Genomic DNA, 56,846 nt, shown 5'->3' with positions numbered 1-56,846 from the left:
CCGTTGCTTCGCTCGCAGAAGGCGTTCCCGGAATGGACGCGTTCGCGTCCGGTCCCCTCGCCGCAATCGGACCCGCGCTATCGGCAGACGGATCGGGCCTGGCTGCCTCGGGCGCGCCCGGATCGACCGAGGCGTTCCGCGTAACCGGGGTCGCGGAGGCTGCATCCGGAGCCTGTGCGTGTGAAGGCTGGGCCTGCGATTTCTGAGCGTCGGATGCGCGACCCTCTTGCTGCCGCATGTCGGAAACCTGGGCCTGGGCCCCATAGGCTGAGCAGCCCGCCAGCAGTGCGGACAGCGCGACGGAGGCAGAGCGCAAAACGCCCATGATGGCAACTCCTCGGGACCGACCATACCGGCCGATAGCATTAGGATAATCGGGCCAGGCGGCCGCGTGCGCAATCGCACGATCGCCGATAAGAGGTCTCAGGCAGCAGCCTCGTCGACCTTGTCCTCTTCCGCGAGACCAAGATCCTTGAGTTTCCGGTAAAGGGTAGATCGGCCAATTCCGAGGCGGCGTGAGACCTCGGACATTCGGCCGCGATAGAATTGGAGTGCGAAGCGAATGATCTCTGCTTCCAAGCCGTCCATCGTCTTCATCTCGCCGGTCTCTTCCGCGACCAGACTCATGGCATGCGGATCGCGCACTTCCACCCGGACGATCTCCCTCACGGGCTGCGGCGCGCCGCCCTGCACCATCGGCTGGATCGGTGCGGCGGGAATCCGGATGTCGAAGCCTTCTACCTGGGCGGCGATCTGCGGGAATTCGGACACCGTGAGTTCGTCGCCATCCGCCAGCACCACCGCGCGGAACAGAGCGTTTTCCAGTTGGCGGACGTTACCCGGCCAGCCGTACCGGGTTACGAGCGCCATCGCCTCGGGTGTGATGGCTCTGACCTTCTTGCCTTCTTCGGCCGCGAAGCGCGCGCAGAAGGAGCGCACCAGATCAGGAATGTCCTCGCGGCGAGCCCGTAACGGCGGCAGCGTCATGGGGAAGACGTTCAGGCGATAATACAGGTCCTCGCGGAATCGGCCCTGCTTGACCAAGTCGAGGAGCGAGCGATTCGTCGCCGAGATCAGACGGATGTCCACCCGTACGCTGCGCTTTCCGCCCACCGGATCGACCTCACCTTCCTGGAGAGCGCGCAAAAGCTTCACCTGTGCATCGAGGGGCAGTTCGCCGATCTCGTCAAGGAAAAGCGTTCCACCCGAGGCTTCGACAAACTTGCCAACATGACGCTCGGTAGCGCCCGTGAAGGCGCCCTTCTCGTGGCCGAACAGGGTGGACTCGACGAGGTTGTCGGGGATCGCGCCACAGTTGACGGTGACAAAGGCCTTGCCGCGTCGATCGCCGGACCCCTGGATCGCCCGTGCCAGCACCTCCTTGCCGACGCCGGACTCCCCTTCGATCAGCACCGGGATGTTCGATTTGGCCGAGCGCTCGGCGAGGCGGATCACGCGCTCCATATCCGGGCTCCGCGATGTCAGATCCTTGAAGCTCAGCGCGCCTGAGGCGCGCCGGCGCATGCGGCGGACCTCTTCCTCGAGCTGATCGACCTTCAGAGCGTTCTTGATCGAGACCTGCAGACGCTCGGCACCGGCTGGCTTGACCACGAAATCCGTGGCGCCCGCACGCATCGCCGTGACAACGGCATCGATCGAGCCGTTCGACGTCTGAACGATCACCGGCACGTCGAGGCCGGTTCTGCGCATCTCGGACATGACTCCCAGTCCATCGAGGCCACCGGGCATGACGAGGTCGAGAAGTACCACATCGATCGCATCGCCAGCGCGCAACGCCTGGAGGCCCTGCTCGCCACTCTCGGCCACCCGCGCCTCGAAGCCGAGGCGCCGAACCATCGTTTCGGCGAGGCGGCGCTGCACGGGATCATCGTCGACGATCAGGACCGTTGTCGACATGGGGCAGCCTCGCTGTTCGCAAGCGGACGGCATCCGGCGACACGAGGGTCGTCCGGGCGTCATCGTCGCTGGCGTGTTTCGTTTCGAACCGCAGGGTGCCCCAAGAGCGTAAAGCCGTGCTTAACGACGATCCGACTTTTGCGGAGCGGAGAGCGTTCGGCACGCCCCCCACTTCACACCCCCTGACAAACCGTCCAGACCCGCAGGATTCTGATCGACTCGGATTGATCGGACGGCCTTTGCACTCGATATCACCGCGCACGGACCTGACCGGTCCGAGAGGGAACCAGATCATCATGCCGAGCCGAGCCGTCGCCACTGCCAGTCGTTCGGGCATCGTCGCGAATGCGGAAGGGGCCAGCGCTGCCAGAGTCGCCGCGCATGCGGCCGATCTGGGGGCTTTGCCGGAATGGGACCTTACCGACCTGTATGTTGGGATCGATTCTCCCGATTTCTCGGCTGATCTGGTCCGCGCCGAAGCGGATTGTGCCCGGTTCTCCGAGCGCTACGCCGGTCGCCTCGCCGAGATGGCGGCCGCGTCGGATGCCTCGGCCCAACTAGCCGAGGCGGTCGCGACATACGAAGGCATCGAAGATCTGCTCGGACGCCTGATGTCTTTCGCGGGCTTGGTCTATTCCGGCGACACCACCGATGAGCTCAGGGAAAAATTCTACGGAGACACGCAGGAGCGGCTGACGGCGGCCTCCAGCAATCTGTTGTTCTTTGCCCTCGAACTGAACCGAATCTCAGACGAGTCGATGGATCGGGCCATGGCGGATGGGCCGCTCAACCATTACGCGCCTTGGCTGGAAGACTTACGGCGCGAGAAGCCGTTCCAATTGGACGATCGCACCGAGAAACTTTTCCTGGAGAAGTCCGTCACCGGGCGCTCGGCCTGGAATCGGCTCTTCGACGGTACGATCGCGGCGCTCCGCTTCCCCGTGCAGGGTGAGCAGCTTACCCTGGAGCCGACCCTCAACAAGCTTCAGGATCCGGATGGCGCCATTCGACAGGACGCTGCGGGCGCTCTCAGCGAAGTCTTCCGTGCGAACCTGCGCACTTTTACGCTGATCACCAACACGCTCGCCAAGGACAAGGAAATTTCCGACCGCTGGCGTGGCTTCAAGGACGTCGCGGATGCGCGTCATCTCTCGAACCGCGTCGAGCCCGAGGTGGTCGCCGCGATGGTGGAGGCCGTCCAGGCCGCGTATCCGCGGCTGTCGCACCGCTATTATCGCTTGAAGGCCAAGTGGTTCGGCGTCGAGGCTCTGCCCTATTGGGACCGAAACGCTCCTCTCCCCAAGGTCGATCAGCGCACCATTCCGTGGAGCGAGGCGCGTGACACTGTCCTCGACGCCTACCAGGCGTTCTCTCCGCAGATGGCCGACATCGCCCGGACGTTCTTCGACCGCAACTGGATCGACGCTCCGACCCGCCCCGGAAAGGCGCCCGGCGCCTTCGCGCACCCGACCGTGCCCTCGGCCCACCCCTACGTCCTGGTCAACTACCAGGGCAAGCCGCGGGACGTGATGACTCTTGCGCACGAGCTCGGCCACGGCGTGCATCAGGTCCTCGCCGGCCCGAACGGCGCCCTGATGGCGCCTACGCCTCTGACCCTAGCCGAGACTGCCAGCGTCTTCGGTGAGATGCTGACCTTCCGCCGCCTCCTAGCCGCCACCACGAACACGAACCAGCGCCGCGCCATGCTGGCGGCGAAGGTCGAGGACATGATCAACACGGTCGTGCGCCAGATCGCGTTTTACGCCTTCGAGCGGAAGGTCCACCTCGCCCGGGCACAGGGCGAGCTGACCGCCGAGCAGATCAACGGCCTCTGGATGTCGGTGCAGGCCGAGAGCCTCGGTCCGGCGATCGCGCTCGATGCGGGTTACGAGCCGTTCTGGGCCTACATCCCTCACTTCATCCATTCGCCGTTCTACGTCTATGCCTATGCTTTCGGCGATTGCCTTGTGAACTCGCTCTACGGCGTCTACGCCAAGGCCGAAGTCGGGTTCGTGGAGCGCTACTTCGCCCTCCTGTCGGCTGGCGGTGCCAAGCCCTACGGAGAACTCCTGGGCCCCTTCGGCCTTGACGCCCGCGACCCTGGCTTCTGGCAGATCGGACTGTCGATGATCGAGGGCATGATCGCTGAACTGGAGGGGATGGAGGCTGCGTAAGCGCTCAGCGATATGAGCGATGGAAGAAGGATGCCTCTCGTTGTTCGTCCCGGACAACGGGGGGTGGTTCATCGGTGGACCCGGCGCCTCGCTCGTCCCGGGCTGACCAGCCCGTCCCGTGGCATCGCGAAGGGCGATCCAAGTGAAACATGCCGGAGCTGTAAGGGTAATTTGCGGGCTCGCCACCGGTGAGAGTGACGTCGGCTGACTGACACGCCCAATTTTCGATGATCGGCCCGGCACTGGACTGTCGAGCCGCGACCCATGAGCCCGCTGCCCTGGCGTGATCGATCACTGCGCTTATCTCCGAAGAAAGTTTCTCCCGACGAGTTGATTGATCCCGATGGCCGACACCGATCGTGAAGCCAACCGCTTCTCCGCCCGCGCAAGTCGCTATGCCCGCGTCGGCGCCAATGTCGGAGGGGTGGCGGCGCGCATGGCCGGCGCGAAGCTGTTCGGCGGAAAGGAGGCTCCGACCAATGCGGTAGCCCTCGCGCAAGCCCTTGGCGGTTTGAAGGGCCCGATCATGAAGGTAGCGCAGCTTTTGGCGACGGTGCCGGACCTGTTGCCGCCCGATTACGCCACCGAACTGCAGAAGCTTCAGGCCGATGCGCCTCCGATGGGCGCCGCTTTCGTCAAGCGACGCATGATCTCCGAACTGGGGGCCAATTGGCAGACCCGATTCCGGACCTTCGACCTCAAACCGGCGGCAGCTGCCTCCCTCGGTCAGGTCCACCGCGCCACGGCCCTCGACGGCACGCACCTCGCTTGCAAGCTTCAATACCCGGATATGCAATCGGCCGTAGAGGCCGACCTTAAACAGCTTGAAGTCGCATTTGCCCTGCATCGGCGGATGTCCACGTGGCTCGATACCCGTGAGATCGCAAAAGAAATCGGTGCCCGTGTCCGCGAGGAACTCGACTACGAGCGCGAGGCCAAGCATGCCGTCCTCTACGGCGACGTCCTTCGCGACGTCGATGCGGTCCGCGTGCCTGCCATCCACAAGGATCTCTCGACGAAGCGCCTCCTGACGCTCGGCTGGCTCGACGGGCAGCGCATCCTCGATTTCGCCGAGAGTCCAGTAGACGTCCGCAATCGTCTGGCCCGGTCGATGTTCAAGGCCTGGTGGCATCCGTTCAGCCGTGCCGCCGTCATTCACGGCGACCCACACCTTGGCAATTACACGGTCTTCTCAGAAGGGGGCGAGGCGCGGGGGATCAACCTGCTCGACTACGGCTGCGTCCGCATCTTCCATCCACGCTTCGTCGGCGGTGTCGTCGACCTGTATCGGGGCTTGCTCACCAACGACAACGCACGCATCGTCCATGCCTACGAGACCTGGGGGTTCAAGAATCTCAACAAGGAACTCGTTGAAATCCTGAATATCTGGGCGCGCTTTATCTATGGGCCGATCCTGGAAGATCGCACGCGAACCGTGGCCGACGGGGTCAAGCCCGGCGAGTATGGGCGCCGACAAGCCTTCGAGGTTCATCAGGCCCTGAAGGCACGCGGTCCGGTTACGATCCCGCAGGAATTCGTCTTCATGGACCGGGCGGCGGTCGGCCTCGGCGCCGTCTTCCTGCATCTCCGGTCGGAGCTGAACTATCACCAGTTGTTCGAGGCCGAGATCGACCGTTTCTCCCTCGCGGATCTCGAAGGGCGACAGGGCGAGGCACTGGCAAAGGCAGGACTTGCTTCTCCGGCTTGAAAGCGTGGCCACAAAAAGCCGTTCGAGGCGATTGCCGGGCGCGCATGTCGATTGCGAGCGACCTTGGCTTGCGCTAAATCCCCTTGGAACAAATCAAGATGATGCCCAAGGGGACGCCCACAAGATGGCTGATACCAAGACCGTGTCCGGCGCGCATTACAGCCCGGCGATGGATGAGAAGACCCACGAGCAGACCTATCGCGGATTCGTTCGGTTCGTAGAGATCGGCACCGGTGTTGTGCTGTGTTGGGTTCTGGCCCTGGCGGTCGGCGGTATCCGCGAGGCCTGGCTGACGGCGATCTTCGGTGTAATCCTTTCCGGTATCGCCGGTGCGGTCGGTGCTCTCGCCCCCGCGATCGGCTGGAAGGCCCCCCTGGCGGTCGGCATCCTGCTGGCGCTTTACCTCGCTTTCGCCTGATCACTCTCCAACCACAACTTGACTGATTTGCGGGTCGCCTTCGGGCCGTCCTTTAAGGAGCATTCCTGCATGCGCATCGCTGTATTATCGGAAACCGATCCCGCGGAGCCGCGGGTCGCGGCGGTGCCAGAGACGGTCAAAAAGTTCATCGGCCTCGGGGCCGACGTCACCGTCCAGTCTGGTGCCGGTCTGAAGGCCGGCGTTCCGGACGCCGATTACGAGGCCGCCGGGGCCTCCATCGCCGGATCGGCCTCCGAGGCCGCCGGGTCCGCAGACCTTGTTCTGAAGGTCCGGCGTCCCTCGGCCGAGGAGATCGCCCTCCTGCCGCGCGGCGCCACGGTCATCGCAATCATGGATCCGTACGGCCACGAGGCCGAACTCGGTGCCATGGCGGAGGCCGGTCTCGACGCCTTCGCTATGGAGCTGATGCCCCGCATCACCCGCGCGCAGGTGATGGACGTACTGTCGTCCCAGGCCAATCTTGCGGGTTACCGCGCCGTGGTCGACGGCGCGTCCGAATACGGCCGTGCCATGCCCATGATGATGACCGCCGCCGGAACCGTACCGGCCGCCCGCGTCTTCGTCATGGGTGTCGGCGTTGCCGGCCTTCAGGCTATCGCAACGGCCCGCCGGATGGGCGCGGTGGTCACCGCCACCGACGTGCGCCCGGCCACCAAGGAGCAGGTCGAATCCCTCGGCGCCAAGTTCGTCGCGGTCGAAGATGAGGAGTTCAAGCAGGCCGAGACTTCCGGCGGATACGCCAAGGAGATGTCGACCGAGTACAAGAAGAAGCAGGCCGACCTCGTCACCACCCACATCGCCAAACAGGACATCGTCATTACCACGGCGCTGATTCCGGGCCGGCCGGCGCCGAAGCTTGTCTCGGAGGCGATGGTCGCCTCCATGAAGCCCGGCTCGGTCCTGGTCGACCTCGCAGTCGAGCGCGGCGGCAACGTCGAGGGCGCCAAGCCCGGCGAAGTCGTGGTGACCGACAAGGGGGTGAAGATCGTCGGCCATCTCAACGTGGCCGGCCGCCTCGCGGCGACGGCCTCCAGCCTCTACGCCCGCAACCTCTACGCCTTCGTCGAGACCCTGGTCGACAAGGAGTCCAAGGCCCTGGCGGTGAAGTGGGACGACGAACTCGTCAAGGCGACCAACCTGACCCGTGACGGCCAGGTCTCGCACCCCTCGTTCCAGCCCCAATCCTGATCCCGCCGGAGGATACGATGGCTATGCTTCCCCCCGATCAGGCCGCCGAGCAGGCGCGCGCCGCCGCCGCCGCGGCCCGAACTGCCGCTGACATCGCGCAGCAGCACGCGCTCCAAGCGCAGAAATACGCCGACGGCCTCGGTCACGGCCTCAGCGCCGTGACTCACGGAGCCGTCGACCCGACGGTCTTCCAGCTCGCGATCTTCGTCCTGGCAATCTTCGTGGGCTACTATGTTGTCTGGTCAGTTACCCCGGCTCTGCACACGCCGCTGATGTCCGTCACCAACGCGATCTCGTCGGTCATCATCGTCGGCGCCCTGCTCGCCGCCGGCGTGCCTTACGTCGAGCACGGCACCGGATGGGCCCGCTTCTTCGGCTTCGTCGGCATCATCCTCGCCAGCGTGAACATCTTCGGCGGGTTCCTCGTCACTCAGCGCATGCTCGGCATGTACAAGAAGAAGGCCTGAGACATGTCCCAGAACGTCTCATCCCTTCTCTACATCGTCTCCGGCGTCCTGTTCATCATGGCGCTGCGGGGGCTCTCGCACCCGACCACTTCGCGACAGGGCAACCTGTACGGCATGATCGGCATGGGCCTCGCCATGCTCACCACCCTGGTCGGCCATCCGCCAGCCGGGCTCGGCGCCTGGGTCATTGTCATCTTGGGCCTCGCCATCGGCGGCGGTGCCGGCGCAGTCATCGCCAAGCGTGTGCCGATGACGGCGATGCCGCAGCTCGTGGCCGCCTTTCACTCCCTCGTCGGCCTTGCGGCCGTAATGGGCGCGGCGGCAACGCTCTACGCGCCGCAGGCGGTCGGCATCCTCGAGAACGGCCACATTCACAAGGAATCGCTGTTCGAAATGGCGCTCGGCGTCGCCATCGGCGCCATCACCTTCACGGGCTCGGTCATCGCGTTCCTGAAGCTTGATGGCCGTATGTCCGGCAAGCCTATCATGCTGCCGCAGCGGCACCTCATCAACATCGGCCTCGGCGTCGCCCTTGTGGTGCTGATCGCAATCTTCATCGGCAACGAGAGCAAGGCGATCTTCTGGTTGATCGTGCTGCTGTCCTTCGTACTCGGCGGCCTCCTCATCATTCCGATCGGCGGCGCGGACATGCCCGTCGTCGTCTCGATGCTGAACTCCTACTCGGGCTGGGCCGCGGCTGGTATCGGCTTCACCCTGGGCAACCTCGCGCTCATCATCACGGGTGCGCTGGTCGGATCGTCCGGTGCGATCCTGTCCTATATCATGTGCAAGGCGATGAACCGCTCGTTCGTCTCCGTCATCCTCGGTGGCTTCGGCGGTGACGCCGCAGCAACCGGCGCCGGTGGCGCTGTCGAGACCCGTCCGGTCAAGCAGGGCTCGGCCGACGACGCGGCCTACATCATGAAGAACGCCGAGCGCGTCATCATCGTGCCGGGCTACGGCATGGCTGTAGCCCAGGCCCAGCACAGCCTTCGCGAGATGGTCGATATGCTCAAGAAGGAAGGTGTGGACGTGAAATACGCGATCCACCCGGTCGCCGGCCGCATGCCCGGTCACATGAACGTGCTGCTCGCCGAGGCGAACGTGCCCTACGACGAGGTCTTCGAGCTGGAGGACATCAACGGCGAGTTCCCGCAAGCCGACGTGGCCTTCGTGATTGGTGCCAACGACGTCACCAACCCGGCGGCAAAGACCGACAAAGCCTCGCCGATCTACGGCATGCCGATCCTGGACGTCGAGAAGGCCAAGACCGTCCTGTTCATCAAGCGCGGCATGGGCTCAGGTTACGCCGGCGTCGAGAACGAGGTGTTCTTCCGCGATAACACCATGATGCTGTTCGGTGACGCCAAGAAGGTGGTCGACAACATCCTCAAGAATCTCTGATGCGACCGCGGGCGCTGGCCCGCGAGACCTTCCTCGAGGGGCCGGCGCGTGTTCGCCGGCCCCTTCGTCGTTTGGGATGCAGTCCTGCGTCCCAGATGGCGCTATGATCCCCCCGTGTCAGCCGCCCTCGCCCTCGACGCGCCTCGCGCGTTCCTCGACATCTCCCACTCGGTTCTCGGCCGGCCCTGGCGCGACCGCTGCGCCGATCCGGCCCTCCAGGCTTACGCGGCGACGATGGTGCAGGCGCATGCCCTGCCCGAGTTGCTGGCCCGGGTCCTGGCCGGGCGCGGCATCCGACCGGCCGAAGCGGAGGCGTATCTGCAGCCGCGAATGCGCGACCTGATGCCGGACCCGAACTGCTTGGTCGATATGGCGACGGCTACCGAGCGGCTCGTGCGCGCTGTTCTGACCGGCGAGCGAGTGGCGGTATTCGGCGACTACGATGTCGACGGTGCAGCCAGCGCGTCGCTCCTGGCCGGCTACCTGCGTAGCCTCGGCCTGATCGTCCAAATCCACATTCCTGACCGAATCACCGAAGGCTATGGCCCCAACGTCGCCGCCGTCGAGGCTCTGCGGGAGGCCGGCGCTACGCTGCTGATCACCGTCGATTGCGGCACGAGCGGACACGCGCCCTTGGAGGCCGCAGCGGCAGTCGGCCTTGATGTCGTCGTCCTCGACCATCATGGCGCCCCAGAGCACCTGCCCCCGGCCCGTGCGCTCGTGAACCCGAATCGCCTCGACGACTTGTCGGGGCTCGGCCATCTCTGCGCCGCTGGGGTCGTCTTCCTTACGCTTGTTGCGCTAAACCGGCGACTTCGGCGAGAACCGGAATTCGTCGATCGGCTGCCTGACCTCGCCGAGTCGCTCGACCTCGTTGGCCTGGCCACCGTCGCGGATGTCGTCCCGTTGGTTGGCCTGAATCGCGCCTTCGTCGTGCAAGGCCTTAAGGTGATGCGCGCCCGCGGCCGCATTGGTCTCGCAGCGCTTCTGGATGCTGCGTCTCTGACTGAGCCGCCAGAGGCTTGGCACCTCGGCTACCTTGTCGGCCCGCGCATCAATGCCGGGGGGCGCATCGGGAATGCGGCTCTTGGGGCAACCCTCCTCACCACGGCCGACCCGGCCGAGGCTGCACGGATTGCGGCGGAACTCGATCGGCTCAATCGCGAACGTCAGGTCATCGAGGCGACAGCGGTCGCCGCCGCCGAGTCCGAGATGGACCACGCGCTCAGTCTCGATCCCGAGCAACCGGTGCTGGTGGCCGCGTCCACCGACTGGCATCCCGGCGTCGTCGGGCTCATCGCGGCGCGCTTGAAGGAGCGCTTCGGCCGCCCGGCCTTCGCTTTCGCCCTTCGGCCGGACGGCACCGCAACCGGTTCGGGTCGATCGATCGTCGGTGCGGATTTAGGGCACGCGGTCCGCACGGCGGTCGAGGCAGGGGTTGCCCTGAAGGGTGGAGGCCACGCTATGGCGGCGGGCGTCACGCTGCCTGGTCCGAACGTCACGGGTTTTCGCGATCACCTCACGGCTGTTCTATCCGAGACCGTTGCCGAGGCACGGGCTGTCGAAGCGCTTCTGGTGGATGGCGCAATGAGCGCGGGCGGTGTCACCGCCGAACTCGTGCGCACGATTCACCGGGCCGGCCCATTCGGATCCGCGGCCCCGGAGCCGACCTTCGTCCTGCCGCGACACCGCATCGTGGACGCCGCGGTCGTCGGTCATGGGCACGTTCGAGCCCGTCTGCGAAGTCGGGATGGCCAGGCCATCGGCGCCATCGCATTCCGTTCGGCACAGGGTCCTCTCGGACAGGCAATCCTATCCAGCGTCGGCCGAGAGGTGCATGTCGCTGGGACGCTGTCCGTGGATACCTGGCGTGGCGCTGAGCGTGCCCAAATGCGCATCTGCGATCTCGCATATTTCGATTGAGCGATGCGGTTGACTCCCGCCCGGGCGGTCATCATAAGGACGGCGCGCCGTCGAAAGACGGTCGGTTTGGGGGAATGTCCCGAGCGGCAAAGGGGGCGGACTGTAAATCCGCTGCGTAAGCTTCGTAGGTTCGAGTCCTACTTCCCCCACCAAATCTTTACCGAGATCCCGAAACTCTCCGGGATGTCTCTAGCCTCGGCGACCTATTACAAAGGTCGGCGATGCGGGTGTAGCTCAATGGTAGAGCAGCAGCCTTCCAAGCTGAATACCCGGGTTCGATTCCCGGTACCCGCTCCATCCGATTTCTGAATCCGACGCCGCTGAAGCGGCATGAAAACTTCTCCATCGTTTGCCGAGGGTCCGAACGAGGCCGATTGATCGGTTGCTTGGTGCGGGTTGGCTCGCGCGACGACGTTTTGCGTTGGCTTTCCAGCGGTTGATATCGACGGATGGGGATGTCCTCCCCTAGCGAACCAAGGGGGCGAAGCGGCGAACCCTCCGTGACGATCTCGACACATCGGCGCGCGGCCGTCGCATCGATCAGCCTTTCGTCGACGTGCCTGCCCAAATCGCGTTCGCCGCACCTAGGCTTTGGTACACCGTGGACACAGACGGGGGTGGAGGAATCGCTTCGTGCAGCGGGAGCGCCTACCTCTGCCCCAGATGAGTTAGGAACAAAATCTGCCCTGTGCGCCTGCGCACACCCTGGCACGATTTCGCCACGGTTCAGACTTAGCCGTTGCACATCGAGCGGCGAAGTGTCGAGGACCCGGTAAACCGGACATTTACGGTTTTCGGCAACCTTGCGTTCACCATGATCCGTGCCCCGCGCGCGAATGGGAAGAGGGTGAGACCACGGTGGGTAAGCTTCTGCGGAACGGCCGGACGACCCATCGCCCCGGCTCTTGGAAGCGGGCCGGACGTCTGACCGTCTTCGGTGCCAGTTTCGGTCTAGCTCTGGCGGGTGGAACCCGCGGCACCCAGGACGCCGTCGCCAACGGTGATACGCGGACTCTTTCGATTTATCACACCCATACCAAGGAAAGCCTGACGGTCACCTTCAAGCGCGACGGACGTTACGACAGGGCGGCTCTGGAGCAATTGAATTGGCTCTTGCGCGACTGGCGATCCGATGAGCCGATCAAAATGGACCCTCGCCTGTTCGACACGGTCTGGGAAGCCTACCGGTCGGTGGGTTCGCAGGAACCGATCAACGTCGTCTCTGCCTATCGCTCGCCCGGCACCAACGCGATGCTGCGCCGGCGATCCAAGATGGTCGCCGAGTACAGTCAGCACATGCTCGGCAAGGCGATGGATTTCTACCTGCCGGATGTGTCGATCGACCAAATCCGGGCCATCGGCATGCGAATGCAGAGGGGCGGCGTCGGTTGGTATCCCCGCTCCGGCTCCCCCTTCGTGCACCTCGACGTTGGCTCGGTCCGCTCATGGCCGCGTATGACGCACGATCAGTTGGCCCGTTTATTTCCGGATGGAAAGACCGTTCACCTGCCCTCGGACAATCGCCCCCTGCCCGGCTACGAAATGGCCCGTTCCGAAATCCTCTCGCGCGGCGGAACCGTTCTTGGGGTCACCGAGGTGGCGCAAATGGACGAGGACGACGGGCCGAGCATCAAGGGGTTCTTTGCCAGCCTCTTCGGCGGCGGCCGCGCGCAAGATACCGCACCGCCCGTGCAGGCAGCGACGAAAGCGTCGGAGCGAGCCCGCGCGAGGACGGCAGCCGTGGTGGTCGCCAGCGCCGATCCCGAGGACCCGGTCGGTGCGCGCACGGCGCTCGCCTACGCGGCACCCGCCGCGGATGAGGCCCTCAAAAGCAATTTCCTTCGTCGCGACGGCCGTGACGCCCAGAGCCTCCTGACCAGCGAAACGCCCACAACTGCAACGTCAGCCTCGGATACGGTCGCTTCTGTGGCCCTGCCGCTGCCGCCCCGTCGTCCGGCGGAATTTGCAGCGGTGACCGCCGCCCTGACGATGCCTCTACCGCCCCCACGGCCCGTCGTACACCTTGCCGGCCTCGGCAATGCCGGCATGGCCAATCTCTCCCCGTCGATACCCCCCCGTGCAGCCCTCGTGCCAGCCAATGCCGATCCGCGAACGCAGCTCAATGCTCTCTTCGTGGCGGCTGCCGCGAATGTCGAGCCCGCGAGTCGGATGGCGCCGGTGAGGCTTGCCAACGCGAAGGCAAAGCTCGACGGAGCGCCGACCGCGATTGTCTTGCCGCAAGTCGGCGTCGCCACCCGCTTCTCGGCCCGAAGCCCAGGCGACGACCTCGCGGCCTCGCGATTTACTGGCTCGGCCACACGCGTCGTACCCGGCACACGCTGATCGCAACGCGCTCACTTGCCTGTAACGCGACAGATTAACTTTGCATCCCGCTTGAGGTCGGAGGAACCGTCGAAGTTCCTCGGACGCGAGCGCACGAACCGGTAGGTCGCGACCCGGCGGAGTGAGGCTCGGGACTGACCGTGGAGGTCGTCCATCAGAAGCGCGACGGGCGTTCGCATTACGAGAACCGAGAGGGTAGTTCGCTGCCACGGACCACCTCGTCCGCCCATGAAATATCTGCCCCGAACACAACGTGTGGCTTGCCCAGCATTTTCCTTGCCGACACCAAATTTTTAAAACGGCCCACCAATCGGAAGCATCGCGACAGACGATCAACCGAACAAATCTTCACCGAACAGCCTGGAGGTAAGTTAAGTTATCATCGAACCCATAGTCCAAAATGAAAGGTGAAACTGATGTCAGTCTATCAAACTGATTAATCTGAGCGCTTTTATAGGACGATGTTCAAACGCGTAATTTGTAAAAAGATGTTTTTCAAAGACTGGCAGAGCACTTTGCAATTATGAACTTGAATTTCGAGGGGAATCCGGCTTTCGCGAAGATTTTTATTGTGTGCGAAAGCCTCGCCGATCCGCCAAATGGGGTATGCCATTCCGAATTCATTTCAAAGACAAGGAGGTGTCTGCGGCGTTGGAAGGATCAGGCAACCTTTCGATGAGGACCGCAATAGCTCAAACACCCAAGGAAGGCGGTTCTTGATGTTGAAGGTAAGTGCAAGTTTCCTGCTGGCAGGTATTGCTCTGGCCGCCGCTGCCCAGGCCTCGCCGCGGCGTCGGAGTGCCTTGGAATGGGCTGGCGGTACGCTGCTCATTGCAGGCCTTGGTCTTCTCGGCGCAGGACTCCGTTTGTTTCGATAACGTGCCGGCCGGCGGGCCCGGTAAGCCGATCGCTCCGGTATGTACCGAACGGGACTCCCGATCCGGCTGCCCTATGTGCAGGACATGACACGCATTCACGTCCGCACGCTCGGGATGGCACTCCTGATCGCCCTTAGCCCGATACGCGCTTTGGCCTCGGGAGACGCACCGGCCTTCCTGCTTGTCGGCCTCGATGGCAAAACGTTCTTCACGCTGGATGGCAGCCGCAACGGACCGAACGGGAGTGATGCCGTTGGGATCATCGACGCCAGTGATGAGGCACATCCTCGCTTGGTCCATACCCTAACTCTCGACAACTCGGTGTACGGACCGCCGACGAACCTGCGGGTCACGCCGGACGGGCGTCTCGGTTTGGTCGCAAGTTCGGTGCTGATGCACCATGACGGTACCGCTTGGTACGCTCACGCGGACAATCGCCTGCATGTCATCGATCTGACCGCGACGCCACCGCGCCTCATTGAGACAGTCGAGGTTGGACAGCAACCCTCCGGTATCAGCATTTCGAGGACCGGCGATCTCGCGCTCATCGCCAATCGCGAGGGACGCAGCGTCACCGTGCTCTCAATCCTCGGCTCAAAGGTTCGGCCGGTCGCAACGATCGATGTGGGCGATGAAGCTGCGGCGGTCGCCTTCGCTGCGAATGGACGGCGCGCCTTCGTCGCAAAGAACAAAGCGGCGCGTATTGGCGTCCTGTCGATCAATGGCACTTCGGTGCGCTATGAGCCGGAGTACGATATGCCAGTTGGCGCAGGGGTCTACGGGCTCGATGTGACGCCCGACGGAACGCTCGCGCTCACTGGGAACACCGGACAGGAGCCAAGCGACGGGCACGCCGATACCATCAGTGTCATTCGCGCCGATGGTCTACGCCCGGTCGTCCTCGATCACCTGGGAATCGGCGACACGCCGGAAGCACTGGTGATCGCGCCGGACGGCCGACATGCCGCCGTCTCGATCGTCCGGGGGTCGAGCGCAGCACGTGGAAGCCCGGGCTATACGCCGACTGGCGCTGTCGCGTTGCTGACCCTCTCGTCACAGAGCGTGCAGATGACGTCCCAGGCGGAAGCGGGCGCCGTCACGCAGGGTGTCGCATTCAGTCCCTCCGGCGATTACGTTTATGTCTGTAATTACGTCGACCGGAACTTGGGCATCTACCGCATCTCGGGCGATACCCTGATCGATACGGGCAATCGCCTATCGCTTCCCGGCCAACCCGCGTCTCTGGCCGGACGATAGGATCGTCGATGCCGAGGGATGCACGCAAAACCTCACTTCAGCCGCTTCTCCCTCGCCCGAGACAAAGCCATGGCTGACGAACCGGCGCAGTCCGCTCGAAGCGTTCACTATGTGGGGTTTCGCGATGATCGCTATTGGAACGCGTACCGTCTCTTCGGCGGTCCCCGGATCATCCACCGGCGCTGGGACTTCTACGCCACGCGCGACGTCGGTCCCAACGATATCGTAATCTTCGCGCAAGGTGACGACACCCAGCCGATCACCGATCGGAACGCTACGGACCTCGATGAACGTTGGCTCTAGAACCCGTCGAATACCCAGCCACGGGGTTGATGCAACGACCGCCGAGGTCACGCGCCGTCAAGGGGGAGCGTAACCTCGACAAGGCGCGAGGCGGTGACTTAAGCAGCCTGTTTGCGGCCCTTGGTCTTCGGCGGGACCTCTTCGTCTTCGTTGCGGTTCGCAACCTGACCGAGGCCGATTGACTTCGCGAGTTCCGAACGCATGGCGGCGTAGGACGGGGCGACCATCGGGTAATCGGCCGGGAGGCCGTAACGCTGCCGGTAGCTGTGGGGATCAAGGCCGTGGCTGCTGAGGTGACGCTTCAGCGTCTTGTAGCTCTTGCCGTCGAGAAAGCTGATGATGCCGTCCGGCATCACGGATTTGCGGATCTGGGCGGGCGTCGGCTTTTCGGGCGCAACCTCCTCGGCGGTCTGGGCGGCACCGGTGACGAGGCCGTTGAGCGCGGCGTGCACATTGCGGATCAGATCCGGTAGATCGGTGGTCCGGACTGGATTGTTCGATACATACGCCGCGACGATGTCGGCGGCGAGATCGACGAAGTCGGTCGTTTGAATTTCGGTGCTTTCGGACATGCGTAATTTTCTTTTCCCTGTGCCCCCAAGGCAGCAGATCGCCCATTCGTAGACATTTATCAAGCGCCCGAGGCCAAATTCGGCGATGAACATGCCTGACATGCGCATCACAGATAAGAGATGTCCACAACAGAGACGCTGCATGCGGAAGCGTACTCGCGATTATTGCTTGTGTGCTCGGCCACGTCCGCCGGCACAACCATCGGGCCGCGGTGGATAGGTCGAGCGTTGTCCATACTGCTCGATCCGATGTGGAATCGCAGCGATTTCCGGTTTGTCGCGTGACGCCGCCACGCCCAGAACTCCTTGGCATCGGGGCTTGCTACCGGCCGGTTGCGGTCTGATCCTGCACGATGCTGTCCTGACGCGCCTGACGCTCCCCTTGCCGACGCCCGAGCCAGAGACTGTTCAGAAGCCATGCCACGGACAGCGGGACCGCCGTCACGGCGACAGCGGTCGAACCGAGCCCCAGAGCGGCGATCCCGGCGAATGACCAGGCCCCGACCTGATCACCGACGCGATACACCACCGTGTCGATGAAGTTCTTCGCCTTATAGCGATCCTCTCGCGGTACGACCGTGAACAGCACCTCACGGATAGGCCGTGCAATGGCGAAGTTTCCGGCGCGTCGCAGAACCTGGAAGAGCACAATGGCGGTGATCGTCGGCGAAACGGCCAGGACCGCGAAACCCAGGATGCTGGCCGCTGGCAGGACGGCCAGGGCCGGCCCCACACCGATCCGGCGCACGATCCGTCCGGTCAGGAAGAATTGCACGCCAAGAGTGAGCGCGTTCACCAGCAGATCCACGCTTGCGAAGAAGGCCGTCTGCGCACCTCGATCGGGAAAGCTGCGCTTCGCGATGCCGGCTTGTTCGAAATACAGGAACGTCGATGTGGTCGAGAACAGCAACAGGAACAGACTGATATTCAGAAGGTAGGGTGACCGGAGCGTCCGCGTGATACCCGCGAAGGCGCTGCCACCGATGGCCTCGGCGGCCGGTGCATCACCGGCGGTTGGTGCCTGACGCAGGCGGTCCGACAAACGGGCGAGTCCGCGCATGCTGAAGACCGCCGCCTCGAGAAGGACTGCCGCGCCGGTCAGGAGGGCCCAGGTCGGCACGTCGCGAGCGAGGATGGCGGTGGTCGCCGAGCCCGCGATGGCCCCGAGGGTCGCCCCGGCTGCGATGAAACCGAACAGCCGCTTACCCTGCTCCGTCGAGAAGACATCGACGATGGTAGCCCAAAAGACCGAGACGACGAACAGGTTGAAGATCGACAACCATATGAAGAACGCACGGCCGATCCAGATATTCCCTTCCGGACCCGCGAGGTACAGAGTAGCGGCGAAGACGAGAATGTTGGCCGCGAAGAACCGATAGGTGAGCGGTACGAACCGCGCCCGCGGCAGCGTTTTCACGAGCCAGGCGAAGGGCAGGTTAAGAGCCAGCATCCCCACCAAAGTGCCCGTGAAGAGCCAGGGCAGATTCTCGATGCCGCCCGCCAAGCCCATCTGATCGCGGATGGGACGGAGCACATAATAGGCCGCCAGGATCGAGAAGATGTACGCCCACGACCAGGCAAGTGCCGGTGCCTCGCCCGGCCGCATATCGACGAGGCGCCCAAGCCAAGCAGCGGCCTGCTGACCCGCCGGCACTTTGGGTGATGCGCCGGCGGACGTTTCACCACTCAAGGTGTGACACCCAGGCGCGTGCGCAGGTCCGGAGCGGTAAGTTCGAGCCCGAAGCCGGGCGAGCCCATGGCGAAGCTGTCCGCCGTCCTGAGAGGTCCGACGACCACCGGATCGAAGCCCGCATCGGTGACGAGCTTCGTCACTTCCGCGACGGACTGAGGGTCGTCACCTGCGAGGGGGATCGCCATCCGGCCCCCTTCGCGGTGAGCGTTCTTGGCGAACACCTTGTAATTCGCCGCGTTGAAGGCACGAACGATGTGGGCGCCAATCAGGTACTTGGCCGAAACGGCTGCGATGCCGCTCGCCTGGACCTCGCCGTAGACCTCGCCGTCGCGGGCTTGGGTGGCGTTACCGGCATCGATGACGATCTTGCCCTTCAGGGCGGCACCGTGATCCTGCGCGATCTGTGGATACGCCTTATAGGGAACCGCCACCAGCACGACGTCGCCGAAGGCGATCGCTTCGGCCGGAGTCCCGGCGCGGGCCTTGGGTCCCAGCCCGTCGACGAGGCCCTTCAGGTCTTCTGGGTGCCGGGACGACAGCATTACCGGATGGCCGGCCCTAGCCCACAGGCCGCCGAGTGTGCCGCCGATATTGCCGGCACCGATGATCCCGATGCGCATCGGCTCCGATTCGGTCTGCGCCCAGGCGGAGCCGACTAGAGCGAAGGCGACGGCAGCGCCGGAGACGTGCGCGAGGATCGAGCGGCGTTTCACGAACTCAAAGTGCATCGACGAGGGCCTCCATGCGGGTGCGTTGCGCGGCATCGGGCAGACGGCCCCGTGCGGCGCCGAGGTTGTCCTCGACATAGGCCACCTTGGCCATGCCGGGGATCGGGCAAGTCACCGCTTGGTGCGCGAGGACGTATTTCAGGAAGAATTGGGGCCAACTCGCGCAGTCGAACTCCGCAGCCCAGGGTGGCAGCGCGCGCCCTTGCACGGCCTTGAACAGGCGATCGCGCCCGAAGGGAACGTTGACCATCACGGCGGTCCCGCGCTCCTTTGCCAGGGGCAGGATGCGCGCGGCAGCGCTGCGATCGTCGAGGGCGTAGTTCACCTGGATGAAGTCCAGGGTCTCGCGCGTCATCAGCGCTTCGAGATCCGCAAGCTGACTGTCGCGCCAGACCGTTGCGCCGAGATACCGGATCTCCCCCTGCGCCTTCAGATCGCGAAGGGTCGCGAGATTTGCATCCGGATCGATGAGGTTGTGGACCGCGATGAGGTCGATCACCGATGTCTTCATGCGCTGGAAGGATCGCGCGATCTCCGCCGCGCCGGCCTCCCGGCCCGGCGTCCCGACCTTGCTGCACAGGAACACCTTCTCTCGCAGGCCATCCTGGCTGAGGATCAGTCCAAGCACGTCCTCGGCGGTGCCGTAGCTCGGCGCGGTATCGATGACCGTTCCACCGAGCGCAACGAACCGCTGGACCGCCTCGCGCAACGGCGCGATCTTCTCCGGCGTCGGTTCGACCTCGTAGCGACGCGACGTACCGATGCCGATCACCGGCAGGGTTTCGCCGGATGAAGGAATTGGGCGGCGGAGTAATCCGGAGAATTGCGCCGTCTCGGCCATCGCCCTGCGCTTCAGCGGACCTGCCGACAGAGGCAGAAGAGCGGCGCCGGCGATGACGGCGCGTCGATTGGGATGCATCGGGGCACGAACTCCAGCGAGGCGAGCGTCCGGACCATCTAGGGCCCGGTGCCGGACTTCGACATATCCACTGGCGCACGGATCGTGCCTGCGACGGCCGGTGGCGAAGGACGGCGTATCCGTCACGGGCCGGAGCAGCGGGCGATGCAGGGCGGCGTCAACGTCGCGCACGGAAGGTCCGTGCATCGACCTCCAGCGCCTTCATCCGCGAGGCCAGGGTGGTCGGCCGCAGGCCGAGCAGTTCGGCGGCGCCCCCCGGGCCGAAAACCTTGCCGCCGGCCAGGGTCAGGGCTCCCTCGATCTCGGAGCGGTCGCGGGCGCGCCGCTCAAGCTCCGTCAACGGGTTCAGGATCGGCAAGGCCATGGCGACGGCGTCACGGCCGCGCGGCGGTAAATCGACTTCCGGCAAGTCGAGATGGAGCCGCCCACGCACCGCGAGGATCGCCCCCCGCTCGATCACGTTCTCCAGTTCGCGGACGTTTCCCGGCCACGGATAGCGGCTGAGGCGGCGCGCGTCGCCTTCCGTGAGCCGCGGCTCGGCGATGTTGAGCCGCCGCGCCGCGCCCTTGAGGAAGTGCTGGGCGATCAACGGAATGTCCTCGGGCCGCTCGCGCAAGGGACTCGCGGCGATCGGAAAAACGTTGAGGCGAAAATACAGGTCCTCGCGGAAGCGACCGCGCCGCACCTCCTCCCGCAGGTCGCGATTGGTGGCCGCGATCAGCCGGACGTCGACCGCGCGGGTGCGCTCCTCTCCCACCCGCTCGAAGGAGCGCTCCTGCAGCACCCGCAGCAGCTTGCCCTGGAGGTCCAGGGGAATTTCACCGACCTCGTCGAGGAACAGCGTGCCGCCATCGGCGAGTTCGAAGCGCCCGACCCGGTCGCGGACGGCCCCGGTGAAGGCGCCCTTCGCGTGGCCGAAGAACTCGCTTTCGAACAGCTCTCGGGGCACGGCGGCGCAGTTCACCCGGATCAGGGGGCGATCGGAGCGGCGGCTGGCCTCGTGAATCGCTCGCGCGATCAGCTCCTTGCCGGTGCCGGATTCACCAGTGACCAGCACGGTCGCGTCGGTGCCCGCGACCACGTCGATCTGGCGAAGGGTCGCTTCGATGGCGGGTGAGCGGCCGATAATGCCCTGGTGATGGCTTTCGAGGCGGATTTCCTCCTTGAGGTAGGCGTTCTCGAGCTCCAGGCGCTCGCGCAGGGAATCGACCTCGGCGAGCGCCTGACGCAGCCGCTCGTCGGCCTCGCGCCGGGGGCCGACGTCGCGGAAGACGATGACGGCGCCGAGGAGCTGGCCTCGGTCGCGGATCGGCGTCGATGTGTATTCCACGGGGAACGCGCGTCCGTCACGCCGCCAGAACACCTCGGTGTCGACCTGATGCACGACACCGTCGCGAAACGCTGCGTAGATCGGGCAATCGTGATGGTGATAGTGCGCCCCGTCCGGATGCGTGTGATGCACCGTGGCGTGCATGTCCCGCCCGACGAGGTCGGCGGCGGTCCAGCCCAGCATGCGCTCGGCGGCTGGGTTGACGAAGGTCGTCACCCCCTCCGCGTTGACGCCGTAGATGCCCTCCCCGGCCGCCCGCAGGATGAGCTGGTTCTCGCGTTCGAGATCACGGAAGACCCGCTCCATCCGCTGCCACTCGGAGAGGCCGGCCCGCATATGGGCATCGGCCTGCGCATCCACCTGGCGCCGACGGCGCGCATCGAGGTCGGCCAGGGTCACCAGCATCAGCGGTGGGTGGCTGAGCAGGACTGAACCGGCATATTCGAGGCGCAGGGCCTTGTCCGCACCATGCCGCGGCGTCAGGGCGTCGGTCCACCAATGGCCCTTGGCCTGGACCGCCTGCGTGAACACGATGAGTGTCGGGAGCTGGCCCGGATGCAGGACGCTCGCCGGCAAGCCGCGCAGCACGGTGTCTGGATATCCGAGCAGATCGGCGGCCGCCGGGTTGGCATCCACGACGCAATCCCGATCCGGGTCGAGGATCAGCATCGCCTCGCGGCTTTCGCGAAACGCGATGCCGAGATCGAGCGGAGCGGGCGGAATCGTCATCTGCCCTTATGTTGTTACGAGATCTCGTTGCGCAACCACGATCTTTCGTGAACCACGAGATTTCGTGTTCAGGCCCTGCGAGGTCAAGCATCTGCTTTCACTTAACAAACAGTCGTTTTCGATCCTGGCATGGGGGTTGCTCATAAGTGTGCAGTTTTCAGTGGCGAGGCGACCATGGCCCTGTTCGACAATCCCTTCGATGCCGCCCGACGCCTTGGCCGAGGCGGCTGCTCCTGCGGCGCTCACCGTTCGCAGGGTGAACACGATGCGGCCCAGCCGACCGGCGACGCGGCCCTGCAGCGGGTGGTCGACGGGACGGTGATGCGGGCGCTGTTTCCCCACGATGCGGAGCGGCGGGCGTTCCTGCGCAGCGTCGGAGCCGCGACAGCCTTGGCGGCCGTCAGCCAGTTCCTGCCCACCCGCCTGATCGCCGAGGCCTTTGCCGAGGGCGCCAAGCCCGAAAAGACAGATTTGAAGATCGGCTTCATCCCGATCACCTGCGCCACGCCGATCATCATGGCGAAACCCATGGGCTTCTACGAGAAGCAGGGCCTGAACGTCGACGTGGTGAAGACGGCCGGCTGGGCGGTGATCCGCGACAAGACCCTGAACCGCGAATACGACGCCGCCCACATGCTGGCGCCGATGCCGATCGCGATCTCGCTGGGCGTCGGTTCGAACCCGCAACCCTACACGATGCCGGCGGTGGAGAACGTGAACGGCCAGGCGATCACGCTCGCCATGAAGCACAAGGACCGGCGCGACCCGAAGGACTGGAAGGGCTTCAAGCTCGCGGTGCCGTTCGACTATTCGATGCACAACTACCTGCTGCGCTACTACCTCGCGGAGGCCGGCATCGATCCCGACGCGGACGTGCAGATCCGCGCCGTGCCGCCGCCCGACATGGTCGCGAACCTGCGGGCCGACAACATCGACGGGTTCCTGGCCCCGGATCCCGTGAACCAGCGCGCGGTCTATGACGGCGTCGGCTTCATCCACATCCTGTCGAAGGAGATCTGGGACCGGCACCCCTGCTGCGCCTTCGCCGCCTCGCAGGACTTCATCACCCAGACGCCCAACACCTACGCAGCCCTGCTGCGGGCCATCATCGAGGCCACCACCTACGCCTCCAAGCCGGAAAATCGGAAGGAGATCGCCGCCCAGATCGCCCCGGCGAATTACCTGAACCAGCCCGTCACGGTGGTGGAGCAGGTTCTCACCGGCACCTTCGCGGACGGCCTCGGCAACGTGCGCAAGGTGCCCGACCGCGTCGATTTCGATGCCTTCCCGTGGCAGTCCTTCGCCGTCTGGATCCTGACGCAGATGCAGCGCTGGGGTCAGATCAAGGGCGATGTCGACTACGCGGCGGTAGCCGCCAAGGTCTATCTCGCCACCGATGCCGCCCGGCTGATGAAGCAGAACGGGCTTACCCCGCCCGAGACCACCAGCAAGACCTTCGCGGTCATGGGCAAGACCTTCGATCCGGCCAAGCCGAAGGAATATCTCGCGTCCTTCAAGATCAAGCGGGCGGGTTGAGCCATGGCCACCAGCCTGTCCCTCCGCGCCGGCCTCGTCTCGCTGGGCCTGCTGCTGGCGTTCCTGCTCACATGGCAGATCGCGGTCAGCGGCACGGGCAAAACCGAGGCGATGGACCCGGAATACGCCGCCCTGATGGGCGCCAGCGCCACCACCGGCAAGTCGGCGATGCCGGGGCCCCTCGATGTCGGGGCGACGATGTGGAAGCACCTCAAGGACCCATTCTACGACCGGGGGCCGAATGACAAGGGGCTGGGCATCCAGCTCGCCTACTCGATCGGCCGTGTAGCGCTGGGCTACGGGCTCGCCGTGATCGTGGCGATCCCGATCGGCTTCCTCATCGGCATGTCGCCCCTGATGGGCCGGGCCCTCGATCCCTTCATCCAGCTCCTGAAGCCGGTTTCGCCTTTGGCCTGGATGCCGCTCGCCCTCTACACGATCAAGGATTCCGGGCTCTCGGCGATCTTCGTGATCTTCATCTGCTCGCTCTGGCCCATGCTGATCAACACCGCCTTCGGCGTCGCCGGGACCCGCCGGGAATGGCTGAACGTCGCCCGCACCCTTGAGGTCGGACCCTTCCGCCGGGCGGTCACGGTGATCCTCCCGGCAGCCGCCCCCACCATCCTCACCGGCATGCGCATCTCCATCGGCATTGCTTGGCTCGTCATCGTGGCGGCCGAGATGCTCGTGGGCGGCACCGGCATCGGCTACTTCGTCTGGAACGAGTGGAACAACCTCTCGATCACCAACGTGATCACCTCGATCCTGGTGATCGGCCTCGTCGGCATGATCCTCGACCAGTTGCTGGCGCAGGCACAACGCCTCGTCACCTTCCCGGAGTGAGCGCCATGACCGCCCTCCTCCCGTTCCGCTCCAAATCCTCGGACAAGACCGGAGACGCCCGCATGTCGTCCCAGACCATGCCGTCCTTGGAAAAATTCATCTCGATCGAGGGCATCGCCCGGCGCTATCCGGCGCCGGGCGGCAAGAGCACCACCGTGTTCGAGAACCTGTGGCTGCCCATGCGCCGGGGCGAGTTCGTCTGCATGATCGGCCATTCCGGCTGCGGCAAGACCACGGTCCTGAACATCCTGGCCGGGCTGGAGGCGCCGAGCGAGGGCGTCGTCATCGCCGACGGGCAGGCCATCGAGAGCACCAGCCTCGATCGGGCAGTGATCTTCCAGGGCCATGCGCTCCTGCCCTGGCGCACGGTGCTGGGCAATGTCGCCTACGCGGTCGCGTCGCGCTGGCGCCAGGCGCCCCGGGCCGAGGTCGAGGCCAGGGCCCGCAAGGCCATCTCGACGGTGGGGCTCGCCGGGTCCGAGCACAAGCGGCCGTCGGAACTGTCGGGGGGGATGAAGCAGCGGGTCGGCATCGCGCGCGCTTTGGCCATCGAGCCGAAGATCCTGCTCATGGACGAGCCCTTCTCGGCCCTCGACGCGCTCACCCGGGGCACGTTGCAGGACGAGGTCCGGCGGATCTGCGTCGAGACCGGACAGACCGTGTTCATGATCACCCACGACGTCGACGAGTCGATCTACTTGGCCGACCGCATCGTGCTGATGACCAACGGCCCCCAGGCCAAGGTGGCGGAGATCGTCGAGAATCCGCTGCCGAAGGTCCGCGACCGCACGCAGTTGCATCATGCGCCCGGCTACTACGCGCTGCGCAATCACCTGATGGACTTCCTCGTTAGCCGCTCGAAGACGCTCCGGGACGCGATGCCGGCCGGTTACGACCAGCGCCACCCGCCCGTGATCCGCCCGAGCCTCAGCGAGGCCGATGCCACCGCCCTTTCGGCGGACGCGCCCCCCGCCCGGCGCGCCTGACCTTCCCTCACCCACTCGCCACGGAGACCCAAGCCATGAAGCGCGAAGACCTCACCGAGAAGCTGCTCGACATCAAGCGCGAGAAGGGCTGGACCTGGAAGTACATCCAGGATGAGATCGGCGGCATCTCGCCGATCCTCATCACCGCCGCCTGTATGGGCCAGATGAAGCTGCCTAAGGCCCAGGCCGCCAAGGCCGCTGCCTTGTTCGGCCTCAGCCAGTCAGAGGAGCGCATGCTGAACGAGGCGCCGTTCCGCGGCTCGATCGCGCAGATGCCGCCCACGGACCCGCTGATCTACCGCTTCTACGAGCTGGTGATGGTCTACGGCACCACCTGGAAGGAACTGATCCAGGAAGAGTTCGGCGACGGCATCATGTCGGCGATCGATTTCAACATGACCATGGAACGTGAGCCCAACAACAAGGGCGACCGGGTCAAGATGAATCTCTCGGGCAAGTTCCTGCCGTACAAGTACTACGGCAACGAGGAAGGGGTCCCGGATTACGGCTTCAAGGAAGGCTGATTGGAGCGAGGCCGCTCGGCCTGCGCGTGAGCGGCCTCGACGCATCGTTCTGTACTTCGGCTTTCATCAGGTCATCGCGGATCCCCGTGGGGCGTGACGGCACGGCCATCCGTGAAAGGCAGACGATTGCGAGCCTGACAGCTTCGGCATTCCGGGGCGCCGCAGGCGAGCTCGGACCCGAAGGGGCGCGGCCGGAGGCGTGCTTTCTAGAACCGCCGACGCGTGGAAGGTCTGCACCTCCTGCGTGTCTGGATCCCGGGCTCCGCTGCGCGGACCCGGGATGACGTGGTTCTGTGTGCGACCTCGCTGGAAGTCTCGGACCGGGACGGTCCCACAACGCCCGGGTGCCGTCCGGTCTCATTCCATCGTGGGCGCGAGCTTCTTGACGCTTTCCACGTCCTCGCCGAGCCAGGCCGCGTTCTTGGCCGTGCCGTCGAAGGTGGCGGAAGTCTTGAACAGCTCGTACTTGCCCTGGAGCGCGTAGGGCTTGCTGCGCTCCAGAAGCTCGGCGACGGTCGCCTTGTCCATGGGCTTGAAGGTCTTCACCGCCTCGAAGGCCTGGACGAGGTCGCGCTGGCTCTCGATGCCGGTGATCACCACGGTGGTCGGTAGGTTCAGGGAGAAGTGCAGGTATTCCAGCGGCTTGATCGGCGCGTCGCTCTTCAGGATGACGCCGTCGCCGAAGGTTTTCATGCCGAGGGCCGCAATTCCGTGCTGGACCAGGTAGGGCAGCACGAGATGCCCGAACGAGCGGAAATGCGCGTCCATCACGTTGAGCGGCATCTGCACGGAATCAAACTGGAATCCGCGCTCCTCGGCGACTTCGAGCATCTGAAGGTGGATGCGCGGGTCCTTGTGGCCGGTGAACCCGATGTAGCGCAGCTTGCCGGCCTTCTTGGCCTCCACGAAAGCCTCCATGGCGCCGCCCTCGGCGAAGACCCGGTCCGGATCGTCGAAGCGCAGGATCTCATGGTGCTGCACGAGGTCGATGCGATCGGTGCGCAGGCGCTTGAGGGATTCGTCGATCTGACGCATCGCCTCCTGCTTGGTGCGACCGTCCATCTTGGACATCAGGAAGACCTTGTCGCGGTAGCCGCCCTGCGAGAGGGCGACCCCCATGCGCAGTTCCGAACGGCCGCCGTTGTAGTCCCAGCAATTGTCCATGAACGTGATGCCGCGTTCGATGCCGGCATGGATGAGGCGGGTCGCCTCGTCGTCGGAGACCGCGTTCTTGCCGAGGTGGAAGCCGCCCATCCCGATCGCCGAGATCTTCTCGTTGTGGCGACCGAAGGACCGGTACAGCATCTCGCCCCGGCGCTCGCCCGGATCGATGAGCAGAGGCAAGTCGGCCGGGTCCTTCGGCCGGGTGTTGGGCAGGCCGGGGGCGGTCACGGCCGCGCTGGCGCTGCTGGTGGCGGCGAGTCCGGCGCCGGCTGCGGCGCCCTGGAGAAAGCTGCGGCGTTCCATGTCTGCTCTCCGGTGTGAAGGGGGATGTTGCGGGATGCGTGCGGCATGTCAGGCCGCCGTCCCCTCGACGCGATTGGCTTCCGAGAGGGTGCGGGCGGCCTGGAGCAGGCGCATCGCCGCGCAGGCGGCCCCGTAGCCGTTGTCGATGTTGACGACGGTGATGCCGGGGGCGCAGCTCGCCAGGATGGCGTCGAGGGCCGTACGGCCGCCCTCGGCCACCCCGTATCCAACGGAGGTCGGCACCGCGATCAGGGCGCTGGCAACGAGGCCGCCGACGACGCTCGGTAGGGCCGCGTCCATGCCGGCGGCCACGATGAGAATCGGATGAGCGCGAATTTCGTCGAGCCGGGTGGTCAAGCGCCAGAGCCCGGCGACCCCGACATCGGCGAAAAGGGTCGTGGCATGCCCTTGATAGGCCAAGGTCCGCACGGCCTCCCGAGCGACCGGAACGTCGGAGGTCCCGGCGGCGACGATGCCGATCCGGGCCGGCCCGGTGAGCGGCCGGGCTCGCCCGAAGATCGCCGTGCGCGACACTGCGCAGTAATCGATCCGGTCCCGGTGATGCCCGGCAAGGGCCGCGTGCTTGTCGGCGTCGAGGCGCGTCAGCAGCAGCGGCGCGCCACGGGCCGCGGCGGCGTCCAGGATCGCGTCGATCTGCACCGGGGACTTGCCGGCCGCGTAGATCGCCTCCTCAAGGCCGATCCGCTCGGGTCGGGCGAAATCGAGGACGAACTCGTCGGAGACGCTCATCGGGCCGCTCCCGTCAGAAAGGCACTGCCGGTGCGGTAGGCCGTGAACCGCACCGGAGTCTCCGGCAGGTTTGCCGGGGCACCCGCGCGGATCTGCGCCGCCAGCGCGGTCTGGCGAGTGCCGTCCAGGGCAGCGAGGCTGACGGGGTCGAGCTCCACCACAATCCCGGCGGCCCGGACGCGGCAGCGCACGGCACGGCGCGGTCCGATCGCCGCCTCGAGGCTGCGACTCACCAGGCCCTCGACGGCGTGGATGAAGGCGAGGGTCTCGGGCTCGATTCGGATCCCGGTCTCGACGCGGCTCGACAGGCAGGGCGCCGCCGGAAGCTCCGCCACCGATCCGAGACCGAGCGCTCGGGCGAGCGATCGCACCGTGGCCTTGTCCAAGCCGGCCTCGACGTAGGGATGGCGGACGCCGTGCTCGCGCGCCGCGTCGAGGCCCGGGCGGTACTCGCCGAGATCGTCGAGGTTGGCGCCCGACACCATAATCCGGTCGGTGACCTGACGAATCGTGCCGTAGAGGTTGGTCTTGCAGAAGAAGCAGCGATTGACCGGATTGGCCCGGTAGTTCGGGTCGGCGAACTCGCCGGCCTCGACCACGCGCAGGGACCAGCCCGCCCGCGCCGCCTCGTTCCGGACCCGCTGCGTCGCCTCGACGGGCACCGCCGGCGAAGCCGCGTGGACCATCAGCGCCCGGTCGGCCCCGAGCAGGCGGTGGGCGGTCTCGGCGAGGGTCAGGCTGTCGACACCGCCGCTGACCGCGACCGCGAGAGGTCCGATCGCCAGGATGACGTCGTTCAGACGTTGCAAGACCTCGGGGCTCATGCCGCGCCTCCCGCCTCGTCATCCGCCCGGAGCGCCAGGCCCTCGGCGGCGCGGCGCAGGCCGGCACGGGTGGCGTGGGTCTCCTGCGCGATTGCGTCGTCGGCCTCCGCCTTGGCGGTGCGTCCACCCGGCCGGTCGACCACCTTCACCCGCACGGGCTGGCCCGCGACCGTGACCGTGTGCATCCGCCGCGGCAGGGCTGCGCCGGAGACGTTACGATGTCGCAGGCCGATCGTGGTGGTTTCGCGGAAGCAGGCCGCGATCGCCTCGTCCAGCGCGCTGGCTCGGGCGAGCGCCCGCACATGGGTCATCATCCGTCCTTTCTTGCCGAAGACCGGCATCTGGACGACGTCGAAGATGTCGGGGTGCCTGCGTAGGCGATCGAGGCCCATGCCGAGGTCCTCCGCCGATTGATCGTCCACCTCGAACTCGATCACGCCGAGGTCGCGGTGCTCGCCGCTCCCGTTCGACGTCGCCGCCTCGTACGCCACCGCGCGCAGGCAGTTGCTCAGGCCCGGCAGGACCTTCGTGCCGAAGCCGATGCCCGACCCCTTCAGGATCCGCGGCGCCGCTGGAAGCGGCGGTGCGATGTCCCGCAGGTAGCGCAGGATCGCGGCCCCCGTCGGGGTGACGCGCTCGCCCGGCACACCGTCGTCCAGGGTCTCGAAGCCCTCGACAAGGAGACTCGTGGCCGGGGCCGGCACGGGCAGCGGCCCGTGCTGGGTCTGGACCCGGCCCGAGCCGAGGGGCAGGGCCGACACGCTCCAGGCCTCCGCATCCAGGGCCGCGATCAGGTGGGCGGCCGCCACGATGTCGGCGATCGAATCCCAGGCGCCGACCTCGTGGAACGCCACCGCCTCGACGGCGATGCCATGAACCCGCGCCTCGGCCTCGGCCAGACGGGTGAAGATACCGATCGCGTGGGCGCTGACGGTGGATTCGAGCGGACAGGCCTGCAGGTCCGCGCGAATCTGCGACCAGTGGCGATGCCCGTGACCGGCTCCGCCGGCGGGATCGTGTCGGTGGCCATGCTCGTGCGCGTGATGGCGATGCGTGTGACCGGGAGCGACGCCGTCCCGATGCTCCGCACTGCGCGCCACGACGAAGCGGCGCCCGGCGAGGATGCCGTCGTTGTGTCCGACGAGTTCGCACGAGACCCCCGGCAAGGCGGCTCGGATGCTCCCCAGCACGCCGGCTTCCCGGTCGGGAAAGAGATCGAGAAGGGCGGCGGCGAACATGTCGCCGGCGACGCCGCCAAGGGCGTCCAGATGAATCTGCATGCGCGTCGTGTTCGTTGTCCCGTCACCGCGAGGAGCGAACGCGACATCGTTCGGAAAGGTCCGGCGGCAAGCGCCTCGGCCCGGAGACCGAAGGCCGCAGCGACGGTGCTCAGTCCGCCCGGATCTGGAGCGGGCCGACGATCTTCGCCCAGAACGAGCACCCGCACGGCAGCGGCTGCACGGTCCCTGCGGAGGACGGGGTTTCGCAGGTAAGCAGGTGCCGGAGCAGCCGCTCCATCTGAGCCACCTGATAGGGCTTCTGCATCACCGGGATGGCCTGGTAGGCGGGCTCAATGCCGGAGAGACCGTAGCCCGTCGCGAAGATGAAGGGGATGCCGCGTTCGAACAGGGCGTCGGCCACGGGATAGCTGCAGGTTTCCCCGAGATTCACGTCGAGGATCGCCATGTCGAGGTCCGCCCTGCGGGCCAAGTCGATCGCCTTGTCGAGGCGCATGGCGACCTCGACCTCACAGCCCAGATCGAGGAGCATGTCCTCGCCGAGCATGGCAACAAGGCTCTCGTCTTCCACCAGTAGAACGCGCCGTCCCTGAAGGCCGCTCATCGGGCGGTCCGTCCGGTCACCCGTTCCTGCCCATGCCACCCGAGGGCGGTCAGCGGGATCCAGAGACGGCAGGTCACGCCTGTCGGCACGAAGGTCAGGTCCGCGCTGCCATCGAATTCCATCGGCAGTTGGCGCTCAATGAGCCGGCTGCCAAATCCCTTCCGCGTGGGCTCCGCGACCGGCGGCCCGCCCGTCTCGGTCCAGACGAGTTCGAGGCGCTCGCCCGACTCCCCCGGCTCCAGGGTCCAGGATACGCCGACCCGGCCTTCCGGGACGGACAGCGCGCCGTACTTGGCCGCGTTCGTCATGAGCTCGTGCAGCGCCATCGCGAGGGTTACGGCGACCTTCGGATGCAGGCGGGTGTCCGGGCCGACGAGGTCGAAGCGCGCCGTATCGACCTCGGCCAGAGCATGCGGTGCCAGGGCGCCCTCGACGACGCTGCGCAGGCTCGCGCTCTCCCAGTTCTCGGCCGTAAGCACGTTGTGCGTGTTCGACAGAGCGACCATCCGCGCATCAAAGGTCTGGCGCACGGCGGCGTCGGTGTTGCCCCTGAAAGTCTGCGCAGCGATCGACTGAACGGTCGCCAGCGTATTCTTGACCCGGTGGTTGAGCTCGTTGGTGAGCAGGCGCTGACGCTCGGCGGCCGCCTTCTCCTCGGTGATGTCACGCACCTCGATGATCGTGCCGATGATGCGGGTTTCGTCGTCGCGGATGGGACTGGCGGTGAATCCGACCGGGTAGAAATGTCCGTCCTTATGAACGAACACCTCCTCGCCGCGCTCCTGGTTGTTCTCCGGAAAGGCGCGGTCGATGGCGCATTCCGCGAGCGGGAACGGGCGGCCATCCGGGTAGGTGTGATGGACAATGTCGTGCAGCGGGCAATCGCGCGCGAGCACCTCGGTCAGGCTGAAACCGGTGAGCAGTTCGGCGGCACGGTTCATGTAGACGCAGTGCTGGCGGTCATCCATCAGGAAGATGGCCACCGAGGCATTGTTCAGGACCGCGTTGAGTCGCCGCTCCGTTTCGTACAGCTGCGAACCGCGCCGCAGGGTCGTCAAGGTGGTCGTAGTCGTATCGAACGTCTGCATCGGTCCAAAACTCGGCACGAACGATCGTTTCCCGGAACGGACAGCGATGCCGCTGGCCAGTGAACAACGAAAAGGCGGTGCAGGGTCATCCATCGGCCAGGGCCGACACACTGCAGGCACAGGTCTAACGTCAGCGCCTATCGCAATCCATGGTCCGCGCAATGGTTCCGACGCCTTCGCCGTCATGCTCGACAGCGGGTGAGCGACGCGCCGACGGGCGTGGGATAGGGAGGCGTCACGCGGCAGAATCCGCGATGGACACGGCTTCGAGCTGCTTCGCAACCCCTACGCGGTCGAGGATCTATTCCGGAACCTCCGACGCGCGGTGGCGCATGCCGCGAATCATCGGCGCCACGGGTGAGAGCGCGCTCGTGATCGGACGCGGATGAACCGGAGCGACCGGCTCCGGGTTGACTCGCAACAGAGCCGTGCGAACGACGAACGCCATGGGACGTCCCCCCCGGCGTGCGGCCCAACCATCAGGATACGAAAAATGAGCGACGGTGCGACCGCCAGCGACAGCCCCTTCATCAAGGGCCGCAATGCCCGCCTCTACGGCAGGCAGCGCGAAAGTTGCCCCTATGCCGAGGGAAGCGAGGACCGAGCCGCCTGGATGCAGGCGTTCGACGAGGCCTCCGACGATCGTCCGGAAAGCGAAACCGGTACGATCGATCCCCAATCGTCCGTCAAAGCCTGAGCCGGGCCTATCACCCGGTGCTCTAAGAACCGGCGGCTCGGCACCCGAGCCTCGAACCGAGGCAGACCGACGCCTCGGTTCGAGTCATCCATCCAGACTCCGGCGACCGAGTTGCAGGTAGCTCGGGTTGAATTCGGCCAATTCGCTGAGGGTGGCCCAGTCTAGGATGGTCAGCCGCTTGCCGGACAAGGCGATGAGCCGCTGGCGGCGCAGGGCCTGCAGGGAACGGTTGACGTGCACGTTCGACAACCCGACGGTGACAGCGATGTCGTTCTGCGTGAACGGTAGTTCGTAGGTCATCCCCCGAGTCAGTCCCACCGCGTTGAGGCGCAGGTGCAGTTCGCAGAACAGATGCGCGATGCGCTCGACGGCCGTCCGGCATCCGATGTTGACAATCCACTCGCGGAGCGTGGCCTCGTTGACGAGGATGCTCATCCGGAGGGCCTGCCGGATGGCCGGGTGTTGCCGCAGGATCGCCTGCAGGGCATCCGCGTTCACGCGCGCCACACGGCAGGGTGAGAGCGTGCTCACGGCGTGATCCATCCGATTGATGAGGCCGGCCTCCAGGTTGCAATGGTCACCGGGCACCAGGAAGGCGGTGATCTGCCGTGCACCGTTCTGACGGAACTGGTTGCGACAGGCGAACCCCTTCACCACGATCAGAACGCCGTCGGCGGGCTCTCCCTCGCGCAGGATGTCGGTATGAGCGGGGTAGTCCCGCGCGGTTGTCGCCAGACGTGACAGCGCATTCCGATCCTCCGTCGACAAGTCCTGGAACGCTTCGAGCTTCTGTATCAGCGCAGACGCGGGCGACTCCATCATGGGGACGAGGACGCGATCGCCGGACGTTTGACTGCTGAGGGCCTGTCCCATGTCACACACTCCCGATCGCAAATTCGTCGTGGGCCCTCACGACGTCCCAGGGGATCGTGGGCTTCGCGAGCCAAGCCGCGCCGCCGAAGCCCCGCGTGATCGGATCCTCGCGATGGCAGGTCGTTGGCAGAACGAAGGTCACACTGTGCCTGCGGAAACACCGAAAGGGCCTTGAGCGGTCGCCATCCTGGCGCCGTGGCTCGATGACGGGCGGATCGACGCGTTGGCGCCTCCGAAGCGCCTCGGTCGCCGCCGCCGTCGTCAGCGGGCCGGCAACGCGAGAATCGGCCTTCCGGAGGATTTCGTACAAGTCGAGGGGGAGAATCGTGTCGCTTTCGGCGACCGGCCCCCGTGATGTTCCGGCTTCTTCCATCACTCGACCCTGTTTTTGAGACGGAGCCAGATCCCAGCAGACCCGGAACACAAGTAAGCCCCTTATCCATTATCGATGCAAGTGCAGTATCGATGCAAGTGCAGTTACCGATTTCGATCCGCAAGATTCCATGCGTCAACTGTGTGTGCGATACGAACCAATCATTTGTTAGACGCAGAGATCTGTCCAAAATCTGTTACACGTGAAGGTGTCGCACCGACGTGATGGATCAGCCATCGGATATGCAACTTGGGATAGATGCACAACCGTGGCTGTTCCGTGGGCCGGAAATTCAGCGACCGCCATCGCTCCGCGCCATGGCGCTCACCGGCAAATCATCCGCCAGTATCAACGAAAAACGACATGTTGGTTTATGCATCCTGTACTTAAGGATCTATTCAGTCTTCTGTTCAAATCAATCGCCGAAAGTCGATGATTGCATTGCGGTTCTCATGCGGACCCATGACTTTCGGTCGGAGAGGGTCGGAGGATCTCGAATGGAAATTGCACGCCTGCTTCACACCTTCGCGGGTCCTGTGATGGCCCTCGTCGGCACGCTGCCGTCGTGGCGGCGGCCCGCCGCACCTCCCCCGGTGCTGGAGGGACCGGTCGAGCGGACCTACGACTTCCCGGCGCTTCAGCCGCGGGAATCCGCGTATTGGCCTGAGCGCTCACACATCCTGTCGGGCAAGCCGGAGCAGACGGCGACCTACGTCTACAGAAGCCCCGACGGCCTGTTCGCCGCCGGCATCTGGACCTGCCAGCCCGGCAAGTTCCGCATCGACTTCGGCCGGGCGGAGTTCATCCAACTGATCGCGGGCGTGGTGACGGTGACGGACGCGGAGGGCGTCGCGAAGACCTACCGGGCCGGCGATGCCTTCGTCACGCCGGCGGGCTTCTCCGGCACCTGGGACGTGATCGAACCGGTCAAGAAGCACTTCACCTGGTACGGTCCCGAGCCGGTCTGGTAGGGCGGCCTCGCGCCCTACTCGGCGGCGTCGGTGATCCGGAAGCCTTCGATGCCCTGGCGCTCGGGATTGATCGCCGCCAGGGCGCGCTTGGCAGCTTCCAGGGGGTGTTCGGCCTCGATTCGCACGGAGGAGAGATCCGGGCTCTTGTAGACGGTAACGATGGTGTCCATCACCTCGGTCAAGGTCGTCCGCTTGTCTTCCGGGGCCGCGATCAGCAGTTGCAGCCCCCACGCCTGATAGAGATCGACCAGGGCCTGACTGTTGCGTACGTCGAGCTTGGAGAACGCCTCGTCGAGAAGGCAGAGGCCGAGGCCGGGGTTCTCGTCGCCGGGTCGGTCGCCCGGATAATACGCCGAGGCGAGCGACGCCGCGATGGCGACGTAGAAGGGCGCCTGCGCTTCGCCGCCCGAACCTCGCAGCGCGCGGTTCGACATCGTGGTGCGGTTTCCCGCCCGATCCCGCATACCGATCTCGTAGACGAAGTAGTTCCGGTAGTCCGCGAGGCGCGCGGCGCTCTCCTCACCGGCGATCAGGGCGGTGATCTCGTCGATCGCCGCCGCGAGCGGACCATCGGGAATCGCGCCGCCCTCGTCCGGCAGGATCGCCTGGGCCGCATCCGGCGAGCGGGCGACCTCTGTCGCCAGGGCATGGACGGCGGCGTAGCGCCGATCCACCTCGGCCTCGAAGGCATAGGTCTGCCCCGTGAAGGTCTGGCTCGACAGGCGCTCGTTGAGGGCCTCAAGCCGGGCGCGTACGCGCTCGAACTTGTCCGCGAGCCGGGTCAACAGGTCTTCGATCATCAGGCGGCGCATCTCGCTCTCCGCCCGCCGCGCCTGGTCCCGGTAGCGCCGCAGTTCGTGGCTCGCCACCTCGTCATGGGCCCGCTTCGCCCAGCCGTAGCCGAAGGAGGCCGGCACGTCGCCCGCCCCCAGCGGATTTTCCACCCGCCACTGCACGCAGTACTCGGCGACGTCGCGCTCGGCCGCCCTGCCCTGCGTTCGCGCCGTCTCCGCCGCTTCACGGGCTCGCGCACGCCCGGTATTGGCATGGCTCGCCAGCGCCTTGGCGTCGAGATCCGCACGCTCAGCACGCAGCGTCGCGAGCGCCTTCGGGTCGAAGGCGTCCGGACGCACGAGCCGGATGCGCATGCTGTCGCCGCCTGCCCAGCGCTGATACGCGGTCCGGCGCGCCTGGAGCGCAGCACGGGCGGCCTCGCGGCTCGCCGCAACCTTGGCCTTCAGGCCGGCCTCCTCGCCCAGCAGCAGGTCTCGCTTCGGCTCCAGCACCTGGACGAGCTCGGTGAGATAGGCCGAACGCTCCTTGGCGAGCTCCGCGAGCTCGGCCTCCAGGACGCCGGTCTCGGCCCGCTCGACGCTCTCCCGCTCCGTGGTCAGGCTGCGGCGTCGGCCCTCGATCGCGTCCGCCTCGGCGCGCAATTCAGCGAGATCCAGGTTCGTTTCGGACAGGCGGCGCGCGAGGGCGGCCCCGATCCGGGCCGCTTCCCGCAGGACATCGGCCTCTGCCCGGGCTCGGCGCGCCTCGGAGACCGCTTGCTCCCAATCCTGGTGGCTCTCTGCGGTCGGACCCCGGTGGCCCCGGGTCATCATGAGCTGGACCGGGCGCACCACCGAATAAGCCATGCCCGAGGTCGAGCGCCCGCTCGGGGCCACGGCCCGGCTCATATGCGCGAGGGCCGCGTCGTTCGGGGCGAGATCGTAGCCGCCGAGGCGCGCCCCGAGGAAGGCCTGCGCGTGGGGATCGGCCGTCTCGATCAGGGCGAGCGGACCCTCGTCGTCGCGCCCGCCGCGCCGCCGGGCCGTATCGGTCGTCTTTACGAGGAGACAGCGGTAGAACTGGCTCTTGCGCGCTTCGAGATGCGCGAACGCTTCGTTGAGGCGGTCCGGTTGCACGACCAGCGCCTCGCGGGCGCCGCCAAGGAGGCCCTCGAGGGCCTGCCCCCATTTTGGATCGATGATCTCGGCCAGCTCGCAGATCGGTGTCGCCACGATGCCGAGGCGGGACAGCTCTTCGCGGAACGCCGCCACGTCCGAGGACAGACGCGGCGCCGCCCCCCTCCCCGCGCTCGGTGCCGGCGCGCGGGACTGCGCCTCGTTCTCCAGGGCGCGGGCGCGCAGCGCCGCGTCCTCCGCCGCCCGCTCGAGGGGTGCGGCGATCGGGGGCATCTCAGCCAGTCCGGCGAGCAACGCGGCGAGCGATCCGTCGGACCGCAGCGTTTCCTCGGGATTGGCCTCGCGTCGAAGACCCGATCGGGCGCAGGCCTCCACCGAGCGGGCGGCTTCGGGCGAGACCGTGCGAATCGTGCCGAGGATCACCGCGAGCTTGCCGGTGTCGAGGACGATTCCGACCAGTTCGGCGACCCGGGCGGCCAGGTCCCGTCGGTCGCGGGCCAGCATGGCGAGGCCGGCGTTCGAGGCGGCGAGGCGCCCCTCGGCGGCGGTGCCGGCGAGCAGCGCCTTCTTACCCGCGATCTCGCCGTCGATTTCGCGCACGAAGCCCTGGCTGGTGGCGACGCTCTCGCGCGTGATGCGCAGGCGCTCGGCGACGTCCTTGAGGGTCTGGCGGGCGGTCACGGTGTCGATGATGCGCCGACGCAGGTCCGCATCAGCGGCGCGCAGGTCTCCGAGAACCGAGGCGAGGCTCGCCTCGGCCCAGGTCTCGTAGCGCCCGACGATCCGGGCGAGGTGGGCGAGGCGCCGCTCCAACTCGTCGATGGTCTCGAGGAGGCGCCGCCAGGTCTCCACCGATTGCCGGATGCGGGCGACGTCCAGGGGCTCGGGTTCGAGCACGAAGGACCGGACGAAGGCCGACGAATCGAAGATCGGCTTGAACGCCACGGCGTTGGAGAAGGTGCGCAGGAAGTGGCGCGGCTCCGGCACCGCCGCGCCCTCGCGAAGGTTTCCGAGGAGTTCAGCGGTGAAGCGCTCGCCGGACGCTCGGTACTCGTCAAAGGTGGTCCCGCGGGTGCGCAGGTCCTTGGCGATCTCGGCCCAGGGCGCGACGAAGCTTCCGCCCGGCGTCTCACGGACGTAGTCGGCGATTTCGAAGCGGTGGCCGACATGGACGAAGCGGGACAGGGTCGTCTCGCGGCTGTCTTCCGCCCGGGCCGCCAGGGCGAGCCCGGCGGAGACGACGCGCCCCGTGGTCTCGTTCTCGAAGACCAGGACGATCAGTGTCTCGCAGGCTTCACGGGTGGGGCGTCCGCCCTCGGCCGGATCGCTGATCCAGCCGAGGCAGTAATCCCGCACGGTCCGGGCGCTGCGTCCCGAGGCCGAAGCGTTGAGGGCGAGGCGGCTGGCATTGTTGCCCGCCAGCACCGTGCCGACCGCATCGAAGATGGTCGACTTGCCGGCCCCCGTAGGTCCCACCAGCGCAGCCGCGCCCCGGATCCGAATCTGCTCGCGGCGGATCAGGTACCAGTTCGAGAGGACAATATCGGTAAGGCGGTACACGGCCGGCGCTGACGATCCCGAGTTCGAGAAGACACCCCTCGCATGAACGCTGAGCGCCCGGGATGCAAGCCGGCGGGGCCGCCGGCCTGGGGACGCGGCACCGCTGGGCGAGAGTCGGGACGATCCCACGCTCCCCGCGCCGCGTCGCGTCGTGGGTGACCGCGGAGTTGGGACTGGCGAGGGAGGCGATTAATGCGGCAATCTCCTCCAAGGCGATGTTGCGCTGACTCAGCGAGAGAGGGCGGTGGACCCGGAAGAACCCGGCGTCCATGACATCGGCCGGCGCCGTTGGGTCCTCCGAGCGGATCGTCGTTACCGCTTGATCGCGCCTGTTCCGGGCGCATCCCGCGATGGTCGCGCCGCCGGGCGACCGGAACCGATGCTCGAAGGCTGGAAGCCAGGGGATTGCGAGGACAAGAACGCCCTCGACGCGGTGGGCGATCGACTCTCACCGCGGATGCGCAGCCTCCTCGATTTCCTCGGCAAGCGCGTGCGGATCGACGCCTGAGACCTCACGCCTCCTCGTCGCCGCGCGCAGCCCCCCAGGCTCGGACCTGATCCATCCAGGCGTCCGGCGACAACACCGCGATCCCGGGCATCACCATCAAGGGTGTGATCTTCTCGACCTTGTCGCGTTCGCCGAGGCGCAGGGCCCCCTTGCGCGCGAACAGACGGAGGATCTCGGTGAGTCGAGCCTCTTCCGGCGGATCGCTACGCGTAGCGGTGCGGATCGATTCGACGATGTCGTCGGTCGTGCATTCCACGACACCCTCGGTGGTCACCCGGTGGGCACGCAGGCCTTCCTCGTAGGCGAGACGCAGGGCGAGCAAGACCAGAGTCTCGTCCTTGCGCAGGCGCTCGGCCTGGGCATCGTGACGGACGCCCTCGGGCGGAACCCGCAGGCACACCATCTGATCGCGATGCATCACGTCGAACTGGTAGCCGAGGCACGCGAAGTAGGCTTGGAAGAAGGGCGCGTAGTGCCGTGCGAGCTCATAGGAGCGCCCGATGCCCGGTGTTCCGGCATAGACGCATTGGCTCTTCAGGAGGACCTGAAGCGCCCGGGTCAACTCCTCTTCCGAAGGCGCGCGGGCTCCGGGCGGCGGCAAGTCCTCACCGTCGACGATGGCGCGAAACGATTCGAGCATGGCTGGCCTCGCGGTCGCGGGATCTGCCCGCGCCGGCCGGTGTCTCTAGCGCCTCGCGGCGACGCGCGCCAACGGTCGTGGCCGCGAGCGGGTCCGCGAGAGTGCGACGCCAGTTCCGCGATGTCGCTCAGGCCGCGACGGCCGGCGTCGCACGGAAGAGCGAGAGGCAGGCCGTGTCGCGGTGCATGCTGAGGATCGAAGCGCGGTCGAGCGAGGGATTCGCCGCGAGAACGCGCTGGACCTCGGAAACGATCGCCTCGTAGCGGGCCGGATCGTAGTTCGGTTCCAGCGGGCTGACCGCAATGTAGGTCTCGACCACCAGGACCCGCTCACAGCGCTCCCGGCCGACTTCCGCGGCAATCCAGGCGGACTTGATCAGGCATTTGGCGCTGGTCATGGACGAACGCTCCCGCAGTCTTCTCGAATTTCGTGTCGCATCGCGCGAATAAAGTCCAGCGGAGCATGAACCCGTCACAGTAGTTTGCCAAGGCCCGGGATTAAACCGGGATCGTCAATTCAACCGTTCGCGACGAACGCCGTCGCGCAGAGAATTCGGCCGTGAAGGCAGCATAGCCGCGACCGGACTCGGACGGCCCCGGATCTAGCGGCGCAGCGTCGGCGCCCGCTCCAGCAGGAAGTCCGGGCAATCGAGCCAGCCATTCGACACCCGACCCTCCATCCGCGAAAGCCGATAGCGGCCGCGCAGGCTCCCGTCGAACAGGACGTCGATCTCCCGCAGGCGCTGGAACACGACGAAATCGTCGACGTCGGCGATCCGGATCTGGGAGCCCCGGATGGTGCGCTCCGGCCCGAGCCGTGCCTCGATAAAGGCCACGATCCGCTCGGGCGTGACCGCGACGCGCTCCCGGAACGCGTCCTTGGCGGCGATGAAGGCTTCGATGACGGGATCGATCTCGATCTCGGGCAACGGCTCGGATTCGATCGCCGCCCGGCGCAGGCGCGGTGCGTAACAATGCGGCTCGCCGATCGGGGGACGGAACAGCGAGACCTGGGGATCGGGCAGGCCGGCGAGGTCGTCATCGCCACCAGCCACCGCGCGCAGGGCCGCGGCCGTGCGCTCGATCCGGTCGGAATCCCGATGGTCCAGGTAGCGCAGCGTGGCGGCGATCCGGCGCTCGAGCCGGGCGACGATGTCGGCGACCACGTCGAGGTGGCGATCGAGACCCTCGAAGATCGCCAGGATCTCGGCCAGATCGCCGCGGACGGCGCGCTCGGCCGTCTCCCGGTCGGGCGCCCGCCCCTCCCGGAGACCCGCATCGGTCAGGGCGCGCAGGGTGAGGGGATCGCGCAGGGCACGGCCGGCCTCGCGCACGATTCCCGACCGGAAGCGGAAAGGATTGAAGCGGGTGTGCAGCGTCCGGTAGTCGCTGACGAGGTGCCGCGCGACGAACTCCTCGAAGTAGAGGCGCAGGGCGACGCCCTGATCCGCCTCGCGCAGGATGCGCTCCTCGCTCTTGCGCATCGATCCAGCAAGGCTGCGCAGATGACTGAGGAAGGTACGGGCCGACTTGGCCGCGTTGACCAGGGCCTCGGACCTCTCGGCGGGGTTGGCGATCGCGCTTTCCAGGCTGCCCAGCACGTCGAGGACGGCACCGCCGTAGGAGCGCCGCTCGCCCCTGTCGAGCCGCGCCAGTTCCTCGATGACCATCCGGGCCTCGGGGTCGAACTCGACCACCGGAACATAGCGCTCCCGCCGCTCCACCAGCCAGCCGGCATCGAGAAGGCGGCGATAGACGACCGAGCGGCGCTCGCTCGGTTCCACCGTGCCGGAGGCGTCGTCGTCGATCTCCCGGTCCACGAATTCGGCGGCGAAGTCACCGATCGCCGTCAGAAGTTCGCTCTTGCGCAGGGGTTCGGCGGTGTCCCCGAAGACCCGACCGTGCAGGTGCAGCAGGAGCGCCGCATTGAAGGCCCGGCTCGGCGAGGCGAGCGGCTTGAACAGGTCGTCGGAGAGGTGTGTGAATAGCATGGCGAAGCCGGCAGAGATCAGCCCTGCCCGGCGCGGAGAGTCAAATCGCCGGAGGGGTTGCGCGCGGATCGCCCTGAACTCAGGACGTGAACCGCGCGTTGTCCACCGGTCGTTCGCGTTCTGCGAAGCCAGTTGTTTTCGTGGAGTTTGCGATGTCTGTCCGCCGCCGGAGCACCTTGCTCCTCGCCCTGTCCGTTCTCGCTCTGCCGCTGGCGTCCGGGGGGCCGGTCCATGCACAACCGGCCTCGGACGGAACCGGCGCCGGGTTTGCCCAGCCGCAGCCGGGGGCGATGCGGGGATCCAAGATGATCGGCCTTCCGGTGGTGGGCATGGACCATGTGCGGGTCGGATCGATCGAGGACGTTCTCATCGGCGACGCCGGGAAGGTCGAGGCGGTGGTGATCGGCGTCGGCGGCTTCCTCGGAATCGGCGAGAAGCTGGTGGCAATTCCCTACCACTCGCTCGCGTGGAACATGAAGGACGTTCCCCTCACGCGTGGGCCGACCTCGGTGGTCACACCCGAGACGAAGCCCAGCACCGAGGCCGCAGCCCGCGTGCAGCCCGAGACCATGCCGGGGGCCGACACGACGCGCGAGGTCCTGGGCGCCGTCCAGAACAAGCACACCGATCAGGTCACGGCGACCACCGGCACGGTCGACGAAAACCGGAAGGCGCCCGCCGATCGCGCCACAGTGCTGGCCGGCGGTGTGCCCGTCGAGGCCGAGATCCGCATGACCAAGGCACAGCTCAACGCGGCGCCGGCCTTCCAGTACGGAGCGGCCCGCCAGGCCGACAAGTAGCCTTGGAGACCACGATGACGATGACCCGAACTCTCACCACGAGTGCCTTCCTGTGGACGGCAACGATCGGAAGTGCGCTCGCCCAGCAGACCAATCCGGCCCCACCGATCCCGGAGACGGGACCCGCCGGCTCGAATTCCGCCGCCGCCAACGCGGCGGCGACGGATTTCAACTGGATCTGGCTGAGCCTCGTCATCGCGGTCGTCGCGCTGGCAGTCTGGTACGTCGCCCGGCGCCGGCAATCGGGAAACATCCGCTGAGAGCACAACGCCCGTCGATCCGATCGGCAATTCGTGAACGCCGTTTCCACGAGAGGGCAACGGCGTTCATCGAACCGACAGCTCACGACGCAGATGCTCTGCCCATTCAGCCGGGCCCGAGGGGCTCAGAAATCGGACGAGGTTCACCACATGACCCAATCCAAATTCACCCTCGCCACCTTATCACTTTTTCTCTCAGCCTCAGCGGTGCTGCCGGCCCTTGCGCAGTCTGACGCAGCGATTCAGCGCCGCGACAACGGGCGAGCGGCTGCGGAGCGCCGCGATCTGAACCGCGCTGAGCAATCGAGCGCCGATGATCGCAGGTCCGTCGGGACGGACCGGGCCAGGGAATATCATGATGGCGCAGTCTTGCGCCGAGACGAACGGCGCGGAGACCGAGCCGCCATCGCGCGGGATCAGGCGGCCGTCAACCAGGACGGGGCAGGTCTGCGCAGAGACAATCACGCTGCGGCTGTCGGTCGGAGTGCCGTGAACCGAGATCGTGCCAGGGCCGATCACGGCGCCGCCGTCGTCCGTCGCGATCGGCACTGATTAGATGAGAGCGCCGGGCAATCGCAGGATTGCCCGGCAGATCGATCCGGGAAACCGTCCTGCGGCACCGTTCGGACCGCAGGCGTGACGAGGTGCGGCCCGGAGGACTCGTCGTTCGTACGAGCGGCGGGTCCAGCGACTACTCAGCGACGCCTTCCACGACGTTCACGAAGGGCGCGCTCAGGCCCTCACACCCGGGGCACCACGGCGAGCGGTAGAGGCCGTAGGCGAAGAAGCACCCGGCGAAGTTGGCGTAGCCCGTCGGGCCGGCGTAATCGACGATGAGCTTGTCATCGACTCTCACCTTCAGCAGGCCCTCGCCGCCGGCCCCATCCGCGAAGTCAATGGCGACCGCATAGGAGCGATCCCGCTGCAACGGGACGACGGCCTCCGGTCCCAGATCGACGTGGCGGCCTTGTTCCTGAGATCCGGCCGTGGGGAAGGTGGCGAGATCGACGTAGAGGACTTCCTCCCGAGCGTGAGGGGCCTGCGGCCTGACCCCGATCGAGAAGGGCGGATTTCGCCAGCGCTCGCCCGGGCTCGGGCGTGCGTTGTATTGGCTGACGATGCACCAATCGTGCGTCATCAGCAGGCCCGGGAGAACGTTGATCGTGAAACTGGCCCGCATCGTTTTTCCGGGTGGATGAACATCGCGTCGACTTGCGTCGAAGACCGCCATCGCCCGGGCCGGCGCGTCCCGCAGCCGGCCCGCGTAATGACGCGCTTCATTCGCGGAAAGGTCACCCTTCTGGATGCTGAAGGTTCGCACCCTTCGGCCATCAGACAACTCGTCTCTGCACGCCCCTCGGGTGACAGGGAGGTCGAACCGCCATGCCGGCAGGATGAACCGGACCCCGTGACCGTCTTCCAGGATCTCCTCGCCGTCGGTGTGCTCGATGAACTCGGTCATGATTCACCGATAGGCCCTGGAGCGAGATGGCAGCAAGGCACTCGACGTGGCGCCGTCCACATGCCCGCATCGCATCCCGATCAGTGTCAGGGCGCGCATCCTGCGCGACGCATTCTCGACGCGCATCGCCGCAGCCGGCAGGCTTGCGGGAGCCGACGTCACCCGTCTCGAAGAAAAGATCGATGAACGATTGCCCCGCCCGGAGGGCAGCTCGACCCGACGCTTTCCCCGATGATCCGGCTTCCCCGTACGAAAGCTTCGGCCCTACTTGCTCGCGTTGGGGAAGAACAGCTCCTTGCCCTCGATCTTGTAGCTCGCGATCGCCGCCTGCCCCTCTTGTGAGATCAGCCAGTAGATGAAGGCTTGGCCCTCCTTCGCCTTCACGTTCGGATGCTTGGCCGGGTTCACCAGCATCACCCCATAGGGATTGAACAGGCGCTTGTCGCCCTCGACGAGAATGGTGAGATCGCCGCGATTCTTGAACGCGAGCCAGGTCCCGCGGTCGGCCAGGAGGTAAGCGTTCAGGGCCGAAGCGGTATTGAGGGCCGGTCCCATGCCCTGGCCGATGTCGCGGTACCAGTCGCCCTTGATGTCCGCGAGATCGACGCCGGCTTCCTTCCAGGTCCGCAACTCGGCACTGTGGGTGCCGGACCGGTCGCCGCGCGAGACGAACGGAGCCTTGGCCACCGCGAGCTTGCCGAAAGCCGCGACCGCGTCGCCCCCACGGACACCGGCCGGGTCGGATTTCGGTCCGATCAGGACGAAGTCGTTGTACATCACGTCCCAGCGCTTCGTGGCGAAGCCCTCGGCCAAGAACTTCTCCTCGGCCGGGCGATCGTGCACCAGAACCACGTCGGCATCGCCCCGGCGGGCCGCGTCGAGGGCCTGTCCGGTGCCGAGGGCCACGACCTTCACGGCGATGCCGGACTTCGCCTCGAAGACCGGCAGCAGGTGCTTGAACAGGCCCGATTGCTCGGTGGACGTGGTGGAGGCAACGACGATGGAAGCCGGTTCGGCTCGGACGCCGGATGCGGCACCGAGCGCGAACAGGAAGCCGAAGGTCAGGAGGCCGCGGCGAAGGATGTCCAAGGAAGTTCTCCGGTGATGTAGGCCCGCGTTTCGGGGGCCCGGGGCGAGGTGAGAAGCGTGCGGGTCGGACCCTGCTCGACGGCCCGCCCTCGGGCGAGCACGACGACGTCGGCGGCGAGCCGCGTGACCTGTCCGAGATTGTGGGAGACGAGCACCACCTTCGTGCCCTGCCGGGCGATCTCGGCGATCAGGCCCTCGACGAGTTCGGTGGCGCCCGGATCGAGATTGGCAGTTGGCTCGTCGGCGAGGAGGAGATCGGGTTCGACCGCCCAGGCCCGCGCGAGGGCGAGGCGCTGCTGCTCGCCGCCGGAGAGGCGGGTCGCCGGCGCCGAAGCCCGGTCGCCGAGGCCGACGCGCGCCAGGGCAGCGTGGGCGCGCCGCGTCCGCTCGGTCCGCGACAGGCCGAGGGGCGTCAGCGCGAGGGCGACATTGGCGAGCGCGCTGGCCCGCAGGAGAGCCGGGCGCTGGAAGACGAAGGCGCGCCGCAAAGGGCCGGCGCCGACGATCCGCACCGACCCGGCATCGGGTGCGAGCAGGCCGTCGATGACGCGCAGCGTGGCGCTCTTGCCGGCGCCGTTCGGCCCGATCAGCGCCGTGATGCCGGCGGCGGAAATCCGGGCGCTCAGGCCATCCAGGATGGTGGTGCCGTTCCGGGCGAGCGCGAGGTCGCTGAGTTCGATCGCGGGCATCGGCTCAGCCGTAGGCGCGCGCGGCGTGGGCGCGCAGGGTCGCCGCCAACAGGTTGATCAGGATGACGAGCCCGATCAGCACCAGCCCGAGCGCGAGGGCCAGACTGAGGTCGCCCTTCTGGGTCTCCAGAGAGATCGCCGTGGTCATCGTGCGGGTGTGACCATCGATGTTGCCCCCGACCACGAGGACGGCGCCGATCTCCGAGATCGCGCGCCCGAAGGCGGCCAGGGCCGTCGTCACGAGGGAGAAGCGCGTATCGTGGATCAGCGCGAGCGCCCGGCGCGGGGCCGACAGTCCGAGCGAACGCAGTTGCTCACCGAGATGCGCCTCGGCATCGGCGACCACCTGCCGAGTGAGCGCCGCGACGAGGGGCGTCGCCAGTACGGCCTGGGCCGCCACCATCGCGCCCGGGGTAAACAGGAGACCGAGCGACCCCAGCGGGCCGGAGCGCGACAGCACGAGGTAGAGCACCAACCCGACGATCACCGGGGGGAGCCCCATGAAGGCGTTCAGCAGCCCGACCAGGACCGATCGCCCCGGAAACATGGCGACCGCCAGAAGGGCCCCCACTGGGATCCCGATGCCGAGCCCGATGCCCACGGCGGTGAGGCTGACACGCAGGGAAAGCCACGCGATCACGAGGACATCGCGGTCGAGGGTCACCAGACGCGAGATCGTCTCCTGAAAGGTCTGAAGCATCGTCACCGGGCTGCACGGGGCCTCGCGGGATGATACGGGGGAGCGGGAAAGATCAATAGGAAAGACTTTGCCGATGCGCGTATCGACGCCTCTCACGCTGCAGGCCGATGGCGATTGGAACGGTCTCGCGCTGCGGCCGACCTTCGCCCTGCTGCACGCGCTTTCCACCTCCACCTCGCTGCTCGTCGCCGCGCGAAGACTCGGAGTTTCCTATCGTTCGGCCTGGAGCCGGGTCTCGGACCTCGAAGCCGCCCTCGGACAACCGGTGGCGATCAAGACCAAGGGGCACGGCACGGTGCTCACACCGTATGGCCGTACGCTCCACGCGACGCTGTCAGAGATGTACGATCGGCTCGGCCCCCTTCTCGCCGCCGAGGCGGACCGGATGACGGAGGCCTTGCGCAGGCTGGAGGCCCGTCAATTGCCCCCCCTGAGGCTCGCGGCGAGCCACGATCCGCTGCTTCTGGGTGTCGTCGAAGCCCGGGCGGACGTCGAGCTCGCGATCGCCGGAAGCCTCGACGCTCTGTCGCATCTTCGTACTGGGAGCGCGGATGCGGCGGGCTTCCACTACGGCTCCGAAGGTCCGGCCCCGGATCCCTTCGGTGCCGTGTTCCGCGATCCGGACCTCCACGTTCGACCGTTGTTCCGGCGTCAGCAGGGCCTGATGCTTCCGCCCGGCAACCCGCACGGGGTCACCGGCGTCCGCGACATCGCCCGCCTGGACCTGCGCTTCGTGAACCGCCAGCGGGGTGCCGGGACGCGCATCTGGTTCGAACGTCTCTGCGCCGAGGCCGGTTTGGAGAGCCGCGCGATCCGGGGGTCGCAGACCGAGGAATTCACCCATCAGGCCGTCGCCGCGCTCATCGCCACCGGCACCGCGGATGTCGGCATGGGGACACCCGCGATCGCCGAGCGCTTCGGCCTCGCTTTCCAGTCCCTGGGCTGGGAAACCTACTTCCTGGCCGCCCGCACCACCGTCGACGAGGCGTTGTTAACGCAGTTGACGGAGGCCGCCGGACGAGCGGCGTCCGTCACCCTCGGCTACCAGAGCACGGCGTGCGGATAGAAGGTGAGGATGTCGCCCGCGGCCACGGCCGTCACCGTTTCGTCGAGTTCGACGAGGCCGTCGCTCTCCGTCAGCGACGAGAGCACACCGGCACCTTCGCGGGGGTACTTCACGGCCTCCAGGACGGCATCGGGCCCGAGGGCGACGCTGACGCGGACAAATTCGCGCCGGCCCGCCTTCTTGCGATAGGCGAAGGCGGCCCGAACGGGCTGGCCGAGGGGTGCAACGTCGTTTGCGCCGCCCAGGCGCGCGAGGAGTGGGCGCACCACGAACAGGAGCGTGACGTAGACGGCACCGGGATTGCCCGGCAGCCCGACGAATGGCGTACCGTCGACAACGCCCATTGCGACCGGACGGCCGGGCTTGATCGCAAGGCGCCAGAACATCAGCGCGCCGACCGCCTCGACGGCGGCCTTCACGTGGTCCTCCTCACCGGTGGAGACACCGCCCGAGGTCAGGATCAGGTCATGATCCCGGGCCGCTTGCCGCAGGCGCGCCGCGAGGGCATCGGGTTCATCGCGCAGGATGCCGAAATCCGCGACCTCGGCTCCGAGGCGGGCGAGCAGGGTCGCGAGCATCACGCGGTTCGAATCGTGGATCGCGCCGGAGGGAAGCGGCGCGCCCGGCTCTGTAAGTTCGTCGCCGGTGGAGAACAGGGCGACCCGCAGGCGCGTGCGCACGGCGATCCGGTCATGGCCGCAAGCGGCCGCGAGGGCGAGATCCTGTGGCCGCAGGCGCCGCCCAGCCGGGATCGCGCAGGCCCCGCGGGCGATGTCCTCACCGGCGTCTCGAGCGTTGGCGCCGCGTTTCAGCCCGGGGGGCAGCACGACGACGTCGCCCTCGCGGCGCACGTCCTCCTGCATGAACACCGTGTCGGCCCCGGGCGGCATCGGAGCCCCGGTGAAGATCCGGATCGCGACGCCAACACCCGAGATTCCCTCCGCGGCCGTCCCCGCGGGGAGCCGACCGCGGACCGGGAGCCGCGTCTCGCCCTCCAGGCTGAGGTCACCGTGGCGGATCGCGTAGCCGTCGACGGCGGAATTCGGGAATGGAGGCACGTCATGGAGCGCCAGGACGGGCTCGGCCGCCACGCGTCCATCGGCCAGCCCGAGCGGCAGCCACTCGGTCCCGGCCAGGATCGGCAGGCGCTCGCCGATCAGCGCCACGGCGTCTTCGATGCGCATCAGCGCACCGCCGAACGCGAAGCAGTCGTCGGTCAACTGGGCCATGGTCCCTCCAGGTGCGCCAGCGCCGTCTCCAGCGGTTCCGACAGGGCGAGGACGAGGTCGGCGATTCGCGCGATGGCGTCGAGATCGACGATCGGCACCGGAGCATCCGTGAAGGGCTGGTCGCTCGCGACCGCCACGATCCGGGGATCGTCGGGGTAGATCGGCGGCTTGCCGTTGGCGGCGCGGTGGACCTCGAGCTTGGCATGCACGTCGCGCTTGAAGCCCTCGACAATGACGAGATCGCAAGGCGAGAGCCGGCGCAGGAGCTCGCCAAGTCGCGCTTCCCGCTCGGCGCCGATCTCGTGGATCTGGACCCAGCGCCGCGACGACGACACGATGACCTCGGACGCCCCTGCCTCGCGATGGACGTAGGAATCCTTGCCGGGATGATCGACGTCGAAGGCGTGGTGCGCGTGCTTGATCGTTGCGACCTTCACGCCGCGCGCCGTCAGCAGCGGGATCAGCCTGGACAGGAGCGTGGTCTTGCCCGCGCCGCTCCAGCCCGCGAGGCCGATGACCCGGGCGGGGTTCACGGCGCCTCCGCGGGCGAGAACCCGGCTTCGCTGAGGAGGGCGCGGGTCTCGGGATCGTGCAGGCAGGCGAGGAAGGCGGCGAGTGCCGGCCGTTCGCGGTGCTCGGCGCGGTAGGCGAAATCGTAGCGCTCATCGGCGAGCGGCAGAAAACCGAGGCCGTAGGCCCGCGCCACGGTGGCGATGGCGACGCCCCAATCGGCCCGCCCCTGGGCCACTGCCGCCGCCACGGCGTTGTGCGAGCGCGGCTGGTTCCAGAACCCGGGCGGACGGGCGCCCTTCAGGAGGCCGTCGACCAGGGCGCGGGTGCCCGAGCCGGTATTCCGGTTGACCATCACGATCTCGGGTTCGGCCAAGGCCGCGGCGACAGCCTCGTCCGGCAAGCAGCCCTCGAACAGGGGATGGCCGGGCTTGAAGACGACGCCCTGCAGGCGTCCCCAGCCTTCGGCCAACTCCAGTCCGGGCCCGAGGAACGGCCGGTTGTAGATGCCCGTCTCGGTGTCGAGGAGATGCATCGCGGCGAGGTCGCACTCCCCCCGGGCCAGGGCGGCGAGCCCCCCGGCTGAGCCGACCCAGATGGGCCGTGCACGAAGTCCGTGCTCCGCGAGTCGCCCGATCACCCGGTCGAGTCCGACGCAGTGACTGCCGATGATCGTCAGATCCGGCGGCCGGACGCCAGCACCGAGCCGGGTGACCGACACGGTTTCCCCGGCCTCCAGGCCGGCCCGGGCAGCGGGAACCGCGAAGAAGCCGTCGGCCTGCGAGAAGGCCGTCACCGAGCCGGATCCCTTGGGCAGCGGCAGGGCGCGCAGGCCGCCCTCCGTCTCGGCCAGGGCGGTCATCACGAATTCCGTGCGCCCGCGCTCGGAGGGCACGCGCTGAGGCAGGATCGCCGTGACAAAGGTGTCCTCCCGCGGCGCCAGGCCGGCCATCGCCCGCACCAGCGGCACCACGACGTCGTGGAACGTGAACATCGCCGACGTCGGAAAGCCCGGCAGGACGACCACGGGCGTCTGTCCCGCGACCGCGAGGCAGAGGGGCTTCCCGGGTTTCAGGGCGACCCCATGCACGAGGATACCGGGTTCGCCGAGGCGCTGAAGGATGCGGTGCGAGACGTCGCCGGCCCCCTTCGAGGTCCCCCCCGACAGGACGACGATGTCGCTGTCGGCGATGGCGGTGCGGAGGGCCGCGTCCAGGGCGGCCTCGTCGTCGCGAACGATACCCAGTGGCCAAACGGTGCCGCCGTTCTCGCTGACGGTCGCGGCCACGATCGGCCCGTTGGAATCGTAGATCGCCCCGGGCTTCAGCGCCCGGCCCGGCGCCACCAGTTCGTCGCCGGTCGAGAGAATCGCGACCCGGGGCCGGCGGACGACGTCGACGGCGGCGAGGCCGCAGGCGGCCAGCATGCCGATCTCGCGCGCGGTGATCAGCATTCCCTTGCGCAGGACCGTCTCGCCCGAGGCCATGTCGGCCCCGGCATAGCCGATGAACTGGCCCGGCCGGGCCGGACGGACGAGGTCGATCGCGAGGCTGTCGGGGCGGAACTCGGTCTGTTCGACCATCACGACGGCATCGGCGCCGCGCGGGACGACTCCGCCGGTGGCGATCGGCGTCGCGGTGCCGGTGGCCACGGCCATGACCGGTGCGACCCCACAGGCGAGGATCTCGCGGTTCAGGATCAGGCGCCGCGGCCGCGCCTCGTCCGCGCCCTCGGTATCCGCAGCGCGCAGGGCGAATCCGTCCACGAGGGCGCGATCGAAGGGCGGCACGTCGATGGGCGAGGCGACGTCGTGGGCCAGGACGCGCCCGAGTGCGTCGACGAGGGACACGGTCTCGGCCGCGAGGGCCGCGTGCGGCACCGCCGAGCGGAAGCGCGCGAGGGCCTCTTCCCGGCTGACCACCGTGAGGAATTGCTCCTGGCGCGCGGCCTGCGCCAGCCGGTCCAGGAAGGCGTCTTCCGCGGCGGTGTCGGTGGGCACGGCGTCGCTCACAGCGCGAGCCCCGGGACGACGCGGCCGGCCGGATATCCTTCCGATTCCGGTCCGACGAGGATCGCCGCATCGGCGTGGATCAAGCTAGCCAGCGCAAGGTCGCTGCCGCCCAGCGGCAGAAGGCCGTCAGGCATCCGGCGGGCGAAGACGATCTCGCTCATGCCGATGGTGGAGGCGATCTTGCCCAGAAGCGGTGCGCCGCTTCCCGCCGGAGCCCGAGCTCCGGACAGGCTCGCGATCAGCGGGCGCGCGAGGGCGACGAAGGCGCCGAGCGCCGCGTCGGGGCGCCCCGGCAGCAGAATGACGGGCCGTCCTCCCACCTCGCCGAAGCCCGCGGTGTCCCCCGGCTGGAGGGCGATGCCATGCGCCCGCACCGTTCCAGCCAGGGCCAGTCCGGCGGAGGCGTGGTCGTTGTGTCCGAAGCCCGTCCCGCCGATCGTCAGAACGGCGTCGCCGTCCTGTGTTCTGAGCACATCCGCGATCGCGTCCGGTGTGTTGGCGGCCACGATGCTGGGCACCAGCGCGCCCGCCGCGGTGATCCAATGCGCCAGGAGGGGGGAGAGCGTGTCGGCCTCGGGCGCTCCCGCGACGATCAGGGTCAGGCGGGGACGGCGTAGGGCGAGACTCGCGAAGCCGGCCGCCTGAAGGGCCAGCCGGTGCAGGGCCGTCACCCGCTGACCGGTGGCGAGGAGCAGGGTGCCGGGCGAGGCTTCGGCACCGGCCGTACGCACGCCCTCCCCCACCGGGACATCGGCCACGATGGACGATCCCTCGATGGCTTCTGGGGGCAGGATCGTGTCGGCATCCTCCGGCAACCGCGCGCCGGCCTCGACCCAGGGCGGGCGGCCCACGACGAGAATCGGCGCGAAGGGCGAGGCGCCGACGACGTCCGCACCGCGCACGGCCCAACCGTCCCGCAGGGCCGTCGCAAATTCCGGAATGGCCCGCGGCGCATGGCAGTCGACGGCGCCGGTCCCGCCGAGGCCCTCGGCGAGCGGCACCGCCTCCGGTGCGACCGGGACAAGGTGCTCCGTCAAGAGACGAACGGCCTGCGTCAGTGGCATGAGGGCCGAGGATGCGGTCCGGCGCGGACCGGGTGCCGCTGCGGGCGAGCCGGCCTCCGATTCGAGGGCGCTGCGGTCGGATGCGATCATCTGTCGAGCGATGCGCCATCGCCGAGCGATGATCAAGCGCCCCCCGGGTCTCCCGCGTCACCGGGTCCCGTCTCCATGCAGCGACATCTCTCTGGCGGATCGTCTAAATTCGCGCGCCGGGCCGGTATCCCGGCGTTTCCTCGCGGGGGATGCAGTGCAGATATTCGGCAAAGCCTTGGTCGATCGTGTCCCGTCCCGGCGGGCACTCGCCCTCTGCGTTCTCGCCTCCGTCCTGTCAGGATCACCCGCGGCTGCCCAGTTGCGCGGCCACGGCGGCCCGGTTCGGGCGCTGGCGGTCGCGCCGGGGGGTGCCCTCGCGATCTCGGGCGGCTTCGATCAGGCCGCGATCCTGTGGGCGATCGACAGCGGCAGCGCGCTCACCGTCCTGCGCTTCCATGACGGGGCCGTAAACGCGGTCGCCGCCTTGTCCGAGGGCGGCTTCGTCACGGCCTCGGAAGATGGCCGTATCGCGCTCTGGCGCGCCGGCCAACCCGAGCCGGAGCGGGTCTTCACCGAACATGCGGGGCCGGTGGCGGCGCTGGCGGTCTCGCCTGACGGATCGCTGCTAGCCTCGGCCGCCTGGGACGGAACCGCCCGGATCCGCCCGATCGCCGGCGGCCCGGCCCGCGTGCTCGCGGGGCACCAGGGCAACGTGAACGCTGTCGGCTTCCTGCCGGATCGGCGGCCGGTCACCGCCGGCTACGACGCCACCGTGCGGATCTGGCCGCGGGCCGACGACCCCGCGGGCGTGCCCATCGTGGTCACGCTGCCCACCATCCTGAACGCGCTGGCAGTGACGCCGGACGGCGAAATCGCAGTCGCGGGCGGGGACGCGGTCGTACGCCTGTTACACCCGGACGGATCGGTCCGCGCCTCGGTCGATGTCGGGCCGAACCCGGTCATCGCGCTCGCGCCCTCCCCCGATGGCCGCCGGATCGCCGCCGCCACCGCCGGCGGCGCGGTCGCGCTGATCGACCGGGAATCGGGTACGATCCTGCACCGCCTCGTCGGGCCGGGCCTGCCGGTCTGGTCCATCGCGTGGCGCCCGGACGGACGCGAACTCCTCACGGGCGGCAGCGACCGAATGATCCGGCGCTGGGATGCCCTGAGCGGCGAACCGATCGGTCCCCTGGCGATGCCGCGTCCGTCGGATGCCCTGGCCGCGTATCACGGGGACCGGGGCGCCGAGGTGTTCCAGGCCTGCGTCGCGTGTCACGCTCTCACCCCGGAGGACGGCCCCCGCGCCGGCCCCACGCTCGCCGGCATCATCGGCCGGCGCATCGCCACCGTGCCGGGCTACCGCTATTCCGACGCCCTGAGGGGCATGGACATCGTCTGGGACGCGCGCACCATCGCTCGGCTCTTCGAGGTCGGCCCGACCCGCTACACACCGGGGACGCGGATGCCGGAGCAGACGATCAACCGGGCGGAAGACCGGGAGGCACTCGTGAAGTTCTTGGAGAGCGCGACGGCGACGCGCTGAATCCGGCTCACAGCGTCCGGATCATGTAACGGGCCTCGCCGCCGTAGCTGGCGAGCGTCCTCGCCGTCGCGTCGCCTGGCGCGCAGCTTCGAAAGCCGTGGCGCTCCCAGAACCGCACGGTCCCGTTGACCGCCACCAGGGCCAGGTCGTGCAGCCCGGCCTCCCGCATCCGGCCGATCAGGAGCGCCAGACCCGCTCCGGCCTGCCCGGCACCGGCGAGCGCCGGTTCGATACCGAGGTCATGCAGGTAGGCAGCGCCCTCCGCCGACGGCACGGGCGCGAGTGATCGGTTCAAGGGCGGAACTCGTCCGAGCGGCCAGGGATACGCAACCGCATACCCCGCGACGCCTGCATGCGCGTCGCTCAGAGCCAGACACAGGCGGGCTCCCAACGCGAGCCGTTCGCCGAAATGCGCCGCATCCTCCGGATGGTCCGGGAACAGCCGGTCGGCCAGAGCGACGACCTGTACGAGATCCCGCTCCTCCATGCTCCGCCACGTCCAGTCGCCCATGGCAGCGGCCGATCCGGCTAGATCGCCTCGCCGCGGGCGGCGCGCTCGCGGAGATAATCCTCCGTGGTGCGCGGGCGGTCGCGCTCGGGGCCGGCATGGGGATCAAAGCCCTGATTCACCGCGACCTCGACACGACAATCTTCGCACATCATGAGGGCCTGCACGCGCGCTTCGCCGGCTTCGCCCCGGAACATCCAGTGCCGATCGCGCAGCTTCTCCACTACGCGCTCGATGGTGCTGCGCGTGCCGAAGGGCTTGGCGCAGGCGATGCACGCGAAGGGCTCCTCCTCCTTCAACACCCGCCTTGGCGCGGCCCAGGCCTCGAAATCGACGCCCGGCTTCAGGGTGATGACACTCTCCGGGCAGGTATTCGCGCAGAGACCGCACTGCACGCAGAGGCTCTCCTCGAAAGCGAGGAACGGCCGGTCGGCACTGTCCGACAGTGCATGGGTCGGGCAGGCGCCGACGCAGGCCAGGCAGAGCGTGCAATCCTCGGTGCGGAACTCCAGGCCGCCGAATGGAGCCCCCCCAGCCAGCGCGATGCGCGCCACCGGCTCGGGGGCGGCCGCATGCATCTCGTTGAAGGCAAAGCGTAGAACTTCTCGCTTGCCGCCGATCGGCATGAAACGAGAGGGAACGCCGGCCGCTTTTCCGACCCGCTGTCCTGCCAGGGTGGCGCCGAGAATATCCGGGTCGTCGGTTTCGATCAGGGAGACGACCGGCTCTGCGGTTCCGCTGCCAAAACCGAGCCCGCGCGCCAGGGTGTCGCCGAGGGTCACCGCCCGGCGCAGACTGTCGAGGTCATGCTTGGGTCGGTCGCGGGCGAGAATGCGGACCCCGGCGGCGCCGTACGCAAAGAGTGCCGCGAAGGCCTCCGGGCCCAGTTGCGTGATCTCGTTCACCCGCACGGGCAGCACGTGGGCCGGCAGGCCGTCTCCATGACGGGCGAGGGCGTCGATCAGGGGTTCGCCGTGGTTGCCATCGTGAAACAGTATCACGCCGTCACGACCGCCAGCGGCCTGGTAGGCGACCATCAGGGTCCGCAGCCGGCGCATCAGCGCATCGGCCGGCGGCAGTGCATAGGCGGCAGCCCCGGTCGGGCAGACCGAGGCGCAGTTTCCGCACCCGGCGCAGATGTAGGAATCGATCGCCACCGTATCGCCCGCTGGCGCGATCGCCCCCGTCGGGCAAACCTCGAGACAGCGGGTACAACCGGTGATGCGGGAGCGTGAATGAGCGCAAAGCTCGGCGTGGAAATCCACGAAGCGCGTCTGGTCGAAGGTGCCGACGAGGTGTGACGCCTCCGTGATCAGGCGCTCGACCGCCGCCGGATCTCGCGGATCCGCGCGGAGATAGCCGAGCCGGACCTCGTGCGCCGGAAACAGAGCGGTGAAGCCGCTGACGTCGATGACGATGTCGCAGGTCGAAGTGGCGCCGTTGCGGCTCGCTCCGAACAGGAGATGCGATCGGGACGACGGAGCCGGCAGGGCATAGTCGTCGATGCGCAGCTCGAAGGCCCCGAGCCGTCCCTTGGCGCCGGCGATCGTCCCCTGCACGATCGGAAAGTCGTTGCGCTTAGGCGGCTCGACCGTTTCCGGCCGACTTAGAAGCACCGTCACGTCGAGGTGCTCCGCGAGACGGCGGCCGATCTCGATGGCGGTCGCATCGCGACCATAAACAAGTGCGATGCCCTGGCTCTCGATCGCGACGGTGGCTGCATCCGGGACCGGCTCGGCGCTGGCGGCGAGCAATGCTGCCATCTTCGGGCCAGCCGCGTCACCCTGGGACGACCAGCCTGCCGTCTCGCGAATTTTGGCGTAGACCACCCGGTCCTCGGCGCCGAGCTCGGAGGCGACCTCGTCGAAGAGGGGCGACTGCAGGGTGCAGGATACGGTGACCGCACCGCCCGCCTGCACGGCGCCCCGAAATCGGTCGAGTTCGCGGCCGCAGAGCTGATCGGCCACCCTGAGCGTCCCGCCGCACCCACGCCCGATCGCCTCGGCGTCGAGCGACATCGTCTTCTCGCAGGTGCAGGCGAATACGATACGGTCGGACACGGACGAACCCTGGATGGATCTGGGGAAGCTGATGCAGACGACGGGCCGGCACAGCGATGGCCTCTTCGCGTCGTCGTTCGTATCTCATATACTCAAATGGTTCAAAACTGCGATCCGACACCGGAGCGCAGCGACGACACGTCCCGCGCGCATCTTGCGCCTTGTGACTCGGTCGCCGGGACGACATCTCGGTGGCAGCGCTTCTCCCGCAACCGGTTCCTCGCGAGTCCTGCCTTCTCCGTGACGACAACCCCAGACCTCGAAATCCGATCGACAGCACTCGCTCTGCCACCGGCATTCACCGGCCGCCTGGTGGGAGGTGCCTGCGATGCCTTCACGGAAGCCCGGTCGCTGGCCGAGCATCAGGGGGCTGATGCGGCGGGCACCCTCGTGCTCACCGAACGCGCGGGCGTGCTCGACCTTGCAGTGGTTCTGGCGCCGGAAGAGCCGCTGGTCTCGGCGCGCCGCGCA

General features: G+C 67.2%; 51 protein-coding genes and 2 tRNA genes (2 of these 53 only partly in view). 24 read left to right on the top strand and 29 right to left on the bottom strand.

What is annotated here, in order from left to right:
* Together ASG63_RS17885 and ASG63_RS17880 are read right to left on the bottom strand one after the other, a co-directional pair.
* Positions 1-325, bottom strand: partial view of a L,D-transpeptidase family protein gene (locus ASG63_RS17885; protein ID WP_056219357.1) — the start only. It extends 1,778 nt beyond the left edge of the window; the window shows 325 of its 2,103 coding nt (coding positions 1-325); it begins with the start codon at positions 323-325; the stop codon falls past the left edge of the window.
* 98 nt (positions 326-423) lie between these two features.
* A complete protein-coding gene (locus tag ASG63_RS17880; protein ID WP_056219354.1) occupies positions 424-1,917 on the bottom strand; it encodes a sigma-54-dependent transcriptional regulator in 1,494 nt (497 codons plus the stop codon).
* Positions 1,918-2,213: 296 nt separating this feature from the next.
* On the opposite strand from ASG63_RS17880, the gene ASG63_RS17875 reads away from it, so the two are divergent.
* From ASG63_RS17875 to ASG63_RS17820, 12 genes are all read left to right on the top strand, one after another.
* The gene (locus ASG63_RS17875; protein ID WP_056219351.1) at positions 2,214-4,091 is read left to right on the top strand and encodes a M3 family oligoendopeptidase; all 1,878 of its coding nucleotides are present in this window, start codon (positions 2,214-2,216) and stop codon (positions 4,089-4,091) included.
* Positions 4,092-4,434: 343 nt separating this feature from the next.
* Positions 4,435-5,799: an ABC1 kinase family protein gene (locus tag ASG63_RS17870; RefSeq protein WP_056219348.1), complete on the top strand. Its 1,365-nt coding sequence runs from the start codon at positions 4,435-4,437 to the stop codon at positions 5,797-5,799.
* Between the two features lie 124 nt (positions 5,800-5,923).
* Positions 5,924-6,217 carry an aa3-type cytochrome c oxidase subunit IV gene (locus ASG63_RS17865; protein WP_056219345.1) on the top strand — a complete coding sequence of 98 codons (294 nt, stop codon included), beginning with the start codon at positions 5,924-5,926 and terminating at the stop codon, positions 6,215-6,217.
* 69 nt (positions 6,218-6,286) lie between these two features.
* On the top strand, positions 6,287-7,426 hold the full coding sequence (locus ASG63_RS17860; protein WP_056219340.1) for a Re/Si-specific NAD(P)(+) transhydrogenase subunit alpha: 1,140 nt from the start codon (positions 6,287-6,289) through the stop codon (positions 7,424-7,426).
* Positions 7,427-7,443: 17 nt separating this feature from the next.
* On the top strand, positions 7,444-7,893 hold the full coding sequence (locus ASG63_RS17855; protein WP_056219337.1) for a proton-translocating transhydrogenase family protein: 450 nt from the start codon (positions 7,444-7,446) through the stop codon (positions 7,891-7,893).
* A 3-nt stretch (positions 7,894-7,896) separates the two neighbouring features.
* Positions 7,897-9,297: an NAD(P)(+) transhydrogenase (Re/Si-specific) subunit beta gene (locus ASG63_RS17850; protein ID WP_056219333.1), complete on the top strand. Its 1,401-nt coding sequence runs from the start codon at positions 7,897-7,899 to the stop codon at positions 9,295-9,297.
* Between the two features lie 114 nt (positions 9,298-9,411).
* Positions 9,412-11,220 (top strand): single-stranded-DNA-specific exonuclease RecJ, encoded by a 1,809-nt coding sequence (recJ, locus tag ASG63_RS17845; RefSeq protein ID WP_056219330.1) that lies wholly within the window; start codon positions 9,412-9,414, stop codon positions 11,218-11,220.
* Positions 11,221-11,288: 68 nt separating this feature from the next.
* Positions 11,289-11,372, top strand: a tRNA-Tyr gene (locus tag ASG63_RS17840).
* Positions 11,373-11,443: 71 nt separating this feature from the next.
* Positions 11,444-11,517: transfer RNA gene (locus ASG63_RS17835), tRNA-Gly, on the top strand.
* A gap of 561 nt (positions 11,518-12,078) precedes the next feature.
* Positions 12,079-13,563 (top strand): DUF882 domain-containing protein, encoded by a 1,485-nt coding sequence (locus tag ASG63_RS17830; RefSeq protein WP_082559365.1) that lies wholly within the window; start codon positions 12,079-12,081, stop codon positions 13,561-13,563.
* Between the two features lie 962 nt (positions 13,564-14,525).
* Entirely contained in the window at positions 14,526-15,698 is a 1,173-nt protein-coding gene (locus ASG63_RS17825; RefSeq protein WP_056219555.1) for a hypothetical protein, read from the top strand.
* 69 nt (positions 15,699-15,767) lie between these two features.
* Complete coding sequence (locus tag ASG63_RS17820; protein ID WP_056219325.1) at positions 15,768-16,001, top strand: hypothetical protein; 234 nt, start codon at positions 15,768-15,770, stop codon at positions 15,999-16,001.
* A 98-nt stretch (positions 16,002-16,099) separates the two neighbouring features.
* Here the strand turns inward: ASG63_RS17820 and ASG63_RS17815 are convergent, their stop codons facing one another.
* The 5 genes from ASG63_RS17815 to ASG63_RS17795 all read right to left on the bottom strand — a co-directional run bounded on the left by ASG63_RS17815 (position 16,100) and on the right by ASG63_RS17795 (position 21,972).
* Positions 16,100-16,573, bottom strand: a complete 474-nt coding sequence (locus tag ASG63_RS17815; RefSeq protein ID WP_056219319.1) for a MucR family transcriptional regulator — start codon at positions 16,571-16,573, stop codon at positions 16,100-16,102.
* A gap of 322 nt (positions 16,574-16,895) precedes the next feature.
* Positions 16,896-18,179: an NTP/NDP exchange transporter gene (locus ASG63_RS17810; RefSeq protein WP_244479553.1), complete on the bottom strand. Its 1,284-nt coding sequence runs from the start codon at positions 18,177-18,179 to the stop codon at positions 16,896-16,898.
* Between the two features lie 80 nt (positions 18,180-18,259).
* Complete coding sequence (locus ASG63_RS17805; protein ID WP_056219313.1) at positions 18,260-18,994, bottom strand: NADPH-dependent F420 reductase; 735 nt, start codon at positions 18,992-18,994, stop codon at positions 18,260-18,262.
* A complete protein-coding gene (locus ASG63_RS17800; protein WP_056219310.1) occupies positions 18,984-19,913 on the bottom strand; it encodes an aldo/keto reductase in 930 nt (309 codons plus the stop codon). Before ASG63_RS17800 ends, ASG63_RS17805 begins: the two co-directional genes overlap by 11 nt.
* Positions 19,914-20,070: 157 nt before the next feature.
* On the bottom strand, positions 20,071-21,972 hold the full coding sequence (locus ASG63_RS17795) for a sigma 54-interacting transcriptional regulator (protein WP_056219306.1): 1,902 nt from the start codon (positions 21,970-21,972) through the stop codon (positions 20,071-20,073).
* Between the two features lie 174 nt (positions 21,973-22,146).
* On the opposite strand from ASG63_RS17795, the gene ASG63_RS17790 reads away from it, so the two are divergent.
* From ASG63_RS17790 to cynS, 4 genes are read left to right on the top strand one after another with little or no spacing between them, the layout of a single operon-like run.
* Positions 22,147-23,508, top strand: coding sequence for a CmpA/NrtA family ABC transporter substrate-binding protein (locus ASG63_RS17790; protein WP_056219303.1), 1,362 nt, complete (start codon positions 22,147-22,149; stop codon positions 23,506-23,508).
* A 3-nt stretch (positions 23,509-23,511) separates the two neighbouring features.
* A complete protein-coding gene (gene ntrB, locus ASG63_RS17785) occupies positions 23,512-24,351 on the top strand; it encodes a nitrate ABC transporter permease (protein WP_056219300.1) in 840 nt (279 codons plus the stop codon).
* Between the two features lie 5 nt (positions 24,352-24,356).
* Positions 24,357-25,337, top strand: coding sequence for an ABC transporter ATP-binding protein (locus ASG63_RS17780; RefSeq protein WP_056219295.1), 981 nt, complete (start codon positions 24,357-24,359; stop codon positions 25,335-25,337).
* 35 nt (positions 25,338-25,372) lie between these two features.
* Positions 25,373-25,861, top strand: coding sequence for a cyanase (cynS, locus tag ASG63_RS17775; protein ID WP_056219292.1), 489 nt, complete (start codon positions 25,373-25,375; stop codon positions 25,859-25,861).
* A 357-nt stretch (positions 25,862-26,218) separates the two neighbouring features.
* On the opposite strand, the gene ASG63_RS17770 is transcribed toward cynS, so the two are convergent.
* The 6 genes from ASG63_RS17770 to ASG63_RS17745 form a co-directional block, all read right to left on the bottom strand.
* Positions 26,219-27,328 carry an aldo/keto reductase gene (locus ASG63_RS17770; RefSeq protein WP_056219290.1) on the bottom strand — a complete coding sequence of 370 codons (1,110 nt, stop codon included), beginning with the start codon at positions 27,326-27,328 and terminating at the stop codon, positions 26,219-26,221.
* Positions 27,329-27,376: 48 nt separating this feature from the next.
* Positions 27,377-28,078 (bottom strand): nickel pincer cofactor biosynthesis protein LarB, encoded by a 702-nt coding sequence (gene larB / locus ASG63_RS17765; protein ID WP_056219287.1) that lies wholly within the window; start codon positions 28,076-28,078, stop codon positions 27,377-27,379.
* Positions 28,075-28,902: a hypothetical protein gene (locus ASG63_RS17760; RefSeq protein WP_056219284.1), complete on the bottom strand. Its 828-nt coding sequence runs from the start codon at positions 28,900-28,902 to the stop codon at positions 28,075-28,077. Before ASG63_RS17760 ends, larB begins: the two co-directional genes overlap by 4 nt.
* Positions 28,899-30,182 carry a LarC family nickel insertion protein gene (locus ASG63_RS17755; protein WP_056219281.1) on the bottom strand — a complete coding sequence of 428 codons (1,284 nt, stop codon included), beginning with the start codon at positions 30,180-30,182 and terminating at the stop codon, positions 28,899-28,901. The genes ASG63_RS17760 and ASG63_RS17755 overlap by 4 nt, the downstream gene beginning before the upstream one ends.
* A 109-nt stretch (positions 30,183-30,291) precedes the next feature.
* Positions 30,292-30,744, bottom strand: a complete 453-nt coding sequence (locus tag ASG63_RS17750) for a response regulator (protein ID WP_056219278.1) — start codon at positions 30,742-30,744, stop codon at positions 30,292-30,294.
* Complete coding sequence (locus tag ASG63_RS17745; RefSeq protein WP_056219275.1) at positions 30,741-31,832, bottom strand: sensor histidine kinase; 1,092 nt, start codon at positions 31,830-31,832, stop codon at positions 30,741-30,743. Before ASG63_RS17745 ends, ASG63_RS17750 begins: the two co-directional genes overlap by 4 nt.
* A gap of 493 nt (positions 31,833-32,325) precedes the next feature.
* On the opposite strand from ASG63_RS17745, the gene ASG63_RS17740 reads away from it, so the two are divergent.
* Entirely contained in the window at positions 32,326-32,529 is a 204-nt protein-coding gene (locus ASG63_RS17740) for a ribosome modulation factor (RefSeq protein ID WP_056219272.1), read from the top strand.
* An 84-nt stretch (positions 32,530-32,613) separates the two neighbouring features.
* Here the strand turns inward: ASG63_RS17740 and ASG63_RS17735 are convergent, their stop codons facing one another.
* Positions 32,614-33,402 carry a Crp/Fnr family transcriptional regulator gene (locus tag ASG63_RS17735; RefSeq protein WP_244479951.1) on the bottom strand — a complete coding sequence of 263 codons (789 nt, stop codon included), beginning with the start codon at positions 33,400-33,402 and terminating at the stop codon, positions 32,614-32,616.
* Positions 33,403-34,272: 870 nt separating this feature from the next.
* Here ASG63_RS17735 and ASG63_RS17725 point away from each other — a divergent pair.
* Positions 34,273-34,746, top strand: a complete 474-nt coding sequence (locus ASG63_RS17725; RefSeq protein WP_056219264.1) for a cupin domain-containing protein — start codon at positions 34,273-34,275, stop codon at positions 34,744-34,746.
* Between the two features lie 14 nt (positions 34,747-34,760).
* Here the strand turns inward: ASG63_RS17725 and ASG63_RS17720 are convergent, their stop codons facing one another.
* A complete protein-coding gene (locus tag ASG63_RS17720) occupies positions 34,761-38,216 on the bottom strand; it encodes an SbcC/MukB-like Walker B domain-containing protein (RefSeq protein WP_056219259.1) in 3,456 nt (1,151 codons plus the stop codon).
* A gap of 379 nt (positions 38,217-38,595) precedes the next feature.
* On the opposite strand from ASG63_RS17720, the gene ASG63_RS26865 reads away from it, so the two are divergent.
* Positions 38,596-38,724, top strand: a complete 129-nt coding sequence (locus tag ASG63_RS26865; protein ID WP_274534743.1) for a hypothetical protein — start codon at positions 38,596-38,598, stop codon at positions 38,722-38,724.
* 4 nt (positions 38,725-38,728) lie between these two features.
* Here ASG63_RS26865 and ASG63_RS17715 read toward each other — a convergent pair whose 3' ends face one another.
* The 3 genes from ASG63_RS17715 to ASG63_RS17705 form a co-directional block, all read right to left on the bottom strand.
* Positions 38,729-39,364, bottom strand: a complete 636-nt coding sequence (locus ASG63_RS17715; protein WP_056219257.1) for a DUF4194 domain-containing protein — start codon at positions 39,362-39,364, stop codon at positions 38,729-38,731.
* A 127-nt stretch (positions 39,365-39,491) separates the two neighbouring features.
* Complete coding sequence (locus ASG63_RS17710) at positions 39,492-39,761, bottom strand: hypothetical protein (RefSeq protein WP_056219253.1); 270 nt, start codon at positions 39,759-39,761, stop codon at positions 39,492-39,494.
* 204 nt (positions 39,762-39,965) lie between these two features.
* The gene (locus ASG63_RS17705) at positions 39,966-41,354 is read right to left on the bottom strand and encodes a Wadjet anti-phage system protein JetA family protein (protein ID WP_056219250.1); all 1,389 of its coding nucleotides are present in this window, start codon (positions 41,352-41,354) and stop codon (positions 39,966-39,968) included.
* 305 nt (positions 41,355-41,659) lie between these two features.
* Here ASG63_RS17705 and ASG63_RS17700 point away from each other — a divergent pair, with 305 nt between their 5' ends.
* Together ASG63_RS17700 and ASG63_RS17695 are read left to right on the top strand one after the other, a co-directional pair.
* Positions 41,660-42,154: a PRC-barrel domain-containing protein gene (locus ASG63_RS17700; protein ID WP_244479521.1), complete on the top strand. Its 495-nt coding sequence runs from the start codon at positions 41,660-41,662 to the stop codon at positions 42,152-42,154.
* A 14-nt stretch (positions 42,155-42,168) separates the two neighbouring features.
* Positions 42,169-42,414: a hypothetical protein gene (locus ASG63_RS17695; RefSeq protein ID WP_244479949.1), complete on the top strand. Its 246-nt coding sequence runs from the start codon at positions 42,169-42,171 to the stop codon at positions 42,412-42,414.
* 201 nt (positions 42,415-42,615) lie between these two features.
* Here the strand turns inward: ASG63_RS17695 and ASG63_RS17690 are convergent, their stop codons facing one another.
* From ASG63_RS17690 to ASG63_RS17670, 5 genes are all read right to left on the bottom strand, one after another.
* Complete coding sequence (locus ASG63_RS17690) at positions 42,616-42,963, bottom strand: hypothetical protein (protein ID WP_056219241.1); 348 nt, start codon at positions 42,961-42,963, stop codon at positions 42,616-42,618.
* 142 nt (positions 42,964-43,105) lie between these two features.
* Positions 43,106-43,876, bottom strand: coding sequence for a hypothetical protein (locus tag ASG63_RS17685; RefSeq protein WP_056219238.1), 771 nt, complete (start codon positions 43,874-43,876; stop codon positions 43,106-43,108).
* Positions 43,877-44,140: 264 nt separating this feature from the next.
* A complete protein-coding gene (locus ASG63_RS17680) occupies positions 44,141-44,965 on the bottom strand; it encodes a substrate-binding domain-containing protein (RefSeq protein ID WP_056219235.1) in 825 nt (274 codons plus the stop codon).
* Positions 44,938-45,654, bottom strand: coding sequence for an ABC transporter ATP-binding protein (locus ASG63_RS17675; protein ID WP_056219232.1), 717 nt, complete (start codon positions 45,652-45,654; stop codon positions 44,938-44,940). Before ASG63_RS17675 ends, ASG63_RS17680 begins: the two co-directional genes overlap by 28 nt.
* A gap of 4 nt (positions 45,655-45,658) precedes the next feature.
* Positions 45,659-46,354, bottom strand: a complete 696-nt coding sequence (locus ASG63_RS17670) for an ABC transporter permease (RefSeq protein WP_056219229.1) — start codon at positions 46,352-46,354, stop codon at positions 45,659-45,661.
* 73 nt (positions 46,355-46,427) lie between these two features.
* On the opposite strand from ASG63_RS17670, the gene ASG63_RS17665 reads away from it, so the two are divergent.
* Complete coding sequence (locus tag ASG63_RS17665) at positions 46,428-47,420, top strand: substrate-binding domain-containing protein (protein ID WP_056219226.1); 993 nt, start codon at positions 46,428-46,430, stop codon at positions 47,418-47,420.
* Here ASG63_RS17665 and ASG63_RS17660 read toward each other — a convergent pair.
* The 4 genes from ASG63_RS17660 to ASG63_RS17645 are packed head-to-tail and all read right to left on the bottom strand — an operon-like array spanning position 47,396 to position 52,324.
* The gene (locus ASG63_RS17660) at positions 47,396-48,649 is read right to left on the bottom strand and encodes a molybdopterin molybdotransferase MoeA (RefSeq protein WP_056219223.1); all 1,254 of its coding nucleotides are present in this window, start codon (positions 48,647-48,649) and stop codon (positions 47,396-47,398) included. The two genes, ASG63_RS17665 and ASG63_RS17660, sit on opposite strands and share 25 nt — an antisense overlap.
* A complete protein-coding gene (gene mobB / locus ASG63_RS17655; RefSeq protein ID WP_056219221.1) occupies positions 48,637-49,182 on the bottom strand; it encodes a molybdopterin-guanine dinucleotide biosynthesis protein B in 546 nt (181 codons plus the stop codon). The genes ASG63_RS17660 and mobB overlap by 13 nt, the downstream gene beginning before the upstream one ends.
* Positions 49,179-51,158, bottom strand: coding sequence for a molybdopterin biosynthesis protein (locus tag ASG63_RS17650; RefSeq protein WP_200957558.1), 1,980 nt, complete (start codon positions 51,156-51,158; stop codon positions 49,179-49,181). Before ASG63_RS17650 ends, mobB begins: the two co-directional genes overlap by 4 nt.
* 8 nt (positions 51,159-51,166) lie before the next feature.
* Positions 51,167-52,324 (bottom strand): molybdopterin-binding protein, encoded by a 1,158-nt coding sequence (locus ASG63_RS17645; RefSeq protein ID WP_082559363.1) that lies wholly within the window; start codon positions 52,322-52,324, stop codon positions 51,167-51,169.
* 232 nt (positions 52,325-52,556) lie between these two features.
* Between ASG63_RS17645 and ASG63_RS17640 the strand changes: the two genes are divergently transcribed.
* Positions 52,557-53,807, top strand: a complete 1,251-nt coding sequence (locus ASG63_RS17640; protein ID WP_443189810.1) for a c-type cytochrome — start codon at positions 52,557-52,559, stop codon at positions 53,805-53,807.
* Between the two features lie 7 nt (positions 53,808-53,814).
* Here the strand turns inward: ASG63_RS17640 and ASG63_RS17635 are convergent, their stop codons facing one another.
* Positions 53,815-54,318, bottom strand: a complete 504-nt coding sequence (locus ASG63_RS17635; RefSeq protein ID WP_082559361.1) for a GNAT family N-acetyltransferase — start codon at positions 54,316-54,318, stop codon at positions 53,815-53,817.
* Positions 54,319-54,335: 17 nt separating this feature from the next.
* Positions 54,336-56,333, bottom strand: coding sequence for a 4Fe-4S binding protein (locus tag ASG63_RS17630; protein ID WP_056219215.1), 1,998 nt, complete (start codon positions 56,331-56,333; stop codon positions 54,336-54,338).
* Positions 56,334-56,615: 282 nt separating this feature from the next.
* On the opposite strand from ASG63_RS17630, the gene ASG63_RS17625 reads away from it, so the two are divergent.
* A protein-coding gene (locus ASG63_RS17625) for a biotin/lipoate--protein ligase family protein (RefSeq protein ID WP_056219212.1) crosses the window boundary here: on the top strand, positions 56,616-56,846 show its 5' end (the start). It continues 516 nt past the right edge of the window; the window shows 231 of its 747 coding nt (coding positions 1-231); it begins with the start codon at positions 56,616-56,618; its stop codon lies beyond the right edge, outside the window.

The sequence above is a fragment of the Methylobacterium sp. Leaf94 genome (assembly GCF_001426045.1).
Classification (GTDB): domain Bacteria; phylum Pseudomonadota; class Alphaproteobacteria; order Rhizobiales; family Beijerinckiaceae; genus Methylobacterium.
Note: the sequence above shows the minus strand (reverse complement) of the source record. Positions and strands in the feature narration are given on the sequence as shown.

What these genes read in the sequence shown, in the direction of transcription:
- ASG63_RS17635 (WP_082559361.1), bottom strand. Translation starts at nt 54,318, where the DNA reads ATGGGCGACTGGACGTGGCGGAGCATGGAGGAGCGGGATCTCGTACAG.
- ASG63_RS17855 (WP_056219337.1), top strand. Translation starts at nt 7,444, where the DNA reads ATGGCTATGCTTCCCCCCGATCAGGCCGCCGAGCAGGCGCGCGCCGCC.
- ASG63_RS17800 (WP_056219310.1), bottom strand. Translation starts at nt 19,913, where the DNA reads ATGCATCCCAATCGACGCGCCGTCATCGCCGGCGCCGCTCTTCTGCCT.
- ASG63_RS17715 (WP_056219257.1), bottom strand. Translation starts at nt 39,364, where the DNA reads ATGCTCGAATCGTTTCGCGCCATCGTCGACGGTGAGGACTTGCCGCCG.
- ASG63_RS17725 (WP_056219264.1), top strand. Translation starts at nt 34,273, where the DNA reads ATGGAAATTGCACGCCTGCTTCACACCTTCGCGGGTCCTGTGATGGCC.
- ASG63_RS26865 (WP_274534743.1), top strand. Translation starts at nt 38,596, where the DNA reads ATGCTCGAAGGCTGGAAGCCAGGGGATTGCGAGGACAAGAACGCCCTC.
- ASG63_RS17665 (WP_056219226.1), top strand. Translation starts at nt 46,428, where the DNA reads ATGCGCGTATCGACGCCTCTCACGCTGCAGGCCGATGGCGATTGGAAC.
- ASG63_RS17820 (WP_056219325.1), top strand. Translation starts at nt 15,768, where the DNA reads ATGGCTGACGAACCGGCGCAGTCCGCTCGAAGCGTTCACTATGTGGGG.
- ASG63_RS17805 (WP_056219313.1), bottom strand. Translation starts at nt 18,994, where the DNA reads ATGCACTTTGAGTTCGTGAAACGCCGCTCGATCCTCGCGCACGTCTCC.
- ASG63_RS17645 (WP_082559363.1), bottom strand. Translation starts at nt 52,324, where the DNA reads ATGATCGCATCCGACCGCAGCGCCCTCGAATCGGAGGCCGGCTCGCCC.
- ASG63_RS17695 (WP_244479949.1), top strand. Translation starts at nt 42,169, where the DNA reads ATGACGATGACCCGAACTCTCACCACGAGTGCCTTCCTGTGGACGGCA.
- ASG63_RS17755 (WP_056219281.1), bottom strand. Translation starts at nt 30,182, where the DNA reads ATGCAGATTCATCTGGACGCCCTTGGCGGCGTCGCCGGCGACATGTTC.
- ASG63_RS17760 (WP_056219284.1), bottom strand. Translation starts at nt 28,902, where the DNA reads ATGAGCCCCGAGGTCTTGCAACGTCTGAACGACGTCATCCTGGCGATC.
- ASG63_RS17685 (WP_056219238.1), bottom strand. Translation starts at nt 43,876, where the DNA reads ATGACCGAGTTCATCGAGCACACCGACGGCGAGGAGATCCTGGAAGAC.
- ASG63_RS17660 (WP_056219223.1), bottom strand. Translation starts at nt 48,649, where the DNA reads ATGGCCCAGTTGACCGACGACTGCTTCGCGTTCGGCGGTGCGCTGATG.
- ASG63_RS17630 (WP_056219215.1), bottom strand. Translation starts at nt 56,333, where the DNA reads ATGTCGCTCGACGCCGAGGCGATCGGGCGTGGGTGCGGCGGGACGCTC.
- ASG63_RS17790 (WP_056219303.1), top strand. Translation starts at nt 22,147, where the DNA reads ATGGCCCTGTTCGACAATCCCTTCGATGCCGCCCGACGCCTTGGCCGA.
- ASG63_RS17700 (WP_244479521.1), top strand. Translation starts at nt 41,660, where the DNA reads ATGATCGGCCTTCCGGTGGTGGGCATGGACCATGTGCGGGTCGGATCG.
- ntrB (WP_056219300.1), top strand. Translation starts at nt 23,512, where the DNA reads ATGGCCACCAGCCTGTCCCTCCGCGCCGGCCTCGTCTCGCTGGGCCTG.
- ASG63_RS17675 (WP_056219232.1), bottom strand. Translation starts at nt 45,654, where the DNA reads ATGCCCGCGATCGAACTCAGCGACCTCGCGCTCGCCCGGAACGGCACC.
- ASG63_RS17810 (WP_244479553.1), bottom strand. Translation starts at nt 18,179, where the DNA reads ATGCGGCCGGGCGAGGCACCGGCACTTGCCTGGTCGTGGGCGTACATC.
- ASG63_RS17815 (WP_056219319.1), bottom strand. Translation starts at nt 16,573, where the DNA reads ATGTCCGAAAGCACCGAAATTCAAACGACCGACTTCGTCGATCTCGCC.
- ASG63_RS17670 (WP_056219229.1), bottom strand. Translation starts at nt 46,354, where the DNA reads ATGCTTCAGACCTTTCAGGAGACGATCTCGCGTCTGGTGACCCTCGAC.
- ASG63_RS17875 (WP_056219351.1), top strand. Translation starts at nt 2,214, where the DNA reads ATGCCGAGCCGAGCCGTCGCCACTGCCAGTCGTTCGGGCATCGTCGCG.
- ASG63_RS17710 (WP_056219253.1), bottom strand. Translation starts at nt 39,761, where the DNA reads ATGACCAGCGCCAAATGCCTGATCAAGTCCGCCTGGATTGCCGCGGAA.
- ASG63_RS17825 (WP_056219555.1), top strand. Translation starts at nt 14,526, where the DNA reads ATGACACGCATTCACGTCCGCACGCTCGGGATGGCACTCCTGATCGCC.
- ASG63_RS17740 (WP_056219272.1), top strand. Translation starts at nt 32,326, where the DNA reads ATGAGCGACGGTGCGACCGCCAGCGACAGCCCCTTCATCAAGGGCCGC.
- larB (WP_056219287.1), bottom strand. Translation starts at nt 28,078, where the DNA reads ATGAGCGTCTCCGACGAGTTCGTCCTCGATTTCGCCCGACCCGAGCGG.
- ASG63_RS17865 (WP_056219345.1), top strand. Translation starts at nt 5,924, where the DNA reads ATGGCTGATACCAAGACCGTGTCCGGCGCGCATTACAGCCCGGCGATG.
- ASG63_RS17735 (WP_244479951.1), bottom strand. Translation starts at nt 33,402, where the DNA reads ATGGGACAGGCCCTCAGCAGTCAAACGTCCGGCGATCGCGTCCTCGTC.
- ASG63_RS17745 (WP_056219275.1), bottom strand. Translation starts at nt 31,832, where the DNA reads ATGCAGACGTTCGATACGACTACGACCACCTTGACGACCCTGCGGCGC.
- ASG63_RS17750 (WP_056219278.1), bottom strand. Translation starts at nt 30,744, where the DNA reads ATGAGCGGCCTTCAGGGACGGCGCGTTCTACTGGTGGAAGACGAGAGC.
- ASG63_RS17860 (WP_056219340.1), top strand. Translation starts at nt 6,287, where the DNA reads ATGCGCATCGCTGTATTATCGGAAACCGATCCCGCGGAGCCGCGGGTC.
- cynS (WP_056219292.1), top strand. Translation starts at nt 25,373, where the DNA reads ATGAAGCGCGAAGACCTCACCGAGAAGCTGCTCGACATCAAGCGCGAG.
- ASG63_RS17780 (WP_056219295.1), top strand. Translation starts at nt 24,357, where the DNA reads ATGACCGCCCTCCTCCCGTTCCGCTCCAAATCCTCGGACAAGACCGGA.
- ASG63_RS17770 (WP_056219290.1), bottom strand. Translation starts at nt 27,328, where the DNA reads ATGGAACGCCGCAGCTTTCTCCAGGGCGCCGCAGCCGGCGCCGGACTC.
- ASG63_RS17850 (WP_056219333.1), top strand. Translation starts at nt 7,897, where the DNA reads ATGTCCCAGAACGTCTCATCCCTTCTCTACATCGTCTCCGGCGTCCTG.
- ASG63_RS17795 (WP_056219306.1), bottom strand. Translation starts at nt 21,972, where the DNA reads ATGACGATTCCGCCCGCTCCGCTCGATCTCGGCATCGCGTTTCGCGAA.
- ASG63_RS17705 (WP_056219250.1), bottom strand. Translation starts at nt 41,354, where the DNA reads ATGCTATTCACACACCTCTCCGACGACCTGTTCAAGCCGCTCGCCTCG.
- ASG63_RS17870 (WP_056219348.1), top strand. Translation starts at nt 4,435, where the DNA reads ATGGCCGACACCGATCGTGAAGCCAACCGCTTCTCCGCCCGCGCAAGT.
- ASG63_RS17880 (WP_056219354.1), bottom strand. Translation starts at nt 1,917, where the DNA reads ATGTCGACAACGGTCCTGATCGTCGACGATGATCCCGTGCAGCGCCGC.